Below are 57,232 nucleotides of genomic sequence, written 5' to 3'. Positions count from 1 at the left end.
TGGGGGGTGTAAATGAACAGGAAATTGGTCAGCGGTTTTTTGTCTGGTTTTTTAATCCTTTCACTTTTTTTCAGTCAGTTAAGCTTGATGGAGGTCAATGCGGAAGTGATGGTGCCTAATGAGGAAGAAACATTAACGCTGGGTGAGCCGGTGGAGGCTGGTTTTGAAGAAGGAGAAATCGTTCATTGGTATACGATTGACCCGTCGGAAATGGACATTGAGGAGTTTACTCATTTTCGTGTAAAACTTCAATCAGAGCAAGAGTTAAACATTACGGTGTACTCAAGTATTGAAAACGCCGTAGATAACAGGGCATTTGACCGCTATATGAACTATTCCTACATGGATGAACCGGCAATTATTGACTTTCCTATTGCCTGGACAGGCCCCTACTACATAAAAGTAGAATCATATGGAACCGAATATTATGAAGACGAAAACGGAGAACTCATTGAAATTTCAGGCGGTCCTTATACGATCGGCTACGATGGAATTACACTTGCTCCATCAGATGACATAATTGGTGAGGAATGCACGGTCGAACTGGCTGTGGATCAAAGAGAAGAAGGAAAAGGAATATTATCCGATTTGCGCACAATCCGTGAAGAGGTCCTCTCCCAAACAGATAAAGGAAAAGATTTGTCTGCCGTTTACTATAAAGCTGCCCCATTTATCAGTACAAAAATGGTGCTGAGCAAAACAGTAAGAGATGACGTTTTCAACAACCTGGTGCAGTTAAAACCATTATTTAAAGACATAGCTGCAAATGGAAGTGCAAGCACCTATAAAATTACAAAAGAGGATCAGGCTTCAATCAACGGCCTTTATTCCACTGCGCTGGATTCCGTTCCTGAGTTTTTAAAAGAAGAAATTCAGAAAGCAGGTACGGGGATTGGCGTTTCTAATTTGACGAATCAAACCGTTTCTTCCATTTTATCAAAAGGCGGCTACTCAACTGCTAAACCAGATGACAATCGTCTTATTGTAAAACTGAAAGACGGGAAGAAAATCAGCAGCATTCAATCTAAAACAAAATCCTATGGTGTTCAATCGATTGAACCGCTGGCAGCGGACGAGTCCGTTTTTCCAAATATGTTCGTGCTTGAAGTAGAAGCGTCTTCCTCTTTTCAGGCTTCTGCTCAATCGATGAAATCCACTGCTGCAAAATTGGACAAGCTTCCTGAAGTAGATTTTGTGGAGCCGGTTCAGCAGTATCAGGCTTTTACAGCGGATGCACTTTACGCCTACCAGTGGTCGCTTGAAAATGACGGAGCTGTTCAGGGTGTAGCAGATGCAGATATCAACTATACGGAGCTTCGGGATTTACTTGAAGGCAAAGAGCTTACAAATACAGTAATTGCGGTTCTTGATACAGGAGTAGATCATACACTTGCTGATCTGAGTGACAGCGTTCAAACGGAATCAGGCTACAATTTCGTTGGCAGAAATAGGGATGCAATGGATGACTACGGACATGGAACTCATGTCGCGGGAATTATTGCTGCAGCGACTGATAATCATTATTCAATGGCTGGAATTAATCCATATGCAGATATCATGCCAGTGAAGGTTCTTGACGCTTCTGGAGGAGGCGACACAGAACAAATTGCATACGGTATTAAATATGCGGTTGATCAAGGCGCACAAGTACTGAATATGAGCCTTGGCGGACCTTACAGCCGGGTCATCGAATATGCATTAAAATATGCTAACGACCGCAACGTAACCATTGTGGCTGCAAGTGGAAATGAAGCATACGAAGAAGTTTCTTATCCGGCCTCATCTAAATATGCCATTGCTGTCGGATCAACGAACAGAATGGATATCGTGGCGGATTATTCAAACTATGGAGAAGGTCTTGATTTGGTAGCACCGGGATCCGAGGTACCAAGTTTAATGCCGGATGGCAATGTTGTTTACCAAAGCGGTACATCGATGGCAACTCCGCATGTGGCTGCTGTCGCAGGGCTGTTGCTTTCTCATAATCCCGAATTGCTTCCTGGTGATATTGAATCCATTCTCACAAGAAGTGCTCAGGATATTGCCTTTGAAGAAAGTGATAATCCATACCAGCCTTTTGATCCGGAGGACCCGTACTACTCTTCGGAACCAGTGGCAGGATATGATCTTGTATCAGGGTGGGGAAGATTAGATGCTTATAACGCGATCAACTTTGCTGATGAGTACGACGGAGAAGATGAGCTGTTTGAAAGAATTAGCGGAAAAGACCGATACGAAACATCTGTTAAGGTCTCTGCTGAGGGATGGAAAAGCTCTGAACATGTGATCATTGCTGCAGGAGGAGATTATCCGGATGCACTGAGCGCAACACCACTGGCTTACAAACATCAAGCACCGCTTTTATTAACAAAAGCAAAATCTTTGCCTGATAGCGTGAAGGATGAAATTGTTCGACTAAACGCAAGATCTGCGACGATCGTAGGGGGCGGATATGTGGTTTCACCGAATGTGGAGAAAGAATTGAAAAGTTTGGGGATAAAAAACGTCAAGCGAATTAGTGGCAAGGATCGGTATGAGACATCAGTAAATGTCGCTAAAGAGCTTGGTCTGACTGAGCTGGCTGTAGTTGTTAACGGAAACAGCTACGCTGATGCATTATCCATTGCACCTATTGCTTCATGGATTGGTATGCCAATTCTGCTAACGAAATCTGATTCCATCCCGCCTGCCTTGCAGGAATACAAAAAGACCATTGAAAATCAAACATTTATTATCGGTGGAAAATCAATTGTTAGCGATAAGGTTGCTAAATCGTTTCCGAGTGCTAAGAGATTAAGCGGAGCCAACCGTTACGAAACGAATAGCGAGATTATTAATTATTTTCACAATTTAGATAGCGTAAATATGTCAACAGTCTTTATTGCAACCGGTCAAAACTTCCCGGATGCCTTGGCGGGGTCAGCTTTTGCCGGAATAAATGGCAATCCAATAATTTTGACCAACCCTATGAGCCCTAAGCAGACCACGATTGATACAGTTTCAGGCTATGCGCATGAAACTGGAAAGTATTATGTAATAGGGGGAGAGTCTGTTCTTCCTGCTTCGACCTTTGAGGCGCTTTTTGAATAAATAAGAGAGAAAGAAGTCCTGGTGAAAATCAGGACTTCTTTTTATACATAAAAGGCATGCTAATAGAACATTAATCTTGATGAAGCGGCGGAGGAACGAGCCAGCCTTTGTCTTTGCTAAGATTTAAAAATTTCGCTCCAAGTCTTGCTTTTTCCATGTGAAATTGACCAAAAAGCAGGGCAATGTCCTCGCGTACGGATTGGCCAATAATTTGACTGCAGCTGACTAGAGAAGCAGCAATGGCAGCCTGAACACCCGCGCACACTTCCATATCCTGAAAACGGGCGCCTGCAGGAATTTCTTCAAGCTTTGCTACCGGGCGTGCAGGGGGTGTAGGGGGAAGTCCGATCCCATTTTCACGGAGGATCGTTTCAATTTGATCAATTTCATTTTCGCTGACTTTAATTGCCTCATCGATTAATCGTTGCAGTTCATGATCCCCAACATGATTCATCATTACCTGATGTGAGGCTACGCCTCCTTTTGCCACTGTTAAATAGGACCAGGCACCGAATACCTCTCCGTAATGCATTGGTTCTGTTTTAGGGTTCCCGCTTAAAATTCCCATTTACATTCCTCCTTTATTTTCTCACCAAGCCTGAACGAAACAGTCTCAGTGAACCTTGTTAGCCTGCCCGTTGAATTCTAAAATATGAAGAAGATGCAGAAAAAAATGTGGTTTTTTGTGGAAAAGAGGAAAGAGGGGGAGACTGGCAAAGAGTGTCTTCAATAGGTTAAATCAAGTGAAGTATGCATTCTAAATCAGGCTCTTAATGATTATCAATTGAGTGTTAAACTGAATAAACTAATCATAAAGGGCTAACAATATACATTGACTTAGATTGAAGAAAGGAGCAGCCTGAAAAAACTTATTAACCTATTTTGTTAAGTACAGGTTGATAGAAGATGATATAATAAAGATGAGTGTTATCGTCGAATTCACACGATTATTCAAACTAATCGTCATATTTTGAGATAAAATATGGCTGTTTTCATAGATTAAAAATAGAAAAATTTGTGAAGCCTTGTAAAGCATAGGCATCGCAGCAGGTCACCGTGTTTACTATATGTCCCTATTTCATGAGAATCAACAATTAAACGGAGGAAGTAAAATGAAAAAAGGAGATATTATACTCTATAACGGAGAAGAATATACCATCCTTTCAGTTGACAGTAAAAATTTTTGTTCGTTAAAGCGTAAAACTCACCCCTCAACAGTAGAGCTTGTCCACTTAAAAGACATCCGCAACTGCCAGGTTATGAGTAATATAAACTGAGATTAAATGCAAAAAAGCAGATTCTATCCATAGGATGAATCTGCTTTTTTGCATTACTTCACAACCATAACTGGAGCATCAATATACTTTACAAGCTTATGGCTTACACTTCCAAGCAGCATTGTCTGAAGTTTGTTTCGGCCTCTGCTGCCTACTAAAACCAGATCATACTCCCGGCTGTTGGCAAACGAGATAAGCGTTTCGGCAGGGGATCCGTGCAGAATTTCAATTGAAACATGAATACCTTCCTGTCTTGCCTTTTCGGCATTTTTTTCAAGCATTCTTTCCCGTTTGTAGCGGGCTGTATCGCTATCGCCAAAGTGGAGGATGTCTGATTTTGATTGATCTCCATCTACTGCATAAACAAGATCAATACACGCATCATTATGGGAGGCACACATCGATATGGCTTTCTCAAGTGCCCGCTCTGCATGCGCTGAGCCGTCAACTGCTACCATTAGTTTCTTCATCTTTACCCTCCTTGCAAAATGACTTAATGACCATTGTTTGACAAGCCGCCTATTTTGTTCATCAGGTCCTTGCTTTCGATATTTAACCCTTTAAAGTAGACCTTGGTGTTATTTTGTTTGAATTTCATTTCGATCTTATCAATAGCCCCGGCTGCAGAATCGTCCCATAAATGAGCAGCGGTAAAGTCAAGTTCAACTTCATCCACTTCCTCAGAGAATTTAAACTCCTCCAGGAATTCAGTAACGGAGGCAAAGAAAATCTGTCCGCGTATATAATAGATTCTTTTGGTGCCATCGTTCACAAGCAGTGACATTACTTTTACTTTAGAAATTTTTGCAGCAAAGAATAATGCACTTAAAACAACGCCGGCTAAAACGCCTTGAGATAAATCGTGCGTATACACTACAACCGCTACGGTAACGACCATAACGACCACGTCGGTTTTTGGCACAATATGCATGGTTTTTAAGGATGTCCAGTCAAATGTACTGATGGAAACCATAATCATAACACCCGCTAAAGCGGCCATAGGGATTTGCACCACAACTCCCCCAAGAATGACAATTAAAAACATTAAGAAAACACCAGCTACAAGAGTGGAGAGTCTTCCTCTTCCGCCAGATTTTACGTTAATAATGGATTGCCCAATCATTGCACAGCCGGCCATTCCTCCAAAAAATCCTGTCACGACATTGGCGATTCCTTGTCCGCGAGTCTCCATGTTTTTATCACTTTCTGTATCCGTCGCATCATCCACAATGGAAGCAGTTAAAAGTGATTCAAGCAGACCCACAACCGTTAAGGCAATGGCATAAGGGAAAATGATCTGCAGCGTTTCAAAAGTCAGCGGAATATCAGGGATTAAAAACATTGGAAGAGTTTGAGTTAAAGCCCCCATGTCTCCAACCGTACGGACTCCTATATTCATAAAAATAACAATGACTGTTACCACAACAATCGCAACTAAAGTAGAAGGAACTGCCTTTGTGAGGAGTGGCAGCAAATAAATTATAGCCAGAGTTAACGCCACTAATGCATACATAATCCAGGATTCTCCAACAAAATGTTCAATTTGAGCCATGAAAATCAGAATGGCTAAAGCATTTACGAATCCGATCATCACCGATCTTGGGATAAATTTCATATATTTTGCTAATTTAAACACGCCTGCCAGAATCTGCAGAAGACCGGTCAGGACAGTCGCTGCGAATAAATATTGAAGGCCGTGCTCAGCAACCAGGGTCACCATTAAGAGAGCCATCGCTCCTGTAGCGGCTGAAATCATTCCGGGACGTCCGCCGACAAATGAAATTACAACGGCAATGCAGAAGGATGCATAAAGTCCCACCATGGGATCCACTCCTGCAATAATAGAGAAGGCAATCGCTTCGGGAATCAGTGCCAGTGCGACTACGATTCCTGCAAGAATATCTCCTCGTACATTTCCAAACCACTCTTCTTTTGTAAAAACGCCTCTCATCTTTTTACCTCTTTCTGTTTATAGTTGGTTGACTTTTGAGTCTCACAAAAGTCAGTAAGAGTAAATGAATGCATAATAAAAAAACACTGCCTGTGCAGCTGCATGAAAAATAATCCTCATCTGCAAATTCAATTGTCAGAATAAGGTTTTCTGTTTTAAACTTTATTGTTACCGTGGCGTTCGTGAACATAAGGTCCAAGTACTCTTTTTAAATAAATGGATTTTGATTAAAGATCACATCCATATAGTTAATTAAGTATTGGGTAACCTGGTTCGTTGAGGTAACTTTTTTCAATCTAAAAACAACTTTTCTCTCTAAGAAAAGTCAGCCGTTATGAACGAAATAAGTATACCATGATACACGAAGATTTCAAGGGTTGGACGCTAATTAAAAACAGCATATTAAAATTGGAAAAGAAAGCACATTCAGTGGATAATAGGTAATTAGTATTGGCATATAAGAAGAGAAGGTGATGAATTAATTATGATAAAGGGAAATAAATTAATGGTTCTTTTTGCTTATTTAACGGTAGTATTAGCCGGGTTGGTCTGGTTTCTTCATACACAGGTAGGATTTGGACAGGCAACGGCTCTATTATTGCGTAATGATGTCATGAGTGCTGGAGATAGAGGGGTTTATTATGTATTGGCGGCTTTAACATTAGGACTTCTTGTGGCTGCTACCGTCTGTTATAAAAAAAGTCCGGAAAGCAGCTGGTTTAAACTTTTGATTACACTAACGCTTACGCATGGATCTATGTTGATTATAGCTTCAGGCAATGGGTGGGTGGAGTATCACTTTTCCATTTTCATGGTGATTGCATTGATTGCTTATTTTGGTTCGATTCTTATGATTGCGATCAGTACAGTGGTTTTTGCTGTTCACCATTTAGGCGGGTATTTTCTATATCCGGTTTTACTGTGCGGCACAGAAAACTATTCGTTTCCACTGCTTTTGATTCACGCTGTATTTTTAATCTTAACCGCTGGGGCTAATAGTGCACTTGTCTACAGCAGACAGCAAAATGAAAGGGAATACAAAAAAGAACAGCAGCAAAATCAGCTTCGTTTCGGTGAAATTGTGTTAGAGCTTAAACAATCTTCTCAATCTTTGCAGCAAATTTCTTCAAGCATTGTAGCTGGGGCGGAGCAAACGAAAAGTGTCAGCTTTGAAGTGGCGGCTTCGGTGACAGATTGGATGAAGGATTCCCACAGCCAATTGACGACCAGCGGGAAAAGCCTAAGTGAGCTAGATCAGTTAACCAATGCGGCAGCATCTATGCAGAGCCACGCAGATCATCTCTCAGCTCAAATGGAGGGTGCTGGAATTCTTACGTTAGAAGGTCAATCCGCTATAACCCAAACATCTAACCAACTGAAGAAAGTAACTTCTATTTCAGTAAAAATAAAAGAAGAGATGAATGAATTGAAGCAGCAAATGCGAGACATTAATTCGTTTGTAGGTTCCATCCGTGAAATTTCCAATCAGACAAATTTACTGGCGCTTAATGCCTCTATTGAAGCCGCACGTGCAGGTGAAGCCGGAAAAGGATTTGCTGTGGTAGCAGAAGAAGTGCGAAAGCTCGCAAGTCAATCTGAATCAGCTAGCAGACAGATTACAGAAGTTGTAAAGGCGATTGAATTGAAGAATGTGCAGATGGGTGAGCTTATTGAGGAGGAATTACTAGAAGTTCATGACAGTGAAAAGCAAATGGAGATGACGTCCTGCACCTTCGCTCAGATTCATCAGTCAATTGTGGCTGTGGATGAAAAAGTCAGTGAGCTGGCTGGTATTACTCAGACGATTCATCAGCAGGAAAAAATGATAAGGGAAACACTTCAATTATCCAATCAATATACTGCTGACGGGGCAGCCTATGCGAAAGAAATTTCAGCCACATCAGAAAAACAGCTTGCTGCAGCAGAAGAATTTACTTCTATGTCAGAGCATCTTGAGCAACTGACGAACGATCTGGGTGCGCTTACTGAAAGAATTCGATCTTTTGAACATGTAAAGTATTAATGTATAAATAAACTCTAATATGATACAAAAGGTGGAATCCACAGTTTTTCAAATGGAGGTTCATAAGTTGTGAGAAGAAGCTTATCGTGGGGTAATATAGAACTATGCTGAAGAATCGGGTCCTATTTCTTATTTTTTCCAATGAGGCAACATGACGGTTGCCTGTCTATCATTTTCACCTTTACAATATAGGAAAATAGTAGAAAATGTGCGGAATTATTCAAGGAGGGTATGGCATGGATTTAGCGGGAGAATTAAATAATTTGACGAGCAGTATCACATCCCAGCGTTCAAACATCGCTGGGGATATTCAACGGCTGGAAACGGCGTTGAGCGATATTAAACGAGAGCAGGAGACAGGATTTGAAGAAAAGAAAACACTGACAGAACCTGAACTGGGTGCTTCATGGAAAGGGACCCGTGCAGATTCGTTCGACGAAGACCGTGAAGCGGCGAGTGAAAAGTTAGATCAAATCCTTCATTATGATTACGCCATGTATATCAGTTCAATAGAATCCAAAATCAGTACACTGCAAAATCAAATTGCTGCCTTGACCGCTTTGGATATCGTTTCAAACGAAGCTGAAGATCTCATCAAAAAAGGGGAAGATGCAATTGACAGCGCAATCAGTAAACTGGGTGAGATCAGGAAGGGGCTTGCGTCATGGTTGTAATTAAACTGCATCATCATACCGTTACCCAGGCACTGCTTGATGTGGAGAGGGCATTAGCGGACGTGACATTGACTGCACCTCCTGTTTCCTCACTGGGGGACAATCAGCTTGCTTTTACCAAAGCATGGGAAGAACGAGAACAAGGGATTCAAGAACTTTTGGATGCTTATCAGCAAATTGTGCAAAAAACAATAGAAGATACAAAAGCGAATGTGGATCTTTTGAAGAAGCAGGATGAATCGATTGTACGAAATTAAACAGGGTGAGGATTTCCACAATAACATACCACTTTAACAGGCAAATCTTAAGGATAGGTTTTATTAAATATCTGCCGCTTAGAACTGATACCTAATCAGTTCTAAGCGGTTTTTTTATGTGGACTCGAGTGTTTTTTAATGAAGTAAAGCAGTAAAGGGGCCTGACCCCTTTACTGCTTTACTCTTCTAACGGCAGCCATTTTAACGACTATTTTTTTGGGTGGTGAATATACTCGGGGGGTAAGGTGCTATATGGGAGGTGAGAAAATGACACACGGACATGTTCCGTTTAGGCGTTCGTATGCACCGTTTCGAGGTCCTTTTGATCCGTGTCCCCCTATTGGAGTCAAGTATTACGTAACTCCTCCGAATTTATTTATCGGTTTTCAGCCTCCAAATTTTAAACAGTTTTCAGCCATTGAGGCTCTTAGGAAGGGAACGCTTTGGGTTCCGTTCTATGATTATTATGAGAATCCCTATAAGAAAAAATAAAGGAGGTCAACTCCTATGGTGCAGCCTTTGAGTCCGGAATATTATAAGCAGCTGGAGGAAATTCAAGCAGTGGATTTTGTGATTTTCGAGCTGGTTCTTTACCTTGATACACATCCCAATGACGCTCAAGCGATTGAGCAGTACAACCATTTTGCCGCTCACAGCTTGAAATTAAAGACGGATTTTGAAGCAAAACATGGACCTTTGCGATTCGGCATGCCGATGAGGACTGATAAGAGGTGGGAATGGAGTGAGGCTCCCTGGCCTTGGCAAGTATAAAAAATGAGGTGGGCACATGTGGACATATGAAAAAAAGCTGATGTATCCTGTTAAGGTGAGTACATGCAATCCGACGCTTGCCAAGTATCTTATGGAACAATATGGCGGGGCGGATGGGGAGCTGGCGGCTGCTTTGCGGTACCTAAATCAGCGGTACACGATCCCTGATAAAGTCATCGGGTTATTAACGGACATCGGAACAGAAGAATTTGCTCATTTGGAAATGATTGCTACCATGATTTACAAACTGACAAAGGACGCTACGCCGCAGCAGCTGAGAGAAGCGGGATTGGCAGAGCATTATGTCAGCCATGACAGTGCCTTGTTTTATAATAATGCTGCCGGGGTTCCGTTCACTGCTTCCTATATTCAGGCGAAAGGAGACCCGATCGCTGATTTGTATGAGGACATTGCCGCAGAAGAGAAAGCAAGGGCAACTTATCAATGGATTATTGACCAGTCAGATGATCCGGATTTAAATGATGGACTGCGGTTTTTACGTGAGAGGGAAATTGTTCATTCTCAGCGCTTTAGAGAAGCGGTTGCCATGATTTCAGAAGATAGGGATCAAAAGAAGGTGTTTTAACAAAAGAGTTCACCCTAAAAAAGGTATCCGGAGTCCGATAAGCGGAACTGCGAATACCTTCTTTCCCGTTACGAGCTGCCTATCCATAACCCGAGCATAAACATCAAGACGCTTCCGGCTATTGTAAGGCTTATATACACGAGCGCCTTAGTATAGGTAAAATCACGCAGTAATTGAACAGCTTCAACACTGAAAGTAGAGAAGGTCGTGAACGCTCCAAAGAAGCCGATGCCGATCAACAGATAGATGGGGTCCTGAATGGGCTGGGCTGGAATCGACCCATAAAACATGCCTGAAAAAAGGCCTAATCCAAACGAGCCAAGCAGATTTACGCTCAGCATAGCAGTTGGGATAATGGGGGAGGGGAATTTATTTTGCAGCATGATTCCCATTAAATAGCGGCAGACTGCTCCCAATGCTCCGCCGACGCTCACGAGTAAAAGATTCATAGGCGCTGTCCCCATTTCTCACCTAAAAGCACACCGGCATAAGCTAAAATTATTCCCCCAAAAAGTGATATGGCTACGTAAATGCCTGAGTGAAATGGAGAATGAATAGAATACATAAATAAGGTATCTGAAGCCAAAGTGGACATCGTCGTAAACCCGCCGCAAAATCCTGTACCCAGACCGAGCTTGATCCATTCTTTTGTTTGGCGGTGGATCAGAAATCCAGTTAGCAGTCCAAGCAGGAAACTGCCAGAAAGATTTTCAAGAACGGTGGCGACGGGCAAGCCATTCCACAAGGGGAGAGTTTGGGCGTTCAGCAGATACCGGGATAAGGTCCCGAGTGCCCCGCCTGCTGCTATAGCAAGTATGTTTTTGACTATCACGTTTTCACACCCTCCAGCTTCCTCTTTAGAAATCAGTTTATCATAAAGCAGCAGGAGGAAGGGCGGGCTATTTGTTCCATGCAAAAAGCCTGAGACGAATCTGCCTCAGGCTTTTTGTATTTGAATGTTTATTCCGTTTTTGAATGTTCGCGCACAGGGAACCAGCCAGGTGTATTGATAATGGCCTGCCAAAGAGGTTCAGGAACGACCAGTGCTTCACGGTCGTTCACGGATAAATCAGTTCTGATTTCATTTGCTCTGTTATCCGCTGCTTTTTCAACCCATTTTGGTTCCATAATAAGTTCGCGTCCAAGAGAGATAAGAGGAACGCCTCCTGCCATCGCTTTTTCCACGTCTTCCGGTGTATGAAGAGAGCCTACTCCAATCACCGGTATTTTTTCACCGACCCGGTCTTGAATTATTTGAACCCGGGAGGCTTTGTCTTCAGAATCGCGCATTGAACCTGCATGAAAGTCCTGAACCGAAACATGAAGATAATCGAGTTTTTCCTCAGCTAAACGATCCACAAATGTCAGGGTGTCCTCCATGGTGATGCCCGGATTCTCCATTTCCTCCGGTGAAATGCGGTAGCCCACGATAAAGGAAGAATCGTCTTTTGCTGCGTTTAGCACTTCTTCTACAACTGCGAGCGGGAACGTCATTCGTTTTTCAAGCGTGCCGCCCCATTGATCGTCTCTGCGGTTGGAATGGGGAGAGAAGAACTGCTGCAGCAAATACGTATTTGCCCCGTGGATTTCAACACCGTCAAATCCAGCTTTCATCGCTCGGCGTGTTGCCTCTCCAAATGCTTTAATAATGGATTCTATTTCGCTTGGCTCAAGCTCGCGCGGTGTCATCGCTCCATCACGCAATGGCGCAACGGCGCTTGCACTGACGGTTTGGTGATCAGGCAGCAGTTCGGGTGGAGCCATGCGGCCGCCGTGAAAAATTTGAAGAATGGCTTTTGCACCTTTATTTTGTATTGCCTTTGCAAGAGTAGACAGGCTGTCGATTAACTCATCACGGTCTGCACCGATTTCGCCTGGGAAACCTTTGCCGTCTGCTGTTACATTGGCACAAGCAGTGATTACCGTTCCAACGCCCTCAGATCTTTCTTCATAATAGGCAATCTCCTCCTGTGACACTTCCCCATTTTCCTTCGAAGCAAAATTCGTCATAGGAGCGAGCATTACTCTATTTTTCAACGTAATGCCATTTTGGAATGTAAAAGGTTCTAAAAACGATGCTGTCATGATTTGTAGCCTCCTTAAATAATCAATTAGTTTTGGTACAAGAAGTAGTATACGCTGAATTGATTAGTTACAAAAGGAAACTGTTTGACGAATCGTAATCCGGTCAGATGACTTACTCCGCTTTCTCGGACCAATCACCCATTTTTAACGTGCACGAATGTGATAGACTGTTTTTAACAATAGAATCGTTTCTCAAGGGTGGTCGGCACATCCCGCTGAAAAGGGGGTGATGCTGTTTGACAACGTTCGAAGGAATTATGATGATGATCGCGTTCTCAGGTCTCGTCGTTTCGATTTTGTCATTTAACAAAAAAGAATAATCCACCCTTGAGTTTGGCGGCTCAGGTGGATTATTCGTTGTCTGCTTTATGCTGCCCCCTTAGAGGGCATTCTATTGCCGGCGTTTGGTGTGTCGAGCACCAAGCGTCTTTTTTTATAAGTATATCATATTTTATAGTTGAAATGAATATGACAGCTTTCGAACAGATTCCTATGTTTAAAAAGAAGTGCACAGAGGGAAAATAAGGATAAACCACCCTATTGTACAGGAGGCAGCCATGAATAAAACAAAAACATCATTGCTTTTCTTCGTCGCCGGTGTACTCTTATGGCTGATTAAGATCACGTTCGGACTTGAAACGGCTATCTGGCTGACATTCGTACTTGGAGCTGCCGGTCTGGTATTTGCTGCAGCAGGCCGGAATTTGATACTGATCATATGCAATGCTGCACTTATGAGCAGTGTTTTTATATTAATGATCGTAGAAAATTACACAGGCTGATCGCAGCTTAGAGGCTGGGTCCTAATTAATAAAGAGTAAGCATAAGGCAGTATATTGTAGTACGAGGTGATCGAAGCGGAAAGCGTTCACCTGAAGCACAGTGAACCGGTTAAGGAACCTGGGATATTTTTGTCCCAGGTTCTTTTTATTTTGGCTATGTTAATGGTTATTGTAGATATTAGAACAATAAGAATACTTGTTCTTTAGTAAGCTGAGACTTTACAGGGCAAGGCCCTGAAAAGGTTCAAGCCGCTGTCCCTGCGGAAAGCGTTCGCCTGAAGCGCGGCGAACCGAACCGGTCAAAGTGGCTGAGACACTTTAGTCCCAGCCTTTATTTTAAAAATGATCGGTTGATAAATCGCTATGAATGTGATTTACTTAGTAAAACGTAATGATTACGATTTAAAAGGAGAGAGTTAAATGGCTAAAAAGTCTAAGGTGGCAAAAGAGAAAAAACGCCAGGAAATGGTGCTGAAATACGCAGATTTAAGAAGAGAGTTAAAAGAGAAAGGGGATTATGAGGCATTAAAGAAATTGCCTCGTGATTCATCGGCGACCCGTTTGAAAAACCGCTGTGAAGTGACGGGACGTCCCAGAGGCTATTTGCGTAAATTTAAGATGTCCAGGATTGCATTCAGGGACTATGCACACAAGGGCCAGGTGCCAGGTGTGAAAAAGGCAAGCTGGTAGAAAGTCAGTTCTTGCAGCAAAATAGGTTAACAATTGGAGGTGTTCAAGGTGAATCAGCATTTAATGGAGATACTTGCACGGCAGATTATAAGTGAACTGCCGGAAGATGAGCGGCAGTTATATGAGTATATTATTGAGATGGAAGATTCTTTAGCTGCGCAATCAAGCACTTCCGATCAGTTTATGACGCTGTTAGTGAAGCATTCGCCGCACCAGCAGGCTGCAGATCGGTTTGGCCTGTCCTTTGAAAAAACCATGATGAAAATGAAGCAAATTGAAATGAAAATTGATGATCAGCTGGATAGAAGATTGAAAAGGGTACAGTGGACAGATGTATCTGATGAAGTGCTCGGCAGCAAGAGCAATCGAAATGGCAATAGGATGATTTTTCATTTTGATATGTAAAAACTGGACAGCACGATTGAAGGGATTGGTGAAATGGGAGATGTATGATTGGGTCATTGTAGGTGGAGGAATACATGGGTGCACCATTGCGGCATCTCTTTTGAAGAACCGGAAAACCGAAATCAACCGTATAAAGATCATTGATCCGTACCCTGTGCCGCTCTATCAATGGAAAAAACGGACTGAAACTATTTCTATGCCGTATTTGCGTTCTCCCGGTGTGCATCATGTAGATGTTAATCCTTTCAGCTTAAAGGCGTATGGTAAACAGTCGTGCTCCAGGGACAAGTTTTATGGACCGTACAGCCGTCCATCTCTATCCCTTTTTAATGCACATAGTTATGCGGTTTTCGAGGAAGTGGAATTGCAGAAGGCCTGGCTGAAAGGATGCGTAGAGAAAATAAAGAAAGTAAATGCTGCCTGGGAAGTCCAGATAGATACAGGGATGCGATTAAGAAGTGAAAATCTTGTGGTGGCAACCGGAACGAACAACAAGGTTTATACGCCTGAATGGGGAAAGGAGCTTTGTGTTTCCTTTCCGAACCAGGCAGGGCATATTTTTGAAGACAAGGTGCCTCCCTTTATTCCTCCGGTGGCTGTGATTGGCGGGGGAATTTCCGCCGCTCATCTTGTGATTAAATTGGCGCAGCTTTTTCCGGGGCAGGTCACGCAGATTGCACGTCATGAAAATCGTGTGCATGATTTTGACAGCGATCCCGGCTGGCTGGGGCCTAAAAATATGCGATCATACTCGCAATTGCAGTCAGACGAAAGAAGAAAGTTGATTACAGAGGTGCGAAATAAAGGGTCTGTTCCGCGTGAACTTGCTTCCCGCCTTAAGAGGCTTCAAAAGGAAGGTGCCTTTACAATTATTTTAGATGAAGTTGATTCGTGGGAAAAGAAATCGTCATCTATTCAATTGAATCTCACACACTCAAACAAAACAGCAGAGGCAAAAACGGTACTGTTTGCTACAGGTTTTTCAAACAGTGTGATGGAAACAGACTGGCTGCAGGAGCTAATTCATGAACATGAACTTCAATGTGCAAACTGCGGTTATCCTGTTATCGATGAATCTCTTGAATGGTGTGAGCATTTATTTGTATCTGGGCCCCTTGCAGAGCTTGAATTAGGTCCGACCGCAAGAAATATTGCAGGTGCGAGAAAGGCAGCTGAACGCATTGCAGGTCAAAGATAGAAAAAGTCCGAAAGGATCGTCTTTTTCTCAAGGGAGAGAGGATGATTCTTTTGGACTTTTTTGCTCTTTTGTGTCTATCCTGCTGAAAAACTGAAAAAAACGTATACATCCTATTTCACAAGGAGATAAATAAAAGAATAAGGGTTACGAAGATAAGGATGTGAAGGTATGGGTCTATTCAAAATGTTGGGAAAGGTCCTTGATAAGAAAGTGTCTGGCCAAAAGGGAAAGACCCAGCCTCAAAAGCAATCAGCCAAACTAAGACCTGTCAGCTTAGAAGCAATCAAGCAAATGCTCCGGAATGTACAGGACGTTCAGTACAAACCGATTCGAACGCCTGAAGGTCTTGTCACACTGATTTATTATCAGTCTTTTGTGGATACGACTGTTTTACATGATATGGTGGTCAACCCTATCCTTCGTCACCAGGAAACCGTTATTCATGCAGCTGAAAAGCTTGAAAAAGATGATTTGAGCCATGTAATGAATTTAATTACGACCGGCTATACGGTGATTTATCTTCATAAGCCTAATTTATTCTATGCGCTGGAAACGTTCAGCGCTGAAAGCCGTCCGATCCAGCAGACGCAAACAGAGTCCACAGTTATCGGCCCTCAGGATTCGTTTACAGAATCGATGGAAACCAATCTGTCTCTTATTAAACGACGGATCACGAATGCTGATTTAAAAAATATCGACTATATTCTCGGCACGGAAACAAATACAAAAGTCTCTGTTTTATATATAGAACATTTAGTAAACAAGGAAGATTTGGACTGTATTACAAAGAAAATAACAGAAACGGATTACGATGGCTTTTTGGATATATCCGTACTGAAGCAGCTGATCGAGGATCATCCGCTTTCCCCGTTTCCTCAATACAATATGACGGTTCGGCCAGATATGGCGATGCAGTATTTATTGGATGGTAGAATAGTCGTGCTTATGGATAACAGCCAATCGGTTATTATTTGCCCTACATCCTTTTTTGAATTATTTGTTCCGACTGAAGATTATTATAATCGCTGGATGACCGCAACTCTTCTTCGAAGTCTGCGTTTTTTTGGCTTTTTTGTCACCATTATATTAACACCTACCTATATTTCTGCCCTCACTTATCACCCGGAGCTGCTTCCTTTCGAGCTGCTTCTTAACCTGCAGGAATCCAGGAATCGCGTACCGTTTCCGCCCGTCATTGAAGTGCTTTTCATCGAACTGGTTATTGAGATTTTAAGAGAAGCAGGATCGCGAATGCCGACTAAGATCGGTCAAACAATTGGTATCGTTGGCGGTATTGTTATTGGAACAGCTGCGGTTGAAGCAGGGCTCATCAGCAATATGCTTGTCGTGCTGGTCGCGATTTCAGCTTTATTATCCTTTTTGCCTTCAAATTTCCTTATGAGCAACACAAGCCGGTTTATTCGTTATGTTTTTATATTGTCTGCAGGAATGTTCGGACTTTACGGGCAGATGATTGCACTTGCGTGGCTGTTTATTCATTTGCTGAATTTAACCTCTCTTGGAAAACCGTATTTGGCTCCTGGGATCCCGAGAAAATGGACCGATCTTCTCGATAGTGTCATCCGGTTGCCGGTGGGGGTGTTGAGGTTCAAAAAAGGAATATCTACAGTGAAAAGAAACCGTGTCAGCCCGCTGGATGAGGAGTGAACATGAGTGGATAACAATAAGCTGAAAAAACTAAAAGGATATCATGTTGTTTTCCTTGTTCAAAATACCATGGTGGGACTCGGACTTTTGTCTCTTCCCAACCAGTTAAGCTCTATGGGGTACAGCCAGTGGTGGCTGCCGCTGATGCTTGGAATGATAGCAAACCTGACGCTCATCCCAATTATTTGGCTGTTTTTACGTTATCCCCAGGATAATATCTTTACATTAAACGAGAAAATGATTGGAAAGGTTTTAGGGAAAGCCCTTAATCTATTTTTGGTTGTGTATTTGGTTATTTTTATCGCTTCTATTATAGAGGGATATCTTGATTTAATCATGATCATTGCACTGCCTGACCGAACCATTACGGCGCCACTGTTTATCCTGTTTATCCTGCTTTTATATGTAGTGCATGGCGGTATAAAATCCATCGCGAGATTTTGTGTGATGAGCTTTATCCTGACCGTGTGGATGGTCTATTTTCTTCAGTGGCCCATACTTGAGGGAGATATACGTCATTTACTGCCGGTTACAAATTTCACGTTTGAAGATTTTTTAGTTGCCACACGAAACGGGTATTTTGCTATTTGCGGATACGAACTTATTATGACGTATTTCCCCTATATTATTAATCAGAAAAAGGCATTTAAAAATGCAAGTATTGGTATTTGGATTACGATCTTCATCTATACCGGGGTGACAATCGTGAGTGTAATGTATTTCTCAGAATGGCAGATGAAGGAAGTGCTTTACCCTATTTTAAAGCTGTACAAGGCAGTTGAGCTGTCATTCGCAGAACGGATTGATGTGTTGGGGATCTCTCTGTGGGTATTTCTTATTACGTCGAGTGCGGCTGCGTATTTATGGGTGGCAAAAAAAGGGATGGATGCTTTCCGTTCCAATAATAAAACGTATCATGTGTACCTGATTTCTATTTGCATTTTTATCTTTATCAATATTCCTTTTTCAAAGGACACACAGGAAATGATTTACGATAATTTGTTTTATTTTAAATTTGCCATTATTCTATGGCCGAATTTTTTAATTCTTCTTCATGCGGTGAAATCCAGAAGAAAGCAGGCTTCATCATGAATATACGGATTGCATGGCTCATTTTTTGCTCCCTTCTTTTAATGGGATGTGCCTCTGAACTTAAACCAAGTGCAGTAGAAGATGTAGCGTTGGTCAGTTTAATTGGCATTGATTATGTAGACGAGGAGAATATGTCGGTGACGCTTGCCATTCCCCAGTTCAGTTCTTCCACAGAACAGACAAATCAAATTTATACCACACAAGCGGGCATGATCAAAGAAGCCATCGTAGATCTTTCCTCGCAGGCGGATAAAGAAATTAAATTAAATGGCTTGAGAGTTGTTTTATTTAATGAAGAATTCGCGACTAGCGGAAAAATGTGGGAAGTAGTAGAGCATCTGTATCGAAATCCGGTCATTGGCGGAAATGTGTTCGTGGTGATCGTTAAAGACACTGCAGAAGGACTTCTTAGTGGCGATTATCCCGATAAGCCAAGTATCGTGACGTATATGAATGCCCTTTTGAAGCCGAAGCCGCATATTATGTTTAGTCCTTTTACGACCATTCATAATTTTATGTACGCCCATTCAAACCCGGTAGTAGATATAATAGTTCCTTATCTTGAGCACAAAGAAGGCATCGTTGAGCTTTCAGGAATTGCCCTATTTAAACATGACAAAATGGAAGAAGTGTACTCGCGGGAAGAAGGACAAATTGTTCAAATGCTTTCCGGGGCAAAAAAAATCCCTGCTGCTACGATACCGCTCAGTTCGAACGGAGAGGAAAGAGAACAAGTCGTGATCGACTTTCTGAAAACAAAAGTTGATTACTCTTCCAACAAAGATGTGCATCATCCGGTCCTTGATATTACCTTAAAATTAAAAGGCAGCATTTATGAATATCGTGGAGAAAAAGACCTTTCAAAAAGAAGTGACTATTCGAAGCTGGAAGAAGAGGTGAGAAAGTTTACGGAAGAGCAGGTGGAAGGGGTCATCGATGATCTGAAGGAGAAAGGGATCGATCCTATCGGATTAACCGAAAATTTTCGAATGCATCATCACGGAGAGTGGACCGAGGAAATGAATCAGCAGGTTCTTGAAAACCTGGAGTATAACCTGAAGGTGGAAATGCAGATTTTAGCCACAGGAACATTACGCTAAAGAGAATTTGAAGGAATTTGATGTTTAAAATAGCTCATACTACAGAAGCAGACTGTCATTGAGGTGTTGAAGAATGAAGTATTTACTGATTTTGATGGTTTTATGGTCGTGGACAAGTCCATCAGAAGAAAAAGTGGATTCCTTCGCATGGACAAAACACAAATTAATTGCACATGCAGCAGGAGGAATTAAAGGAAAGGACTACACAAATAGTGAACAGGCTTTTCGCAATAGCTACAGCAATGGCTATAAGCTGATAGAAATTGATCTTTCCCTCACTAGTGATGGCCATCTTGTGGCACGTCATGGCTGGGATGAGACATATGGTCAGGAGTTTAAACCGAAAAATAAAGCTCTTTCTTATAATAAATTCATTAAGCTTCCTTACTATTTGCACTATACACCGCTTGATTTTGAGCGCGTCATTAAACTGATGGAAAAGCATCCCGAGATCTATGTGCTGCTTGATGGAAAAGGAACCTCCTCTAAAGACACTGAAAAACTTTACAAGCAAGTCGGGGAAAAAATAAAGGATGTGGATCAGCGAATAGTGGAACGGCTGATTCCTCAAATGTACTACCGCGATGACATAGACATTATCAGGAGCTATGGATTTGAGGATGTTTTGTATATTGTAGGAAGGGAAAATCATCCTCCTGAATCAATTCTTGCATTTTGTCAAAAACATGATTTGCGTGCAGTTGGCATCTCGAAAGCGAGAGTGAATGAATCGCTGGTAGAGATGCTTTATAAAAAGGGAATTGTCACTTATGTTTACACCATTAATGATTTAGATGAAATGTATACATTCTTTGAAATAGACGTGCACGGATTTTACACAGATTATGTGATTCCTGAAGAGATTGAAGAACTGGAATAAAAAAAGAAAACCCGCGCTGCACAGGATTTCCTGCAGCCCGGGTTAATTTTGCTGTCTTTCCCAAATGCGGAGTGAAGGATAAGGGTCAAATGCCCATTCCGTTCGTCCGTTATCTAAATACATGCCGTAATGCAGATGCGGCGGGAATTTTCCGCTTGTTCCTTCCTTACCGTAACCTGAGCTGCCCACATACCCGATAATGGTTCCGGTTTTTACAACATCACCTTTTTTAAGCTCCTTGTTAAAGCTGCCCAGATGAGCAAAGTAGTGGTAGATATTGTGTATATCACGAATGCCGACACGCCAGCCGCCATATTCGTTCCAGCCCATTACTTCAATTACGCCGTGAGTAGCGGCTCTGACCGGAACGCCGTAATTTGCAAAGAGGTCCGTGCCCTCATGAATCCGCTTGCCGCCCCACCCCCGGTTATCGCCCCAGGTGCTGCGGTAGCTGTAATTATGCTCTTTCGGAAGAGGGAAAACATGATCGTATAAATCAAGCGTATTATTTTGCTGATATATTTTTGAGATGGTCATGATCTGACGCACCGTTTCTTCGCGTCTGTAATACTCCCACAGAGCGATGGAGAAATTTTCTTCCGCATTTCCAAATTCACTTAAATAAGCGGCCATGGTATAGAGAACGTCCTCTACATCATTGCGATCCGCTTTCCCATCATTATTTCCATCAAGGCCTTTGCCTCCAAAAAGATCAATGGTCGCAGGAGAGGTGTCCTCCTTATTTGGATTCATGGAGCCGGCCCAGTAATCTTCATGAAATTGAATGGCAATGGAGCTGTCCCTTTTTGGAATGTCATCACGGACAAGCTGGATATTTCGCTCAAACTGATCGATAGCAGCCAAGTAGTACCAGGGAATAAAGTGTTCGGTGCCGTATTGAATATAATATTCCATCCGCTCTGACAATAATTCTTCCCTGGAGGTTTTCGCCTCGGCAGACAAAGAAGAGGTGAAGAGAACAAACACTAAGATGCTGCATAAACTAATTCTTTTCACATTCAACCCTCCATTCCGGCTACGCTTATTTTCTCCATTCTCCTTCTATTTCATCATTCCAAATTCCGGGATAAGCGGCAGAAGAAAAGCATGTATTTCATCGGTACATGACAGATGTCATGAATAAGAGTTGACACTCATGACTTCTTTCTTTTTTGGCAAAGCTTTAAGATGAGGTCATAAGATCAACAAAAACGATTTAGCTTGGGAGGCAAATATGAGTAAACAAAAAACGGCTGAACTTAGAAAAAGCGTCTCACCTTTTGAGAAATCAGACTTTAAAGCAAGTGTCCAACAAATGATTAATACCATTCCACCATTTTTTCTATTATGGTTTTTAGCTTATCAAAGCTTATCGATATCTATTTTACTGTCACTCGCACTTTCTGTAGTGGCTGCCGGATTCGTGGTTCGAATCTTTATTATCTTCCATGACTGCTGTCACGGATCGTTCTTTAAAAATAAAAAAATTAATACGATATTGGGTACCGTTACCGGCGTTATTACCATGTTCCCTTTTGAAAAGTGGAAGAGAGAGCACTCCATTCATCACGCAACCAGCAGTAATCTGGATAAACGCGGAGTTGGAGATGTATGGATTATGACGGTGGACGAGTACGCCGCTGCTTCTTTTAAAGAACGACTGGCTTACCGCTTGTACCGCAATCCGCTTGTTATGTTCGGACTGGGTCCGCTTTATCTTTTCTTTGTAACGAACCGCATGAATCGTAAAGATGCACGCAAAAAAGAAAGAAACAATACGTATTTAACAAATGCAGCGATTGTCGCTGTGTATGCCCTGATGATTTGGGCAGTCGGCTGGCAGGCATTTCTGCTGGTTCATGGTCCGATTATGTTTGTATCAGGCTCGCTTGGCATCTGGCTGTTTTATGTACAGCATCAGTTTGAGGATTCTTATTTTGAAGATGAATCAGAATGGGATTATGTTAAAGCAGCGGTGGACGGCAGTTCCTATTACAAATTGCCAAAAGTGCTTCAGTGGGTAACCGGCAATATTGGCTATCACCATGTGCATCACTTAAGCCCGCGTGTTCCCAATTACAATCTTGAAAAAGCGCACGAATCTACACCGCCTCTTCATCAGGCAACGACCATCACAATGGGGTCAAGTCTTCAATCGATCCGATTCCGCCTGTATGACGAGAGCCGTAAAACATTTGTTAGCTTTAAAGAAGTGAAACAGCGCATAAAAACAGGAGAACTGAACGTGCAGCTTAACCGGAAAATAAGCAGCGTTGAAGGAAAATAACCTTTACTTCACCCGTCCAATTGGGCGGGTGTTTTGGTTTTGGTGTTCTTTAGTGCAGTAAAGGGGCCTGGCCCCTTTACTGCACTAACGCGTTTTTCGGTATACTGAAAAGCAGAAAAGGACAGCTTTTTACGGTGAGTTTGCAGGGTTAATTTGATATAATATAGAAAAGAAAGGAAGGGCTTGGGTGCGTAATTGGTATAATATTTTTCCAAAGAATACGGGTTTGAACATCTACATATGGATTATTTTTTGTATGCTTCCGTTTTATTTTATTTTCAGGTCTTCTTCCTGGATTGAAATTGCGACAGGCATACTGATGATTTTGCTGTTTTTCATTGCGTACAGACTGACTTTTTTAACTAAAGGGTGGGTCAACTATGTGTGGGTAGGGATTGCAATTGCGATCAGTATCGCGATGACGGTCATATTCGGTTTTGTTTATTTCGCTTTATTTCTCGCGTTTATGGTGGGGAATGTTCAAAATAAAATTGGATTTTTTATTTTATATGGAATTCTTGTGTTAACGACGATTGCTACCGTGAATATCGCATTTTTTACGCAGGATGAATTATTTTTCTCTCAATTTCCTTTTGTGTTAATCAGTGTTATCGGTGTTATTCTTCTGCCTCTGAATTCGTATAACAGCAATAAAAGGGATAAGCTTGAAACACAGCTGGAGGTGGCAAATGAGCGTATATCCAAGCTCATTGTAATGGAGGAACGCCAAAGAATCGCACGGGATCTTCACGATACACTTGGCCAGAAATTGTCGCTGATCGGGCTGAAAAGCGACCTTGCCGGGAAGCTGATGACAGCAGATCCTGAAACAGCCAAAAAGGAAATTCTGGATATCAATCAAACAGCAAGAACAGCCCTCAAGGAAGTGCGTGAACTTGTTTCGGATATGAGAGGCACAAAGCTTCGGGATGAGCTGGTGCATGTGAAGCAGATTTTAAACGCTGCTGGGATTGCTTTTGATATACAGGGAACGGGTACTTTGCAGCACACACCTTTTCTAGTGGAAAATGTCCTGAGTATGTGTTTAAAAGAAGCCGTTACAAATGTCGTAAAGCATAGTGAAGCAGATCTGTGTGAGATCAGCATTCTGCAGACATCTGAAGAAATTCGTTTGCATATACAGGATGACGGAAATGGTCTGGCAGAAGGAGCGGATCGTGACAGCGGAAACGGTCTGCAGGGAATGAGAGAGCGCCTGGAATTTGTGAATGGTTCAATGGACATCCGTTTTTCTGAAGGTACATCATTGACCATACGGTTGCCTGTTGTCATTAAAGAATCAAAGGAGGAGTAACATGATCCGGATTGTATTAGCTGAGGACCAGGGAATGCTGCTTGGTGCATTGGGGTCCCTTCTTGATTTGGAAGAAGATATGGAGATTGTCGGAAAAGCTAAAAATGGAGAAGAAGCGCTGGAGCTGGTTAAGCAGGAGAATCCCGATGTGTGTATTATGGATATTGAGATGCCATTGATGAGCGGGCTCGATGCAGCGCTTGAACTAAAGGACCATCCTTGTAAAATCATCATCCTGACGACCTTTGCAAGATCAGGTTATTTTGAGCGTGCCCGAAATGCAGGGGTCAGCGGCTATTTGTTAAAAGACGGACCGAGCGATGAATTAGCCAATTCAATCCGCACCATTATGGAAGGCCGCCGTATTTATGCGCCTGAGCTTGTAGATATGGCTTTTGCAGATGTAAACCCCTTGACCGAGCGTGAAAAGCAGGTTATTGAACTCATTGCAGAAGGCAAAAACACCAAAGAAATTGCGAGCGAACTTTTTATCACAAACGGTACCGTGCGCAATTATATTTCGGTAATCCTGGATAAATTAGAGGTAAGCAACCGTATTGAAGCCATTTCCCGTTTTAAGGAAAAGGGCTGGTTTAAGTAACAGAGGAGAAGCAAAGCTGTTAAGCGCCTATCTTTTCTGGCCATTTAAAGCCGTTTTACTGCCCAGCAGGCGAATGATTTCTGTGGAAACAGAGATGAGCCTGTGCGGGTAATCCTGGACGGGTCTTCGTTTTCTGTTTGGAGCAGTCCGGTTCATTCCTTGCCGTTTTTCAATATCCTCTTCGTATGTGCTTCGAAGGATTCACTGACAAATTTAAGTAATAAAGCTAAAACTATTAAGTGTATATTAGCAATATCCTCCGCACATACTTCTGCGATTTTCCTCCGTATCTCCCGCAATTTTGTGCTTTGACACAGAATTTTCTCGTTTTCACATATCCCAGCCCCTTAAAGATGAAAATACTCTTATAATTAGGTATAATAAAAATAAAATATATGTGAAAAAATTCACAAAGTAATTTCATGAACGTATATTGCTTGCTGATAGGAGAATCTCTCACATGAATGTTTTAAATCCTTATCTTAAACAATATAAAGGCACACAGATTTTTTTAGTGGTCACAGCTATTTTAACCGGTTTGAGCATTATTGCGCAGGCGTATTTAATCGTGCTTGCTGTAGATCGTGTTTTTCTTCAGGGACAGCCGTTTGAATCGATTGTCCCTATTCTGGGCTGGCTGGCACTTGCCTTGCTCCTGCGGGCTGGACTTACTTTTGCCAGCGGACGGGCAGGAGTCCGTATGGCATCAAAAGTGAAGCAGGATTTTCGCAGGAGGCTGCTTGATAAGTTTTCAAAAAACCCGGTGCAGGCTTCGCTTCAGGGACAGTCGGGTCAAAAGGTAAGTGTCATGATGGATGCAGTGGATGAGATTGACAGCTATTTCAGCCGCTACATTCCCCAGGTGATTCAAACGTCCATCATACCCCTGATGATCCTGATTATTGCATTCAGCCAGCATCTTTACACCGGTCTTCTGATGATTATAACAGCACCTTTTATTCCGCTGTTTTTTATTATCATCGGCATTAAAACGCAAAAGAAATCAGAAGAACAGTTGGATAAGATGGCTGCTTTTTCGGGTCGCTTTTTGGATACGCTTCAGGGGTTGACTACACTGAAATTATTTGGCCGGTCTGCTAAGCAGAAGGACGCGATACGCGAAAGCAGCTACGGCTTCAGAGATGCGACAATGGACGTGCTGAAGGTCGCGTTTATTTCTTCCTTAATGCTCGAGTATATTTCTATGCTGAGCATCGGGCTGATTGCACTTGAACTTGGTCTTCGGCTTGTAGTGTTTGAAAGTGTCACTTTTTTCACTGCATTCTTCCTGCTGGTTCTGGCTCCAGAATTTTATTTAGCGATTAAAGAGCTGGGCAGCGCTTTTCATACCGGAAGAGGCAGCATGGGGGCTGCAAAAAAAATTATAGATGAACTTGAAAAGGACGACCAGCCAGTGGCGTGGGGGGAAAGACAGCTTGATGTTTCCCATCCTCCTGTTATACGCCTTAAAGAAGCAGGCTTTAAATATGGTGACAAAGGCTTTGAGCTAACCGGTGTATCTGCTGAGATCAAGCCTTATATGAAAGTAGCAGTTGTGGGACGCTCCGGTGCAGGTAAATCTACTTTGCTTCATTTGCTTGCCGGACTTGTCGCGCCGTCAAAAGGGAGCATTGAAGTTGAAGGTCACCCTTTATCCCATTATTCCGAGGAAGCATGGTTTGATGAAGTCAGCTATATATCACAGAAACCATATGTGTTTTCAGGCACCATTGCCCAAAATATTGCTATAGGCGGTGGCAGGCAGGCAGCACGTGAAGACATTATAGAGGCTGCACAAAAAGCAGGGATTTCAGAAATGGTTTCATCTCTTTCCCAGGGCTATGATACGCCAGTTGGAGAAGGCGGACGAGGATTATCCGGCGGGGAAAAACAGCGTCTGGCCATTGCTAGAGCATTTCTAAAAAACCCGTCCATTATTTTATTTGATGAACCAACTACCGGACTTGATTTAAAGACTGAACAAATTCTGCAGGCATCGATTAAAGAGCTTTCTAAAGAATCCACAGTCATTACGGTCGCACACAGGCTGCACACCATTCAGGATGCGGATCTTATTTTATTCCTTGAAAATGGTGAACTGAAAGGTGCCGGCACTCACGAAGAATTGATGAATGAAGAAACTGATTATCGCAGCATGGTGTCACTGCAGCAGGGAGGGAATTCAGCATGAAGGACCTGTCCATTGTTTTGAAAGAAGTAGGGCGTGAAAGAAAAGACATTTTTATGTCCATTTTATTTGGGTTTTTGGCGGGCATTACGGCCGTCGGTTTATTTGCATCAAGTGGATATCTGATATCGAAGGCGGCCCTGGTTCCACCTCTATACGCACTGACGGTTATGATTGCACTTTTAAAAATGTTCGGTCTTGCACGTGCAGTCAGCCGCTATGGAGAGCGCCTTTATTCTCATAGAGCTACGTTTTCAATTTTGAGTAATTTAAGAGTGAATTTTTTTGAAAAGCTTGAACCTCTTGCACCAGGCATTTATCAAAAATACCGGAGCGGAGATTTATTGGCGCGGATTGTAGGAGACGTGGAAAGTCTGCAAAATTTCTTTCTGCGTGTGTATTATCCGCCTATTGTACTCGTTATTGTTTTTTTAAGTACCATTGCTTTTACGATGTTTTTCTCGGTGTATATTGCGCTCGTTTTAGTCATTGGCCTAATTTTAACGGCTCTGGTTGTGCCAGCCTATTTTGCTTTTAGCCAGCGCAAAATCGACTCACGTGTGCGTGAACAGCGAGGGGAGCTTTCGACAGAAGTGACGGAGCTTTTATACGGCTTCCGGGAGCTGAAATTGTATCAGCGATTAGATGAAAAAGAAAATCTGCTGAAAGCTTCTTCTCAGAATTATATTCAGGAACAGGAGCGCGAAGGGGTTCAATTGATATTTAACCAGTCAGTTAATACAGCGGTCTCCCTGATGATTTCATGGGTGGTGCTGGCGCTTGGTGCCTATCTGGTAACAGAAGGCCAGTTTGACGGGCTGTTTTTAGCGATGCTGGTAATGATTTCTCTTACTGTTTTTGAAAATGCAACTCCTATGGCAGCTTTGCCTGGGAACCTGGAAGAAAGCAGAACGGCTTCAAACCGGCTGTATTCGGTGGTGAAAGAAGAGCCAGCAGGCACTTTAGAGCCCATCACTTCACTGCCCGAATCACAAGCGCTGTCTGTTCGTTTTGATGAGCTTTCCTATCAATTTGAAGGTGAAGAGCAACAAGCAGTACGTAACGTGAGTTTTTATCTTCCTGAAGGTTCAAAAACGGCGATTGTGGGTCCAAGCGGTTCAGGGAAATCAACGGTGCTGATGCTCATGTTAAAAGTGCTTCAAGCAAGCGAAGGTGATCTGCAGCTGGGCGGACATTCCATTAAGCATGTAAACGATGAGGATATTTGGTCCAAATCAAATGTCGTCCTGCAGGATAATCATTTTTTTTATGGCACCATCCGGGAGAACCTTGAGCTTGCTGGAACCGGCTTTTCAGATGAAGAGTTTAAACATGCTCTTTATCAAGTTGAACTGTCTCATTTTGATCTCAACAGTGAAGTTCTTGAGCGCGGTGAAAATCTTTCCGGCGGTGAAAAACAGCGTCTTGCGATTGCCCGTGCGATGCTGAAAGGGCAGCGGCTGTGGATCTTAGACGAACCCACTTCCTCGATTGATGCCCTGACTGAGCAGGTTCTGTACGAGCGTTTATTCAAGCAGGCTGCTGATGATACACTCGTTCTTGTGAGTCATCGTCTCACGGGTCTTGAAAAAATGGATCAGATTATTGTGATGGAAAAAGGGGAAGTTGTAGAAGCCGGATCTTTTAATGATCTCATGGCTAAGCAAGGCTACTTTTATGAAATGAAGCAAATTGAGAAAAGTGTTTTTGGGTAGGAGCAGCATAAAAGGCGTCCGGAATAGATCATTTCTGGGCGTCTTTTTTATGGAGTGAGTTTGCCTCTGCCATGACCTTTCCACAAAACTTCTTCAAAATGATACAATCAAATCATCGATAAATTAACGTGTCAGGAGTTTGAAAATGAGTGCAGAAGAATTTTTTCTAAGAAAACGTAAGGAGCTGAAGGTTTCCCTTAATGAGGTTCAAAAAAGAGCTGTGCTGCATACGGAAGGGGCGCTGCTTTTACTGGCTTCACCCGGCTCGGGTAAAACGACCACCATAATTATGCGCATTGGCTACTTAATTGAGGTTAAAGGCGTTTCACCGGACCGCATTAAAGGAGTCACCTTCAGCAAGGCATCAGCTGAAGATATGAAAAGCAGGTTTGCACGGTTTTTCCCTGAGCTTGAGCCGGTTGATTTTTCCACGATCCACTCACTGGCATTTTCCGTGGTGCGGGAGCATTGCCGGGAGCATGGCATAGAATACCAGCTAATTGAAGGGAATTTTGATCCTGCCAATCCGGCTGCCAACAAAAAGATGCTCCTCCGTACACTTTTTCAAAAGCTGAACGGGGAAACGATAACAGACGATCAGCTGGAGGAACTTTCGAGCTATATCAGCTTTATAAAAAACAAGCTGCTGCCCAAAGAAAAGTGGTCAACCATTCCGTGTGAAGTCCCGCAGGCAGAAAGAATTTTTCAGCAATATGAAGAAACAAAAGCGCAGAATAAAAAGCATCTCCTGCTTGATTATGATGACATGCTGACGTTTGCAAATGAAGCACTTGCCTCGAATCGACGTTTATTGAAAAAGTATCAGCAAAAATACGAGTACCTTCTGACAGATGAAAGCCAGGATACCTCTCTTGTGCAGCATGCCATTATTGAAAAGCTTGCTAAGCAACATGGGAATTTATGCGTTGTAGCAGACGACGACCAGTCGATTTATACATGGCGGGCTGCCGAACCGCAATATTTACTGGATTTTAAAAAGGTATATCCGGACGCAGCCGTTTTGATGATGGAGCAAAATTACCGTTCCACTCCTCAAATTGTCGAGCCTGCTAACCGGTTTATTAAACGAAACAAAAACCGATATGATAAAAATATGTTCACTCAAAATACGGAAGGAGATAAAATCAGCATCAAAGTGTTCCCGGATTATGAGGACCAGTCCCGCTATATTGGACGGGAGCTTGCTGCATTAACGAATTACAAGGAGGCGGCGGTGCTGTACCGGACGAATAGTTCAGCCATTCTACTGATGAATGAACTTGACCGCGCGGATATCCCCTTTTACATGAAAGATTCAGATCAGCGATTTTTTTCTCACTGGGTAGTGGAAGATATCCTGAATTTTATGCGGCTCACGTTTAACGATAAACGAATCGATATTTTTGAGCAGTTTCACTCAAAGTGCAAGGGCTATATTACAAAGCAGCAGGTTCAACAGCTAAAAGGCGTGCCTTCTCAGGATTCCGTCTGGGACAAGCTGATTCAGCATGTTCCATTAAAGGATTATCAAATTAAACAGGTGAAAGCATTAAAACAGACCTTTCATTTAATGAAGGATGAGGCACCTTATCCTGTGATTAAGCTGATCCGGGAGCGCGCAGGCTATGACAAAGCGCTTGAGAAAATGAGCGAGCGATTGGGTTTTTCAATGGATCATCTGAAAGATATACTTATGACGCTTGAAGAAATTGCGCGAAAAGAAGAAACAATGAAAGGCTTCGCTGCCCGTTTAAAGCATTTGGAATCTCTGCTGAAAACATCAAAGTTCAATAAAAATCAAAACGCAGTAACCCTCTCCACCCTGCACAGCTCTAAAGGATTGGAATTTAAGAACGTTTATATGATGGATTTGATTGCGGATGTGATTCCTTCTAAAAGCGATCAAAAAGAAAGCGATGAGGGGAATAAGGAGCCAATGGAAGAAGCGGCACGACTGTTCTATGTGGGAATGACAAGAGCCCAGGAGCACCTGGAGCTCCTGTCTTACCGCATCCGCAACGGCAAGGCCACGAAACCTTCTCTATTCCTATTAAATGTGAATCACATCATCAACCCGCCGGAAGAAAAAGAAGAAGCATCCATCCATGCACGGCCAGTCCCAAAAAATCCGAATGCCCTTACAAGAGTTTCAGAGCTGGAAGTTGGCAGGAACGTCAAGCACCGGGTCTTCGGGCGGGGAGAAATCCTGGGATTTGTTGACGAGGGTCTTGAAATCCGCTTTACTAAATCCACTAAAAAGCTGTCCATCGAAATGTGTTTGACCATGGGGCTGCTTGAACCGGGTGATCAGTAAATGGGCGAGAGGCACATCACCTACACTGCCAAACCGCAAAAATGGGCGTTTGCTCTCATTTTCTTTTTCGCAGTTTTGCCGCTGCCCTATATGATGCAAAATCAGGCAGGGCCGGTGTTGTGGATCTACATCGTTGTTTTAAGCGGAATTTTACTGCTGGGTTTTCTCCGTTTTGAGATTAAAGTGGAAACGGGAGCCCTGCACTATTCGATCCAGTTGTTCTCTAAGTCTATTTATCAACTCTCGCTTCCTCCGGAGAAGATAAAAAGAATGCTGTTTTGCCGTTTCGGCTGGACATCTAAAGGCGTGGTCATTGGATTGCAAAAGGGGTTTTCAATTCGACTCGTCCGTTTTTCGGATGCTGGCATTCAAGCTGTTTACATCTTTGCATGCGAACATGAACTTTCTGTTCATAAAACGGATGAATATCTCTCGCTTGAAAAATCAACGGCAGCCTCAAAAGAGCGACATGAAAAAGGTAGGAAATTATAAAGATCTAATGCGTATCATGAGTTGAATGAGGAATTAGCGGAGAGGGGATGAAAGGTATGGAAATCCATTTAGACGATCTCTCAGGGACAAAAATAAAAGAACTGATCAGAGAGCATCTGTCAGGGATGCTGGAGCATTCTCCGCCGGAAAGCAAGCATGCACTTGGTCTTGAAGAGCTGAAAAAATCGGATATCACGTTTTGGAGTGCGTGGGAAGAAGAGGAACTGCTCGGTTGCGGAGCATTAAAAGAGATTGACGCTCAGCATGGTGAAATTAAATCGATGAGAACGGTAAAAGCCCATTTAAGAAAAGGCGTGGCAAGAAGGCTTCTTGAGCATGCAATAGATGAATCGCGCCGCCGCGGCTATAAGCGTATTAGCCTGGAAACCGGATCAATGGGAGCGTTTGAACCCGCAAGGCAGCTTTATTTACGTTTTGGGTTTACATTTTGTCCGCCGTTCAACGGGTATAAAGAGGATCCTAACAGCTTATTTATGACTAAAGAATTATCATGATGTCCAGTCCTGAATAGTAAAAGCAAAAAAGCCTCCATTATGGAAGGCTTTTTTACATTGGAATAAATCTAACTATTCTTCAGCAGCCAAGGCATCTGCTTTTGTAGTGTGAACCGTTCCAAATGGATGATTAGGCGGAGCGTAAATAGAGTAGAGCTTCAAAGGTGTACTTCCTGTATTAATTAGATTGTGCCAGGTTCCCGCGGGGATAAAAATAGCGGAATCGTCCATCACATTGCTTTGGAATTCAACTGATTGGTTGGTGGTTCCCATTTGAATCACGCCGTTGCCCTGCTCAACACGCAGGAACTGGTCTACGTTTGGGTGCATTTCTAAACCGATGTCTTCTCCTGGGTTAAGACTCATGAGTGTCAGCTGCAAATGATTTCCAGTCCATAAAGCGGAGCGAAAAGCATTATTTTGCAGTGTGGCTTCGTTAATGTTTACAACGTACGGGGCGGGTCCGTAGTCGGGTAATCGGTACCAATGATCTCCAGCGTTGGAGTGGTAAGAATCATATCGGATTGTCTGGTATGGATCATTGTTATAGTAACCATATGGATTATAATACATGCTAATCAGTCCTTTCCCGGCTTTATTAGTATCCTATGCTGAAGTCGGGAAGAGGTACTTAAAATAGGACCGGTCCATTTCCGCTCCGGCCGGAGGCTTTCCGCGTGGCGGGAGGTGAGCCCCTTTGATGCTTTGGCATCTGCCTGGTCTCACCCTTCCCGCTTTTTCACGCTGGAGTCCCGGCCTCCGCTGCAATGAACCTATTCTTTTGTCATTTCACTTGTACTTATAATAGAGAACAGCTGTCTACTGTTTTTTTGCAAGCAATGTATTTTAAAAAGGGAAGAAGACCGGTTCATTTCCGCTGCGTCCGGAGGCTTTCCGCGTGGCGGGAGGTGAGCCCCGTTGATGCTGCCGCATCTGCCGTGTCTCACCCTTCCCGCTGCATCACGCAGGAGTCCCCGGCCTCCGCTGCAATGAACCTATTCTTTGGTGATTTCACCTGTAAACACAATGCTCCACAGCTGCCGATTGCTCTTTACACAAGCAATTATTTTTTGTAAGAGGGAAGGGGACCGGTTCATTTCCGCTCCGGCCGGAGGCTTTCCGCGTGGCGGGAGGTGAGCCCCGTTGATGCTGTCGCATCTGCCTGGTCTCACCCTTCCCGCTGCATCACGCAGGAGTCCCCGGCCTCCGCTGCAATGAACCTATTCTATTGTTACTTTACTTATTAAATACAATGTAGAAAAAGTTTTTCTGCGTAAGCACCAGAATCAAAAAAGCCGCCGTAGATTCCATAGAGATGGAGGATACGGCGGCTTTTCATCTTATTAAAGTCCAAGTGAAATATATTTTGTTTCCAAGTATTCGTCGATGCCTTCGTGTCCGCCTTCGCGGCCGAGTCCGCTTTGCTTGAATCCGCCGAACGGTGCCTGGGCTGCGGATGGGAGTCCGTCGTTTAAGCCGACGATGCCATATTCGAGTGCTTCAGAGATGCGGATGCCGGCTGCAATATTTTCTGTGAATACGTATGCGGCTAGTCCGTAAATCGTGTCGTTTGCCCGTTGAATCACTTCTTCCTCCGATGAAAAAGTGGTGATCGGTGCTAACGGACCAAATGTTTCTTCGTTCATGCAGAGCATATCGTCTGTAACGCCTGATAATACGGTCGGTTCAAAATATAAGCCTTCCCGAACGGATCCGCCAAGCTCTACGTTTGCTCCCTTTTCTTTTGCATCTTTAATATGTTCATTCACTTTATCCACTGCGTCCTGGTTGATTAATGGACCCAGATCCACGCCTTCCTCAAGTCCATTGCCAAGTTTGAGTTTATTTACTTTTTGGGTGAACTTTTCGGTAAATTCTTTTGCGATGGATTCATGAACATAAATGCGGTTGGCACATACGCAGGTTTGACCGGCGTTTCGGAATTTAGTGGCGATTACTCCGTCTGCCGCCTTATCAAGGTCGCTGTCTTCCATGACAATGGCTGGGGCATGACCGCCAAGCTCAAGTGAAAGTTTTTTGACTGTATCAGCAGCGCCCTTCATTAAGGTTTTGCCTACTTCAGTTGAGCCGGTGAATGTGATTTTGCTGACTCTTTTGTCCTGAAGCCATTCTTCGCTGATTTCAGAGGATTTTCCTGTGACAAGATTGATGACGCCCTTTGGTATACCTGCTTGTTCAGCGAGCTGAACGAGCTTGATTGCAGTAAGCGGTGTCGAACTTGCCGGCTTGATGACAACTGTGCAGCCGGAAGCAAGTGCCGGTCCCACTTTACGGGTAATCATCGCAGCAGGAAAGTTCCATGGTGTGATGACAGCCGTAACACCGACGGGCTGTTTGTGTACGAAGATCCGCTTATTTTCCTGGGATGCCGGGATCATTTCTCCGTACACCCGCTTGCCTTCTTCTGCAAACCATTTAATAAAGCTGTTGGCGTAAGCAATTTCTCCCTCCGCTTCCTTCAGCGGTTTTCCTTGTTCGAGCGTCATGATTCTTCCAAGTGCCTGTGTCTCATCATCAATCAGCGCAGCCCATTTTAGCAGCAGTTCACTTCGTTCATACGCTGTCCGCTTAGACCAGGGAAGAAATGCAGCATGAGCGGCATCTACAGCGCTTCTTGCCTCCTGTTTTCCGCCTTGGGGAACGGTGGCAAAGACTTTCTCAGTTGCAGGATTCGTGATTTCAATCACAGGTAAATCCTGTCCTGTTTCTTTTCCGTCAATCAGTAAAGAATATCGATCCACAATTATCCACTCCTAATCTGATTTTCAATACTACTCTAGTACCCTATTTTATTCGTCTAAATCATTTTACCCTTAGTGAATGGATGTTCATTTTTGTGGTACGGTGAGCTATACTGTACGTAAGAGAATAGCAGGAGGGGAACGCATTTGCCGGTGAACAAAGGGGATATATTTACATGGAAGCGTACTTTCACGGAGAAAGAAATCCGGCGATTCGGTGAACTGACAGGTGATATGGGTCAGCATCATACAAAAAAAGATGAGAATGGAAGAGTAATGGTGCATGGCTTGCTGACTGCGAGTATTGGCACAAAAATTGGCGGTGATCTGCATTATATAGCAAGAGAAATGACGAGCAGATTTCTCCGTCCAGTTTTTTCAGGAGATACGATTACGTGTGAACTACTGGTAACCGATGTAATCCCAAAAGAGGGGTTCAGTTTGGTTACTGTAACTTCCGTTTACACAAATCAAAATGGAAAAGAGGTTTTATCTGCATCCAGTGAAGGAATTATACGAGACAAATAGGACCGTTTTAAGCTCAATTTTAAAAAACAAAAAAAGCTGGCAGAAATGTGAGGATTACGCTTTAACGGGAGGTTTTCGTAATGATTCGAAAGGCTGCGCGCGAAGATGCATTAAAAATCAGCAGGGTGAGGGTACAAGGGTGGCAATCGACGTATAAAGGGCTGATTGATCAAAAATTTCTTGATGGAATGTCTGAGAAACGGCTGGCGGAAAAATGGGAAAAAGATTTTGATGATGAAAGGGCCTGTACATGGGTCGCTGAGATCGATAACGAGATTATAGGTTTTGCGATTGCAGGAGAATCAAGAGAATCAGATTTTCCTCATCACCCCTACGAGATTATGGCTATTTATCTATTAAAACCGCATCAAAACCAAGGAATAGGTCAAATGCTCGTTTCAAAGATCATTGAACAACTTGCCTTGACGGGAGACGGGGGAATTTATGTGTGGGCATTTGATGAGAATCCTTATTGTGCGTTTTATCAAAAGCTTGGCGGCACTCCAATGTCTCATCAGGTATTGGAGATAGAAGGCAAAGGCTATAACGAAACGGCTTACGGCTGGGAGAGCCTGCGAGACATACGGCTGTAAACAAATACTGGTTAGTTGGAGGAAATCGATGGAGGGCACAGTTTACCAAGTACATTCCCTAAATGCGGGAAAGACTGAAACACTGACATTCGGCAGCAAAACCTTTGATTCAGCGATACGGAAGCGCCCGGTGAATCGTCGGGTTTGGGTGCATAAATTAGGGATAGAAGAGGATGAGCAGGCCTACAAGGATCATGGCGGCACAGAAAAAGCCATATGCCAGTATCCTTACGAATATTATGGTTATTGGAAGGATCTCCTCGGGTTTTTAGAGACTGAGGCATTGTTTGGAGAAAACTTGTCGACAATCGGCCTGACTGAGGAGAACACGCATATCGGTGATATCTTCGCCCTGGGGGAAGCCCGCCTGCAGGTAACAGAGCCAAGGCAGCCGTGCTATAAGCTTGCAGCAAAATATAATATCCCTGATCTGGTGGCAAGAATGCAGAAGTCAGGCTATACAGGCTTTATGTTCAGGGTGCTCGAAGAGGGATGGGTGTCTCCGGGTGATGAACTGATCCTGATCAGTCAGGACGAAAAACGCGTCACCGTTGCCGAGGTAAACCGGGTGAAATGGAATAAAAAGGCCTCAGCAGAAGAAGTAGAAGAAATCCTTTCTGTTGAAGCCCTGTCAAAAACATTACGAGAGACGTTGAGTAAAAGAAGGAAGATGTAATACCTGCAAAACAGGAGGCTGGGACAAACCTCAAAAAAGTTTACAAAACAAGAAACTATTTATTGGTAGTAGTAGGTGAGCGGAGCGGAAGGTGGCGACTGCAGGATATTACGGCAAGCTGAGACTTTACAGGGCAACGCCCTGAAAAAGCTCAGCGCCGTCTCTGAGAAAGCGTCCGCCTGAAGTGCAGTGAACCGGTCGTAGAGCTTGAGACACTTTTGTCCTAAGCTCTTTTAGTTATGTTTTCTTTTATTCACACAAGGGGAACAAAACATGGTAGGATGTAGAAATTAATTCTATTCGCAAAACGAAAGAAATCAGGTGTGAAGAAATGAAGGCTTCTAATGTATATATATGGCTTACAGGGCTTATGGTGGTGTGGGGCTTGAATGTAGTGGCTTTAAAGATCCTCGTTCAATCCTTTGATCCGATTGCCATGACCTCCATCCGGATTTTAACTGCCGGAAGCGGCGTGCTTTTGATTTTGGCTTTTATGAAAAAATGGAGGATGCCAACGCTTCGGGAATTTGGGGTAATCACGGGAGTAGGGTTGTTTAATGTCGTTGGACATCACTATTTTTTATCAATTGGTCTGACTCTTACATCAGCCGTTAATGCTGGACTCATTCTTGGATTAATACCAATTTTAACTGCCATTGCGGCGATGATTTTCTTAAAGGCTAGGCTTACACCGTTGAAGCTCATTGGTATAATCATTGGCTTTGCAGGTGTGGCGCTCGTTGTGATGGCTGGCAGCCAGGGGGCTTTTCGCGTCGCAGCTGGAGATTTATTTATTTTTATGGCTGGACTGACTCAGGCAATTTCCTTTGTGCTGATTAAAAAGACTTCTACTTCCATGAGCGTGCTGCTTTTGACTGGCTGGATGATGATGACTGGCTCTGTGATCCTGATGGGAATCAGCTTCGCAACAGAACCTGGAGGCTTTGCTTCTCTGCTTCAGGGAGAGGGGTACCAATACGCCCTGTTCTTCGCATCCGCTATTTTCGCTACTTGTTTAGGGCATATGATTTATAATAATGCCATCCGTTTAATAGGACCGAGTGAGTCAGCTGTCTTCACGAATTTGAATTTGCTGTTTTCCATCGCAGGGGCGGCGATCCTTTTAAATGAGGATTTGTATATTGAACAGCTTCTCGGCTTTTTATTTATCGTAGCAGGGGTAGTCTCAGGAAGCGGGGCCATTGATCACTGGATCCGTTCAAGAAAATTAAAGAAGGCAGAGCTGCGTGAAAAAGCGCCCCAAACCGGCAGACATCGTCATTATTCCTAATCAGTTTACAATTTTTTAACTATAACACTAGGACTCTCTTACATTTCCGCTCAAGGTTAAGATAAACTAAGAGTATAGGAAAAAGAAGGGAGTTTTTTTATGGCACTGATTGATTGTAATTTCTTTTCTGAAGCGCTCGGAATCAATACTTCGATGAAGGTAATTCTTCCACAGGAAACGACCAACCAAATAGGGATGACCGGAAAAAAGGCAAAGGGGCTTTATCCAGTGCTGTTTCTTTTACATGGGCTGTCTGACGACGATTCCGCATGGATTCGCAGAACTTCCATTGAGCGGTATGTATCTGAAATGGGAATCGCGGTGGTTATGCCGCAGGTTCACCGCAGCTTCTATACGGATATGGAACATGGTCAGCGGTACTGGACCTTTATAAGCGAAGAGCTTCCAGATGTTGCCCGTTCCTTCTTCCCTCTTTCAGACAGAAGGGAAGATACCTTCACAGCCGGTCTTTCAATGGGCGGATATGGAGCGTTTAAACTGGCACTGAGCCACCCGGACCGATTTTCAGCTGCTGCCAGTCTGTCAGGAGTTATGGATATTGCCGGGTTCAAAAGCCGTTCTGGAAAGCCTTATCATGATTACCACTTAATATTTGGAAACAAACAAATTGCTGAAACATACGAAGATCTTTTCTATTTGCTGGAAAAAAGAAACCAGGAATCCGGGCCGAAACCAATGCTCTTTCAATGCTGCGGTGAGGATGATCACCTATATGAGGAAAACAAACGGTTTAATCATTCCTGCTCGAAAACGTCCTTTGAACATGTCTATACAGAGGACGTTGGGCGGGGGCACGCCTGGGATTACTGGGATGAAAAGATACAGGATGTCTTAAACTGGCTGCCGATAGAAAAAGGGGAGTAAAAAGAATAGTCACCGATCAAAATCAGCTGATGGTTATCAGGCAGATTTTTAGCGGCATCAATCATTTTGGGGTGTAGGGTTAAATGATTAAAATTATAAACGCAGAAAAAAGCAGCAGCGATTCCGTAGTGTTTCCTCCCTTCAGTATGGAGATCCATATTCATGAAGCAGCTGCTATTCATTCAAGTCTGAATGTCCGCAGTGTGTTGATGGATATTTTCTCCGGTGGTATGTCTCTTTCCGGCGGCAGCATAGAAATATCCGGGAACAAGCTTTCTTCTGATTTAAAAAACTGCAAAAGCCGATTATCATGTATGTTTCTTGATGATGGCTTATACGAACGATTGACGGTTACAGAGCAAATTGTATTTTGGAAAAATTTACATTCATCTTCTCGTACATCAGATGAAACTCTTCGTCTCGTTCAGCTTGAGCATCTAAAGAAAAAACGAATCTCCTCCCTTACTTTTTCTGAAAAAAGGCGGGTCCACTTTGCCAGGCTCCTGCTTGAAAATAAGCCGGTGCTCATTTTGGAGGAGCCTGATCAAAATGTGGATCTTGAAACGAGACGAGTGATCAAAAAAGTAACTGAGGCATTAAAAGAGGAAGGCAAAAGCATCCTTCTTTTAACTGGGAATATGGAAAGTGCTTTATTTATGACAGAGCGCGTACACCGTCTGGATGAAAAGGGGCTGCATCAGCTGGATGTTAAACTCGAGGAGGATGGATCCAGTGAAGAAGAAAAACCTGACAGGGAAGACTATTGTGTCAGTCAGCCTGTTCAAATTGAAAAAATTCCGGCAAAGATAAATGAAAAAATCATCCTGTTTAATCCTCCTGAAATTGATTTTGTTGAAAGCAGCGAAGGACAATCCAACTTGAGTGTTCAGGGGGAAGTATATCCATGTACATTTACACTGAATGATCTTGAGAAGCGGCTCGTTCCATTCGGATTTTTCCGTTGCCACCGTTCCTACATCGTCAATTTGCAGAAGGTAAGAGAGGTCGTTACATGGACGCGAAACAGTTACAGTCTGGTCCTCGAGGGGACAGATCGTACGACAATCCCTCTTTCAAAATCAAAAATGGCCGAATTAAAAGAGATGCTTGGTTTAAAATAGAATTCATTCATGGCCGTTTTTGCGCTATTCAACCTATCCTGACATCCTTTCATCATTCTTTTAATGCAGGGTCACCCACACTTTTATAAGATGGAATCAGGAAGTGAAGGACTGAGTCCATCTTATAAAAGCAGGAGGCGTATCATGGAAAACATCATAGAAGTTAAAGGGCTGGCTAAGATTTTCGGTAATGAAACGGCATTAAAGGATATTTCTTTCGAAGTGAAAAAAGGTGAGACATTTGGTTTTTTGGGTCCAAGCGGATCAGGCAAAACAACAACCATTAAAATCCTCACCGCTCAATTAAGAGAAACAGACGGAGAAGCCTATGTCTTTGGGGTGCCGGCAGAACAAGTAAAGCAAAACCATTACCGCCGCAGAATTGGTGTTTTAACCGATAATTCCGGCCTGTACAGCAGATTAAGCATTTGGGACAATTTAAAGCTTTACTGCGATTTATATGATGTGCCAGCAGCGAGAATCGAAGAAGTAATTGAAATGGTGAATTTAAAAGGCGAAGAAAAGAAAAAGGTTTCAGCCCTTTCCAAAGGGATGCTGCAGCGCGTGATCCTTGCCAGGTCTTTTTTGCACAAACCGGAACTTTTGTTTTTGGATGAACCAACTTCTGCTTTGGATCCGGTTAATTCCAGGCATATCTACCGGGGGCTAGAGAAATTAAAAAGTGAAGGAACGACAATCTTTTTAACCACTCATGACATGAATGAAGCAGAATTATTATGTGATCGTGTAGCTTTCCTGAACAATGGCACCATCCAGCTTCTTGAAGAGCCTAAAGTGCTGAAAAAGAAATTTGGCAATGACATGCTGAAGGTTGAATTGACAGACGGAACAGAAGTGATGATTGAAAAAGGTCCAAAAGGGGCTCAGCAATTATTCGAGTATATGAATGTGAATAAAGTAGCTGGGATTCAATCAAATGAACCAACGCTTGGTGATATTTTTATTGAGGTGACAGGGAGGAAGCTTTCATGAATCAATCCATAAAAAGGACAATGGCTATTTTTCAAAAGGACTATAAGGATTTTACGAAAAATTTGTATGTTTCATCTATGGTTTTTCTGCCCCTTTTCCTGGCAGCGTTTTATGGGAGAATGGGTGTACAGAGCCTTGATATGGTTTTTATGGTCTTCAACCTGACACTGACCGTTATCGCAGCATTTACACAATCGGCATTAATTGCAGAAGAAAAAGAGAAAAACACTCTTCGAGGACTCATGCTTTCTCCGGCCGGCACAGGTGAAATCTTAATTGGAAAGAGTCTCGTAAGTTTCCTGATTTCCGCAATTGTTCTCATATTCTCGGCTTTTTTGATCGGTTATCAACCTGAAAATGCTTTACTGATTGGAGCTGCACTGTTTGTTTCCATTCTCTTCTATTTGGGAATTGGCACTCTGCTTGGGCTGATTACGCGATCCGTAATGGAAGCATCTGTTGTTATACTGCCTGTTCTGTTATTTTTCTCATTCAGTTCCTTTGCCGTACAGCTTTCAGACCAGTATCCTATTTTAAAGGCGGCAGAATACCTGCCGAATTCACAGCTTGTAGATCTTGGATACGCCGTTCAAAATGGCGCAGGCTTCGGGGATGGCTGGGCCGCACTGCTAATTATCACGGCATGGACGGTTGGAATATCTGCACTTGTTGTGGCAGTGTATCAAAAGAAAATGGTAGACAAATAATTTATAAAAAAGAGCTTGGGACATGTGTCTCAAGCTTTTTTAGCGGTTCACTGCGCTTCAGACGGACGAAGGGAGCGCTGCAAATTTCTATAGCTCTTGCCCTGCAAAGTCTCAAGCCACCATCATTTCCTGCTGAGATCGCGTCGTGACGATCGTTCATCTGGTCGTCTCAATACCGACTTCTTTCGATTATTTTCCGGGAAATAATCCATTTGCTTAGTCAAATGTCATAAATTCAGCTTTCCTGCCTGCGGATTGTAAAATAATAGCTTAAATACTGCACAAGCGGGATTAGGAGGACAATCCAAATGCTGAGAGAAGGAATAATTCGTTCATATACCGGTTCAAAAGCTAAAATTAGAACGATCAAAGGGACAAGATAAGCTAAGATAATATAAGAGTTTCTGCAGGCTCTAGCTGTAATGGCTCGTTCTCTTTCATCCTGCTCAGAAAATTCAGGCGGCAAAATAAAGGATTTAAATGATTTTTTTTCTTTGGATAGTTTTTTCATATGGACATAGGATAAGGCGCCAAAAAAGCACATTGCAATGAAAGGGAGAATAGGAATTTCTACAGCAAAACCATCTGTTTGATTCCAAATAAAATCCGCAAATGATTCATTGCCTTTGTAAAATGCTGTTGCCAGCCAGCCTAAACATAAAATAGACAACACATTAATAACTGTCATTTTCGTGATATTATTTTTCATTACTTTCTCCTCCCAGCCAAAATAGTTCTTCCATTTTCACTTTAAATACTTCACAAATATTCAGTCCAAGAAGCAGGGAAGGGATATAGTCCTGCTTCTCAATTGCAGCAATCGTCTGCCTCGTCACGTTCACTTTTTCGGCAAGTTCCTCCTGTGTCAGTTTATGAATCGCACGCAATTCCCTCACCCTGTTTTTTATAAGCATATTCTCATCACCTCATGTTAAATAAACTTAACATTTATACTCCTATTGTATAGTTGAGTTAACAAAATGTAAAGTCAGTTTAACATAAATACTTTAATTATTTAGTTGACTCTCACGTAACGGGATACTATATCATGAAATCGAAGGGAGGGCTTTGGATGACATATAAAATAAAAGAAGTAGCTGATCTGGTTGGCATCAGTGTGCGCACACTGCACCATTATGATGAAATAGGACTTCTGATTCCAGATCAACTAAGTCAAACCGGTTATCGCCTGTATTCTGAGGAAAATCTGGAAACACTGCAGCAAATCTTATTTTTTCGTGAACTTGATTTCCCATTGAAAGAAATTAAAGAAATGATGAGCCAGCCTGATTACAATCGTCAGGAAGCGCTGGAGCTTCACAGAAAACTCCTGTTGGAAAAACGAAAACGGCTTGATCAGTTACTTGTTTCCATTGATAAAACCATTCTTCATATGAAAGGAGAGATTAAAATGAGTCAAAAGGAAAAGTTTGAGGGCTTTGATTTCAGCCAAAATCCTTATGAAAAGGAAGCCAGAGAACGCTGGGGAGACGAAAAGGTTGATGAGGCGAAAGAAAAAACAGGCAAACTGACAGCATCGGAACAACAGAATATGCAAAACGAAATGGAAGAGCTTTACCGGCAAATCGCCTCAATCCGCCATGGAGCAGCAGATGGAGAGGAAGCTCAGAAATTAATTCATCAATGGTATCTTTGGTTAAACAAAGTTGGCAATTATTCGCTTGAAGCCTTTAAAGGACTTGGTGAATTGTACACGAACGATGAAAGGTTCACGAAAAATATCGACCAATTTGGCGAGGGGCTATCTGAATTTCTGCGTCAATCAATGGCTGTGTATGCAGACCGCAGAATAAAGAAAGGCCGGGTTGATATGTAAATAGCTGTTCGATTCAAGAGTCTGAGGCCCAATGTAGGTCTTGGGCTTTTACCCATTCACTTTTCTGCTGCGAGAGGATTTCCGCTTAAGCTTTCCCCAGCCTTCATGTGAGGTGTGAAATACTGAATCATTTATTATTTTTATTCATGTATGCCTCCAACCCCCAGCTTGAAGGTTTGTGAAAAAAGAGAATATGCCGCACATAGTTTTTTCATGAATGTGGGAGGGTATTAGTAGGAGCAGGAAGATAGGGGGATTCGATGAAAGAGTTTGGCCGCAAGTATGGAGATTATTTTCTTTATGTAGGCTTTTTACTAATTAAATTATACTTATTCAGTATTGCAACTACTACATATTTTAGTTTTTATATGCTGATTGTCAGTTTAGGCAGTGCTTTTCTGCTGTCTTTTTGGATTTTATCCATTGCTCCCAAAAAACGAAGATGGATGCTTGTCGGTTTCAGTGTGCTGATCAGTTTTTTGATTGTGTCAAATGGCTGGTATTACCGCTATTTCACAGATCTGCTTTCCGTGTCACTGCTGATTCAGCTGCCGCAGATGGATGCAGTGGGTGGAGGGATGCAGGACATTATTCAGTGGTACGATTTTCTGTTTTTCCTGGACGCTCTCATCATCCTCATTTTTCTAATCATCAACCGTAAAAAGACCGTTCCATCTTATAGCAAAAAGTCCAGAATTACAGCTCCTTTAGCCGCACTCGCCGCAGGACTTGTGTTGTTTTTCACACCGCTGCTTCTTACACGAGACGGAGAGCTTATTGAACCAAATCCTATATCAAATTTAAAAAACTACTATCAGACAGGCATGATCGGGTACCACGCTGTAGATATCGTAAATGAAGTAGATGAAGCTTGGTTTGAGGACACAGAGCTTTCTGCTAATGAAAAGGAAGAAATTCGTTCTTTTCAGCAGGAAAAACAGCAATCACAACAGGCAGAAGAAGTGGATGAGCGGCCAAATATCATTGTCGTTCAGCTTGAATCTTTCCAGTCTTCCGTTATTGGCCAGGAAATTGATGGTCAAGAGGTCACACCATATCTAAACGAGTTCAAAGAAGAGTCGATCTATTTTTCAAACTTTTATCATCAAACGCATGAAGGACGCACATCTGATGCTGAATTTATTATCAATACCTCTTTTTACCCTTTAAAGTCGGGATCGGTTTATACGAGATACCCTGACCATTCCTTTGGCTCATTACCTGAAGAGCTGAGTAATGAAGGCTACGAAACGGCAGCCTTTCACGCGTTCAGACCAAATTTTTGGAACCGGGATCAAATGTATGAAAATTTTGGATTTGATGAGTTTTACAGTATTGATGATTTTCCAGATAAAAGAGAGATCGGGCTCACACTGAATGACAAAGACTTCTTTTTAACGGGTGTTGAAAAAATGGCCGGCATGGAAGAACCATTTTACAGTTTTATGGTGGCATTAACGAGTCACACGCCGTATTCATTCCCGGATGACATGAAGACGCTTGATTTTGGTTTATTTGACGAAGAAATTCTCCGTAATTATTATCATAATGTTCATTACGTAGACAGTGCATTTGGGGCAATGAAAGAAAAATTGATTGAAGAAGATTTATGGGACCGTTCAATGATTGTGGTTTACGGAGATCATGACAGCGCATTGTTCAAAGAGGACAGAGAAATGGCGCAATATGAAAACGCAGAGTCCGCTGTTGATTATTTCGAGCTCGGAAGAAAGGTGCCGCTCTTTATTAAACCGCCTTCGAGTGAAGAGGGAAGAATCGTAGAGAAAAGCGGCGGACAAATTGATGTAGCACCAACTATTCTTTCTTTGGCCGGAATTCAGCCGGATTTTATGATGGGGACGTCTCTTCTATCTGAAGAAAAGGGAGTTACAGCCTTCCGGGACGGATCATTTGTTTACGACGGCTATTACTATGAATCAAATCTTTGGAATGAAAGTGGAAATGGCACCTGCTATTCACTTGAGACTGAACAAAAGGTTGAAACCGATCGCTGTGCTGCCATGGTAGAGGAAGCTGAAAAGCAACTGAAACTTTCAGATCTGATCATTAAAAAGAATGGATTAAAGCAAATGGAATAAAAACCTGTTTATTTTTACCAGCAGGTTTTTCTTTCCGCTTAAAAGGGCATCTAATACGTAGATAGAATGAAAGAGGTGAACGATTTGAGCAGTGCAACTACTCAAAAGGCAAAAAACAAAGCTGAAGATGCCGGTGAAGAGGTAAAACCCTGGGTCAGAAGGCTGGGAAGATTCGGTTATATGGCAAAAGGATCTGTTTATGGAGTAATTGGTATTTTAGCATTTATGGCGGCGATCGGAGCAGGCGGTGAAGCAACAGACACGAGCGGAGCGCTTCAATCACTTGCTGGAGTGGCATTTGGTGAAGTTCTGCTGTGGATTATAGGTATTGGTCTTATTGGATATATTATATGGGAATTTGTGCGTGCGATCATGGACCCTGAACATAAAGGAAAGGATCCAAAAGGGATCGTTACGAGAATCGGGTATTTTGTCAGCGGAATTATTTATGGAAGTCTTGCTTTCAGTGCCATTAGAATTGCCATGAATGCCGGCGGCGGGGGCGGAAATTCAGAGCAGACGATCTCTGCCAGACTGCTTCAGCAGCCTTTTGGCCAATGGGTTATTGGATTAATCGGTGTCATTATTATTGGCTATGCAGTATACGAATTTTATAATGGATGGAAAGAGCGGTTTATGAGTAAGTTTATTTTAAAGGATATGAACCAGCATGAGAAAAAAATAGCAAGAAACTCAGGGAAACTTGGGTTAATCGCCAGAGGAATTGTCCTGGCTATGGTTGGTTTTTTCTTTATTCAAACTGCTTATACTGCCGACCCGGATCAGTCAAAAGGACTGGATGGAGCACTTTCTGAGCTTGCACAGCAGCCTTATGGAATGATTCTACTCGGAATCGTTGCAGTTGGATTAATTTTATACGGTATTTATGAAATTATCCGAGGAAGATATGCGAGAATGAACTTTGGCAAAAACGAGTCTTGATAGGGTTTTTAGCAGCCTTCACTCTATAAATCCGGTTGTAAGTTAAGATCAGATGAGAGCATATTCATGCCCATGTTTACTGTTTTCTTATACCGGGAATAAGAAAAGAATTTGGTAAGTTTCTTTACTCTATTGCACCATTCTAGTAAAATAAAGGGGCAGGAAAACAGTAGTGTTTCCGATGTATGTAAAAATGCAGCTGCCTTATCTTATTTACAAACCAAAATATAATTATTTTATATAGCACAGTAGGTAGAATGAGCTGGACAATAGAGCTGGACATAAGCCGAAAAGAACCGCTAATGGTTCTTTTCGGCTTTTTTTATTTTCTAAATTTATACATATATGATCGATGTCTGTGCAAATTAAAAGAAGTGTATAAAGCAGATGCAATCGTAGTTAAAAGCGATAAGGATGTGGCAGTCGTGAATTATTTAATTGACCACGAAACTAAATCAATTCACCGGACATCATATGCAGGAACAGGGTGTGAATTCAATGCAAGTTCGCTAGATTACCGCGAATTCACCTACAGCTACGCTTATGTGGAGCAGCTTATAGAAGAAAATTACTATAGCCTCTGTAATTATTGCGAAAAGTAACTGTATATTTTTTATATGTTCTGAAGAAGCAAAAAGAGAGCAGGATGAAAATAATCAGGGAGTTTTCCCAGTTTCAAGACATTTCTTTTTTTCATTATTATCTGTACTATATAGATTAGCTAGCAGCTATTGTCTTTGTACGAGAGGAGACTTTATTTGAAGATAGAAGCAGAAACGTATTCAGAGATGGTAAGGTATGTGGGGAAACTTTTAAGAGACCATTTTGGAAAAGGACCAACATCTATTTATATAACATACAAGCATCCTTTTATCACGATTCATTTGAGGGATTTTATGGCCCCTATGGAACGTGTACTGATTGAACGAAATGAAATTAACCGTGTGGAGGAAACACGGGATTTAATCATGGAAAATATATTGCCGATTATGAAGGCATCCTTAAATAAAATGATACCTGTTGAAATCGACAAGCTTTATTTTAATTGGTCTCTTGAAGACCAGGCAGGCATGATCCTTGGCGTAATGGGAAGCGGAGACGAATCCTCGGTGCCATGGCCGGACGAGGTTGATAAAGAAGCTTTCCGGCAGGAGGTCAATCTGCTTACGAAAAAAGGTCAGAAGACTCCCGAAAAAACTGAATTGTACTGGTTAAGCGATCGGACAATCGTAGCCAAAAGGCAAGGAATATTAGTCCGTATAGAGAAAGAATTAATCTCAAACGGCTATGCTGAAGAATTAGTTTTAACGAAACGCCCCATGGAAAAACAACTGGTGCGTGAAGCGCGTCTCGAAGAAATCATGAAAAAGAAAATACAGGAAATCTTTGTGGATTGGGATTTCGATGAGGACATAGGCTATATTGTTTTAGTAACCGAGTAAATAATACTTTAAACTTTATGTAAGATAAAAGAGGTTAGGACAAAACTCATAAAAGTTTAACAAATGAGGATGTATGTATCAATAGTATGAGGAGAGCGGAGCGGAAGGTGTCGACTCCAGCAGGATTTGACGGCAAGCTGAAGACTTTGTGCAGGGCAAGGCCCGAAAAGGCTCACCTCCGTCCCTGCGGAAGCGTAAGCCTGAAGCGCAGCGAACTGAACCGATCGAAAAGCTTGAGACACTTATGTCCCAGGCTCTTTTTTGTTCGATTACCATAGACCAAATCACCTGCTGTCACTCATGCACAAACCGGTTCTTTCTACTCTTTTTTAAAAAGACACAGCCACTTTATTGCTATGAAATGGTGGATCTTTTAAAATAGAAGATATTGGATAACGAGTGTTTATCAAAACGATCTGCACGACTTTTTGCTTTATCCATCATACTGAATATGAGGGGTGACAAGGTGAATTCAGCCATTTGCTTATCACACGAAGAACTAACTGCTGCATTAGACCAACGCGGCTATGACTGTATTGCTCAGGATACACGCTCATTCTTTAATCTCACCTCACAGGAAGACATGGAGTTTTTTGCAGGAAAAGAAAATAGTAATCTTGTAAAATCAGCTGGTTTCTCAACTGAACTTGAAACCATTCTGTCCACTCTTAAAAAATCTCAGAAAAAGATTAGATGGATTCAGGAGAATGGTGTACGGTTTATTCATTTTATTGATGGAATGAACATGCTGATTCAGGAAGTGGAAAATGGAGAACATAGATTTTCCTATTGTTCTCATGGTGAGAGTCTTCGTTCAGCTTTACACGGATGGTATGAGTTTAAAGGCAGAAAACTTATGAACGAAATGGAGTTCCTGACTATTGAGTTAACTACTGACAGTTTTGATGAACTGCATCAGATGAGTCCTGACTATGTGGAAGAGGTAATGAAGGACCGCAGCACGCCCCCTGCCTTTCGTCAGTTTCTTTACGACTTTACTTTAAACAGGAAAGAGCTCGATAATTTCTCTTTTCTTTTTGCAAGTGAAGGAAAAACGAAACTGGAGCAAGTCGTGTTTTTTCTGCCAAGTGAAGAGTGCGTTTGGTTTATTGACTATAAAAAAGTAGAAAATGATCAAATTCTTATTACACCGTTTTATATCCACGAGTTTTTAATCCAGCTGGAAGAAAAAATGCGTGTTTTTGCAGTAAAGCAAGGGATATAAAAAAATACACACGCCCATCTTTTAGGACGTGTGTATGACCATTACGAAACGCTGTGTTTAGTAGGAAGCTGGATATGAAAAGTAGTACCGCAATTTTCATGGCTGTGCACAGTAAGAGTTCCGCCGTGATCAATGATAGTAGTAAAAACCTGTGTCAGACCCAGCCCAGTGCCCTGTGACTTGCTTGTATAAAAAGGGGTGCCAAGCAGTTTTATTTTATCCTTTGGAATCCCCACGCCTGTATCGTGCATCTTCACATGTACGGTTCCTTGGTGAACATAGTGTTCAATGGTAATTTTGCCGCTTCCTTCAATAGCTTCAATCGCGTTTTTAAACAGGTTAAAAAAAGCTTTTAGGAATAGATTTCTTTTTCCAAGTATAAATACGCATGTATCTTTTAAATGAAGCTCCACTTTAATATCATAAAAGCGATCCTGGAAAAGAAGCAGCAGGGCGTCAAGCTCTTTACATAAGTAAATAGGAACGATTTCTTCTTCATAAAGGTCCGGCTTTGAAACATGTAAAAGATTTGTCAGGGTGTTGATTGCAATATTGAGTTCGCTTTTCATTGTTGTTAAGTAGGCATGAGGATGGGATTCTTCAAGCAGCTGAAGAAATCCCTTAACGGCTGTAAGCGGATTTTTCACTTCATGAGCAATTCCGGCTGCAATTTGTCCGACTGAAGCAAGTTTGTCCTGATCCTTCATCCACCGTTCCGCTTCTTTTCTTTTCGTAATATCTCGAAATACACTTTGAACAGCCTTCTGATTTCCATACATCACCGGATTACAGTGAAACTCTATGTCTATCTTAGACCCGTCAAATCGGGTGATGGTTTCTTCTGTTTTTCCGGGCTTCTGTGTGCCATCCATCGTTTCTTCGATTCTGGTTTGAATTAATTTCTGCGTTCCTTCTTCAAATAACTCCAGCACACATGCTCCATGTGCAGCTTCCTTTGAACATCTTAAGAAACGCGAACATGCTTCATTTAGATAAAGCACTTTGAAATTGGTATGTATCATAATGTTTTCAATGGAATACTCCAAAATTTCTCTGTACATTTCCTGTTGACTCTTGGCAGCGTCAGTCTTATTAAATGTCTTTTCCATTTTCTATCCCCTTATTTGAAAGGTTTAAGGTCTTAATATTACCAGATTAGTAAATTCAAACGATGAACAAACGCTTGCATGACTTAACTCCCGTTTCTAAAAGGACACGGTTTAAGGAAGTCATAGAAGTTATAACAGGGGATGAGTGCGGCTGCTTATAAAGCTTTTTATGCATACTAAGAGATTGAATTTGGGTTCTCGACTAATCTTTTTCATATTTTATAACATTATTTAGCAATTATAAATATATTTATTTTATTTTATTTTTATATCGAAATAAAAGGGGAGGATAGTAGGGTAAAGAAGCAGTGCTCCTAATCATTTTTGAAAGCGCTTATCTTATGATACACTTTATTCAGAATAAAAAGAAAAAGGTGGGGGCAGCATGCAGGAACAAACAAGATCAATCGTTCAGCTTTCGTTAGACGCTTTAATGCAGGATTCAACGTTTATCTCTGATTTGGAAGGGGAAACGCGGCAAAAAGCATTTACTTCTTTAGCAGCGATACTTTCCACACCAAACAAAATACATAAATCTTTTTTGCGGATTCCGCTTGAGGACGGGCAGGTCGTCAGGATTCCTGCTTTTCGCGTTCATCATAATGATGCATTGGGACCTTATAAGGGAGGAATTCGATTTCATGAGTCAGTGAATGAAGAAGAAGTTGTTAATTTAGCTTTTTTGATGACGTTGAAAAATGCCCTTCATGGCGTCCCTTTTGGCGGAGGAAAAGGCGGAATTGTACTTAATCCAAGAGCAAGAACGACAAAGGAATTAAATCTTATTTCCAAAAAATATGTTCAGTATTTTGCGGACGTTATAGGCCCGGATAAGGATATTCCTGCACCGGATGTAGGGTCTGGCGAACGGGAAATGGACTGGATGATGGCGGAATATAAAAGTATAAAACCGGGACTTCCGTACAGAGGAAGTTTTACAGGGAAAAGCGTTTTAAACGGAGGATCCCTGGGAAGAAGAGAAGCGACTGGAAAAGGGGTCTATTTTACCTACCGCTATTTGATGCATGATTACATTAACAAAAACAGAGAAAATTTAGCTTCTTTAAACAATCCTTTTGCCAAGACCGCTTTACAGGCTTCTAATCGGCCATTAAAAATCGCTGTGCAAGGGTTCGGTAACGTCGGGTCTGTAACAGCTCTCGAGGCGTTTCAATGTCCGATGCTCCCGAATAAAGTGGTAGCTGTAAGTGACCGTAATATAACCTTGTTCAATGAAGATGGCCTGGATATCCCTTCACTAATTGAGTTCTCAGCTAAAAATAAGGGAGAGCTCCCATCTTCAAGGCATGCATTAACAGAAAGCGGTGTGAAGGCTGAATTGTTTGATCGCGATGAGGTTTTAACACTTGATGTAGATGTTCTGATGCTCGCTGCTCTGGAAGACCAGGTACACAGTGGAAATATGGAAAAGATAAAAGCTTCTATTCTGGTAGAAGGTGCAAATGCCCCTGTTACCGCAGAGGCAGATGACTATTTAAATCAAAAAGGAACTATTATTATTCCGGATATCCTGGCTAATGCTGGAGGAGTAATCGTTTCATATTTTGAATGGCTGCAGGGAAGGGAAACGCAATTTTACAGTGAGGATGAAATCTTTATTAAGCTGTTTAATAAAATGCAGCATACGATGGATACAATACTGCCTCAGTACTTTGGAGACCCGCATTCGCTTAGGCAAAACTGCTATATTCATTCGGTTATGAAGTTATCAACCATATTGTATAAGCAGGGAAAGCTTTACTAAAACAATAAGGCCGTCCTCTTTCAAGCACTGCTTGAGAGAGAACGGCCTTCTATTTATAGGGAGGGGGAGTTGCTTTGAAAAAGTATTCACTGCTTTGACCTTGGCGGGCTCGTGTACTTTGCTTATAAAATGTTTTACTGCTGCAAGTTCGGCAGGTACTTGCGATCGTACATATTTGATTCTATTTTTGCCATTTGGCGCCATTTCCCTCGAGGTGTTAATTCACCCTGACTAGTTGGCAAGGGGGCGCCAACTTGTCAGTGCGTCTTAAACTTGTCGGGGCTGGACGAGCGCCTTCAGCATCCTTTGGCTAGTCGAGCTTCAGCGGGCAGGGTCTCGAGGTCATAAGCCACCCTGCCCAATAGGCAAAAAGCGCCTATTTGTACAGGTCGTCTTATGCTTGTCGCCCCTGAACGCCCGCTTCAGCATCCTTTAGTTCACTCTTGCGAATCCGAATCCTGATGCGTAGTCGTCGCCTGTTGCGGCTCCGTAGCCGCCTTTGATGTCAACTGATTTTGCGCGGTTTTGCAGGTTGGTGCGCAGTTGGGTATTGGACCAGCCCGGGTTTTGTGCCCAAATTTTTGCTGCAAGTCCTGCTACGTGAGGTGTAGCCATGGATGTTCCGCTGATTGTATTGTAGCCTCCGTTATTCCAGGTAGAGTAGATGGCTGCTCCTGGTGCAGAGATTTCAATATCGCCTTGCTGGATGACATAGTCACCGTCTGTTGAAGCGTAGCCCCGTGAGGAGAAGTTGGCCACACGGTAGGTTCCGTTTTCCTGTCTGTTTTCAAGCGCAGCAACTGCAATCGCCTGTGGAAGTGCGCCTGGATAGCCGATTGTTCCTTGGGAGTAGCCGGAGTTTCCTGCAGCCGCTACAACTAATACGCCTCTGCTGTATGCGTAGCTCACGGCGCTTGAGATTAAACTATCATTGCCTGCTGAGCCTAGAGACATATTGATTACGGTTTTCGTGCCTGTGCTTGATGCCTGGTCAGCAGCATGGCGGATGGCTGCTGCAATATCATCTGAGTAGCCTGATCCGTTATCACCTAGTACTTTATAAGCCCAAAGGTCCGAATCCGGTGCAACGCCATATATGCCGGCTTTATCGCTTCCGCCGTCAGCCAGTGCTGACCCTGCAACATGCGTCCCGTGGCCATTTGCATCATTACAGGTTCCATTTGTAATCGGAGTAGATCGTGTAAAGTCTTTGCATTGCTCTACTGTATTTGTTAAATCGTAGTGATTCACGTTTACTCCTGTATCCAGCACAGCGATATTGATCTCTTGTCCTCCTGTAGTAGAGGTTTGGTTCGTGTTGTTATAGATGGCTTTAATTCCCCATGGCGTTTGCTGAGAAGGGTATTCAGCTGCATTCACTTCACTATTTGATGCTCGGACAGCTGTGTCTACTGAGACTTTCTGGACGCGTGTCAATTTTACGTTTTTGTTTTTTTGCAGTGCATTGAATTGCTTTTCATTCATTTCAGTTGAAAAGCCATTCTCAGTTAATTCCCAGCGTGCTTTATGCTGACTCTTTACAGTGTTCTTGGCTGATTTGCTCACTGCCTCGACATAGACTCGAAATTTCTCGCTGCTGCCCGGCGCAGCTTCTGCATCAGATGAATACGCTGGAAATACTAGACTGGCAGTTAACAAGACACTCATGAAAAGCTTGTTGGATCTTTTCAAATGGTTCACTCCTCTTTTTCTTTTGATATTTTTGTTCCTGAGACTATCCTATCAGAGCCTTCTCTACTTGTTTATTGGGAAAAATAAGCCGTATAAGGTCAAGGAAAATGTGAGTCGGAGAGCCAAGTATAAATTTATTTGATTTTAAAAGAATTTAAAACAGGATAGAAGGAACAGGACTTTTCGGCTGTTTTTCATACCAAAAACTCAGATAGATAGATTTTCATTACTTGGGAAATTTCAAAGAATTTATCAATATTTAAAGAAAAATTTATTGTAATATTTAGAATTTTAATAGAATTTTCTTATTATGACCTGCTTAATTACCTTAAATTACTAATTCTCTTCATTTAAAGGAATGAATAAGATAGACTAAAATCAGAGGCATATACATATAGAAAAGAAATGGAGGGTTTAAAATGATTTATTACCCATTGCTGTCAAAAGGAGAAACGATTGGAATAACCGCTCCGTCTTCCGGTGCTCCAGAACAACTGCATCCAGTCGTAAGAGAGGCAGAGGAAAGAATGAAGAAAAGAGGCTTCCATACGGTAATTGGACATACAGTCTGGTCTCAGAATAAAGCAGCCTCGGCATCTCCAAAGCTGCGGGCAAAAGAGTTTAATAGCATGATGAAAGAGCAGTCCATTCATCATATCGTTCCTGTTTGGGGTGGGGAGCTCTTAATTGAAATGCTGGAATACACAGATTTTAAAAAACTCGATAAAAAATGGATTATGGGATACTCAGATACGAGTGTATTGCTTCTCGCGATCACACTAAAAACTGGTCTTGCTACGGCTCACGGACCAAATTTTGTGGATGTTCGTGGAGAATTAATGGATGAAACGACAGCAAAGTGGATGGAAGTACTCTCGGCGAGGGAAGGAGAATCGGTTGTTCAATCTGCTTCTTCCTGCTATCAAAAGGAATGGGATCACGCTAATCCAACTTCCTGCATTTTTCATTTGACTGAGAAAACAGAGTGGAAAACGATCTCAGGAAAAGAGGAAGCATTTTCAGGCAGATTGCTAGGAGGCTGCTTAGATGTTATTCGCCATCTTGCAGGAACACCTTATGGAAATGTTAAGGAATTTAGAGAACAGTTCACATTGGACGAGCCTGTGGTATGGTATTTTGAAAATGACCAAATGAATGCAACAGAGCTGAGAAGAACGCTTGTACAGCTGAAGCTCGCAGGGTGGTTTACTGAATGCGCGGGTATATTGTTTGGCCGAAGTTCAGCCAATGAACCTGTGGATCATTATACTGTGGAAGATGTTTATTCGGTGCTTGCAGAAGAATTAAACATCCCCATTGTATATGATATAGACTGCGGTCATCAGCCTCCTCAAATGACGTTTGTTAACGGTGCATTTGCTGAAATAACAGCCTCTAATGGATGGGGTAAAGTAGAACAGTTCTTTACATAAGGGTTGAAACTTTCCTCCCTTGAAAACGTATAAAGTATAAAGAAGTCAAGGGGGGAAGTTATGGATAAGCGGCCTGTATTGAACTTACCGAAAACATCTTTGGAAAAAGGGCTCAACGTGGCAGCACTTCTGGTTTTTACAGCATTATTAATCTACCTTTTCGTTTACGCTTCCTCATTGCCGGATCAGATTCCAACCCATTTTAATGCAGCGGGAGAGCCAGATGACTGGTCTTCAACTGGTTTTATTTTGCTGCTGCCGTTGATTGGAGTGATTCTGTGGGTGGGATTAACAATATTAGAGCGTTATCCACATGTGTATAACTATCTTCGATTGACTGAAAATAATGTGGAATATCAATATCGAAATGCAAGAATGATGATCAACATAATAAAGAATCTTATTTTAATCTTCTTCAGTTACTTAACTTGGCAATCCGTGGAGGTGGGGTTACAACAATCAGATGGAATTGGAGAAGGCTTTGTGTATGTGTTTAACGGATTACTATTTGGTACAGTCCTGATTTTTGTGATTAGATCACTCACGAAATGATGGAAGCATTATCCGATAAAAACTGAGGGGAGCCTGGGAATGTGTCTCAGGCTTTTTGACTGGTCAAACGGACAGGAATTATTGTGGATAACTGTACATGTTTTTAATTTGGTTCAATAAAAAACGATAATACTTCTTTTCATGGGGAACAAAGTCTTTTATATTCACATATTTATCCACATTGTACCGGCCGTGTTGATCCTCTTCAAATCCATTCGTCCAGATTCCTTCTTTTTTTCCTTCTATTAATTCTTCAAGCCTTTAGTTCAACGTGAAAAAGTCCCTTTACTTCACTGGCTTGAAGAGTAAACTCTATTTCTTGTGTTATCCCAAAAGAAAAGACCCTGCAAATTTCCGCGTCTGTTTCCAGCCCATTCTTTAATTTTTCCTTTACAGTGCCAAGCGGTTGAAGAAGGGTGAAGGGAAGCTTGACACCCAGCTCTTCCTCAAGCTCTCTTACACCATCTTCAACAGATTCAGATGCTAAAAGATGGCCTGCTGCTGTAACATCGAGAAGTGAAGGAAAATCCTTTTTTTCGGGACTTCGAAGCTGAAAATACAGGTAAATTCGGTTTCCGGATTTTCTGACAAACCAGCAATGAAACGTTTCATGCCAGGCTCCATTTGCATGTACCTGATTTCTGGGTAAAGCTCCGATTTTCTGTTCTTTTTCGTTAAATATGGACAATTGCTCTTCTTCCACAGGAAAAACCTCCAACGTTTATAGGTAGGAAACATAACCAGTATATCAAATGAAGGATATATTCTTATTCCATTAAACCAGCTGTTTGGCGGCTCCTATTCAGATGCATTTTCTTCGGAAAAATCCAGGACAAAAAGAAATAAAATGGAGTTTTTGATGTAAGAAGGAAGGGAAGAAGGGCAGGGAGACAGGGGTGAAATTCTCGCCGAATGGGTTGTGCGACCTGGCAGGGGCCGCTCAGATCCTTTTATTGTTGACGGATTTGAAGTAAGCTTTTTCTATGTGCTGCTTAAAGTAATGAGCAGAAGAATAAATAAAATCCGTATCAGCCTGTTATCTGTAACGGTTTTTAAAAGAAGTAAAAGCACAATTCCTGTTAGTGGATCATCATCCACCAGAAGAATAACGAGAATATCGAGGAGAGCGAGCGCCGAGTCAACAGGATCGGCAATATAATGATTATTCACTTAAACCAACCCTTCCATGCTTTTTATTACTATATTGTCATAGGGGTTGAAGGGTGTTTCACGCTTATACATTATTAAAGAGGCTGGGACATAACTAGCTAAAACTCATAACTCAAAAGGCATCGCACATCATTTTTGATGTGCGATGCCTTTTTCTTCTGTTATTTTGTTTTGCTGCTAGGTCATTTTGCACTTATGGCGGCGAATTTTCTTAAATTCACCGCCATAAGCGCAAACCCCAACTCGTTTTTCACCCGATCTTTTCTACGGACAGATAATCGGGTGAAACCTAAATTAGCCTTCAGAAATCCAAAAACTGGTTCTACGTCAATCTTCCGTCTTCCGTAGATTTTCCCTGTTTTTTCTTCTGAAAGCAATGTTCTGATTTGTTCTTTTTGTTGTTCCCATTTTGGGTTCATAAAGATTTTTCGATTGTTTCCTTCTTTTGCTTTGG

Annotated in this window: 58 protein-coding genes; 42 read left to right on the top strand and 16 right to left on the bottom strand. The window is 42.3% G+C overall.

Annotated features, from left to right (window positions below; genetic code table 11):
* Window positions 1-12 precede the first annotated feature (12 nt).
* Window positions 13-3,090 carry a cell wall-binding repeat-containing protein gene (locus ACQCT8_RS09360; RefSeq protein ID WP_426870432.1) on the top strand — a complete coding sequence of 1,026 codons (3,078 nt, stop codon included), beginning with the start codon at window positions 13-15 and terminating at the stop codon, window positions 3,088-3,090.
* A 70-nt stretch (window positions 3,091-3,160) separates the two neighbouring features.
* On the opposite strand, the gene ACQCT8_RS09355 is transcribed toward ACQCT8_RS09360, so the two are convergent.
* The gene (locus ACQCT8_RS09355; protein WP_426870430.1) at window positions 3,161-3,658 is read right to left on the bottom strand and encodes a DUF3231 family protein; all 498 of its coding nucleotides are present in this window, start codon (window positions 3,656-3,658) and stop codon (window positions 3,161-3,163) included.
* A gap of 544 nt (window positions 3,659-4,202) precedes the next feature.
* On the opposite strand from ACQCT8_RS09355, the gene ACQCT8_RS09350 reads away from it, so the two are divergent.
* On the top strand, window positions 4,203-4,367 hold the full coding sequence (locus ACQCT8_RS09350; RefSeq protein ID WP_426870428.1) for a hypothetical protein: 165 nt from the start codon (window positions 4,203-4,205) through the stop codon (window positions 4,365-4,367).
* Between the two features lie 53 nt (window positions 4,368-4,420).
* Here the strand turns inward: ACQCT8_RS09350 and ACQCT8_RS09345 are convergent, their stop codons facing one another.
* Both ACQCT8_RS09345 and ACQCT8_RS09340 read right to left on the bottom strand, forming a co-directional pair.
* Complete coding sequence (locus ACQCT8_RS09345; RefSeq protein ID WP_426870426.1) at window positions 4,421-4,837, bottom strand: universal stress protein; 417 nt, start codon at window positions 4,835-4,837, stop codon at window positions 4,421-4,423.
* 23 nt (window positions 4,838-4,860) lie between these two features.
* Window positions 4,861-6,318, bottom strand: a complete 1,458-nt coding sequence (locus ACQCT8_RS09340; protein WP_426870424.1) for a SulP family inorganic anion transporter — start codon at window positions 6,316-6,318, stop codon at window positions 4,861-4,863.
* Between the two features lie 484 nt (window positions 6,319-6,802).
* Between ACQCT8_RS09340 and ACQCT8_RS09335 the strand changes: the two genes are divergently transcribed.
* From ACQCT8_RS09335 to ACQCT8_RS09310, 6 genes are all read left to right on the top strand, one after another.
* Window positions 6,803-8,341 (top strand): methyl-accepting chemotaxis protein, encoded by a 1,539-nt coding sequence (locus ACQCT8_RS09335; RefSeq protein ID WP_426870422.1) that lies wholly within the window; start codon window positions 6,803-6,805, stop codon window positions 8,339-8,341.
* A gap of 236 nt (window positions 8,342-8,577) precedes the next feature.
* The gene (locus tag ACQCT8_RS09330; protein ID WP_426870420.1) at window positions 8,578-9,015 is read left to right on the top strand and encodes a YwqH-like family protein; all 438 of its coding nucleotides are present in this window, start codon (window positions 8,578-8,580) and stop codon (window positions 9,013-9,015) included.
* Window positions 9,006-9,272 (top strand): YwqI/YxiC family protein, encoded by a 267-nt coding sequence (locus ACQCT8_RS09325; RefSeq protein ID WP_426870418.1) that lies wholly within the window; start codon window positions 9,006-9,008, stop codon window positions 9,270-9,272. Before ACQCT8_RS09330 ends, ACQCT8_RS09325 begins: the two co-directional genes overlap by 10 nt.
* A 267-nt stretch (window positions 9,273-9,539) precedes the next feature.
* Window positions 9,540-9,764, top strand: coding sequence for a spore coat associated protein CotJA (locus tag ACQCT8_RS09320; protein ID WP_278240683.1), 225 nt, complete (start codon window positions 9,540-9,542; stop codon window positions 9,762-9,764).
* Window positions 9,765-9,779: 15 nt separating this feature from the next.
* Window positions 9,780-10,043: a spore coat protein CotJB gene (locus tag ACQCT8_RS09315; RefSeq protein ID WP_426870416.1), complete on the top strand. Its 264-nt coding sequence runs from the start codon at window positions 9,780-9,782 to the stop codon at window positions 10,041-10,043.
* A 16-nt stretch (window positions 10,044-10,059) separates the two neighbouring features.
* Window positions 10,060-10,629 carry a manganese catalase family protein gene (locus tag ACQCT8_RS09310; protein ID WP_278240681.1) on the top strand — a complete coding sequence of 190 codons (570 nt, stop codon included), beginning with the start codon at window positions 10,060-10,062 and terminating at the stop codon, window positions 10,627-10,629.
* 68 nt (window positions 10,630-10,697) lie between these two features.
* Here the strand turns inward: ACQCT8_RS09310 and crcB are convergent, their stop codons facing one another.
* From crcB to ACQCT8_RS09295, 3 genes are all read right to left on the bottom strand, one after another.
* Entirely contained in the window at window positions 10,698-11,078 is a 381-nt protein-coding gene (gene crcB, locus ACQCT8_RS09305) for a fluoride efflux transporter CrcB (protein ID WP_426870413.1), read from the bottom strand.
* Window positions 11,075-11,461, bottom strand: a complete 387-nt coding sequence (locus ACQCT8_RS09300) for a FluC/FEX family fluoride channel (protein WP_426870411.1) — start codon at window positions 11,459-11,461, stop codon at window positions 11,075-11,077. The genes crcB and ACQCT8_RS09300 overlap by 4 nt, the downstream gene beginning before the upstream one ends.
* 128 nt (window positions 11,462-11,589) lie before the next feature.
* Window positions 11,590-12,714, bottom strand: a complete 1,125-nt coding sequence (locus ACQCT8_RS09295; protein ID WP_426870409.1) for an NADH-dependent flavin oxidoreductase — start codon at window positions 12,712-12,714, stop codon at window positions 11,590-11,592.
* Between the two features lie 236 nt (window positions 12,715-12,950).
* Between ACQCT8_RS09295 and ACQCT8_RS09290 the strand changes: the two genes are divergently transcribed.
* The 9 genes from ACQCT8_RS09290 (at window position 12,951) to ACQCT8_RS09250 (ending at window position 20,529) form a co-directional block, all read left to right on the top strand.
* The gene (locus ACQCT8_RS09290) at window positions 12,951-13,034 is read left to right on the top strand and encodes a putative holin-like toxin (RefSeq protein ID WP_408606141.1); all 84 of its coding nucleotides are present in this window, start codon (window positions 12,951-12,953) and stop codon (window positions 13,032-13,034) included.
* A gap of 237 nt (window positions 13,035-13,271) precedes the next feature.
* Window positions 13,272-13,496, top strand: a complete 225-nt coding sequence (locus ACQCT8_RS09285) for a hypothetical protein (protein ID WP_278240677.1) — start codon at window positions 13,272-13,274, stop codon at window positions 13,494-13,496.
* Between the two features lie 420 nt (window positions 13,497-13,916).
* Window positions 13,917-14,186, top strand: coding sequence for a 30S ribosomal protein S14 (rpsN, locus tag ACQCT8_RS09280; RefSeq protein ID WP_426870407.1), 270 nt, complete (start codon window positions 13,917-13,919; stop codon window positions 14,184-14,186).
* Window positions 14,187-14,234: 48 nt separating this feature from the next.
* Complete coding sequence (locus ACQCT8_RS09275; RefSeq protein ID WP_426870406.1) at window positions 14,235-14,591, top strand: hypothetical protein; 357 nt, start codon at window positions 14,235-14,237, stop codon at window positions 14,589-14,591.
* The gene (locus ACQCT8_RS09270) at window positions 14,581-15,789 is read left to right on the top strand and encodes an FAD-dependent oxidoreductase (RefSeq protein WP_426870404.1); all 1,209 of its coding nucleotides are present in this window, start codon (window positions 14,581-14,583) and stop codon (window positions 15,787-15,789) included. Before ACQCT8_RS09275 ends, ACQCT8_RS09270 begins: the two co-directional genes overlap by 11 nt.
* Window positions 15,790-15,957: 168 nt before the next feature.
* Entirely contained in the window at window positions 15,958-17,457 is a 1,500-nt protein-coding gene (locus tag ACQCT8_RS09265) for a spore germination protein (RefSeq protein WP_426870402.1), read from the top strand.
* Between the two features lie 6 nt (window positions 17,458-17,463).
* The gene (locus tag ACQCT8_RS09260) at window positions 17,464-18,549 is read left to right on the top strand and encodes a GerAB/ArcD/ProY family transporter (RefSeq protein ID WP_426870400.1); all 1,086 of its coding nucleotides are present in this window, start codon (window positions 17,464-17,466) and stop codon (window positions 18,547-18,549) included.
* The gene (locus tag ACQCT8_RS09255) at window positions 18,546-19,649 is read left to right on the top strand and encodes a Ger(x)C family spore germination protein (protein ID WP_426870398.1); all 1,104 of its coding nucleotides are present in this window, start codon (window positions 18,546-18,548) and stop codon (window positions 19,647-19,649) included. Before ACQCT8_RS09260 ends, ACQCT8_RS09255 begins: the two co-directional genes overlap by 4 nt.
* A 73-nt stretch (window positions 19,650-19,722) precedes the next feature.
* A complete protein-coding gene (locus tag ACQCT8_RS09250) occupies window positions 19,723-20,529 on the top strand; it encodes a glycerophosphodiester phosphodiesterase family protein (RefSeq protein ID WP_426870396.1) in 807 nt (268 codons plus the stop codon).
* A gap of 42 nt (window positions 20,530-20,571) precedes the next feature.
* Here ACQCT8_RS09250 and ACQCT8_RS09245 read toward each other — a convergent pair whose 3' ends face one another.
* The gene (locus ACQCT8_RS09245) at window positions 20,572-21,552 is read right to left on the bottom strand and encodes a M23 family metallopeptidase (RefSeq protein ID WP_426870394.1); all 981 of its coding nucleotides are present in this window, start codon (window positions 21,550-21,552) and stop codon (window positions 20,572-20,574) included.
* Between the two features lie 211 nt (window positions 21,553-21,763).
* Here ACQCT8_RS09245 and ACQCT8_RS09240 point away from each other — a divergent pair, with 211 nt between their 5' ends.
* The 8 genes from ACQCT8_RS09240 to ACQCT8_RS09205 all read left to right on the top strand — a co-directional run bounded on the left by ACQCT8_RS09240 (window position 21,764) and on the right by ACQCT8_RS09205 (window position 31,956).
* Window positions 21,764-22,816: a fatty acid desaturase gene (locus tag ACQCT8_RS09240; RefSeq protein ID WP_426870392.1), complete on the top strand. Its 1,053-nt coding sequence runs from the start codon at window positions 21,764-21,766 to the stop codon at window positions 22,814-22,816.
* A 187-nt stretch (window positions 22,817-23,003) separates the two neighbouring features.
* Entirely contained in the window at window positions 23,004-24,131 is a 1,128-nt protein-coding gene (locus ACQCT8_RS09235; protein WP_426870390.1) for a histidine kinase, read from the top strand.
* A gap of 1 nt (window position 24,132) precedes the next feature.
* Window positions 24,133-24,732, top strand: coding sequence for a response regulator (locus ACQCT8_RS09230; protein WP_426870388.1), 600 nt, complete (start codon window positions 24,133-24,135; stop codon window positions 24,730-24,732).
* 460 nt (window positions 24,733-25,192) lie between these two features.
* Entirely contained in the window at window positions 25,193-26,923 is a 1,731-nt protein-coding gene (gene cydD, locus ACQCT8_RS09225; RefSeq protein WP_426870386.1) for a thiol reductant ABC exporter subunit CydD, read from the top strand.
* Window positions 26,920-28,635, top strand: coding sequence for a thiol reductant ABC exporter subunit CydC (cydC, locus tag ACQCT8_RS09220; RefSeq protein WP_426870384.1), 1,716 nt, complete (start codon window positions 26,920-26,922; stop codon window positions 28,633-28,635). Before cydD ends, cydC begins: the two co-directional genes overlap by 4 nt.
* Window positions 28,636-28,780: 145 nt before the next feature.
* Window positions 28,781-30,949, top strand: coding sequence for an ATP-dependent helicase (locus ACQCT8_RS09215; RefSeq protein WP_426870382.1), 2,169 nt, complete (start codon window positions 28,781-28,783; stop codon window positions 30,947-30,949).
* Window positions 30,950-31,441: a hypothetical protein gene (locus tag ACQCT8_RS09210; protein ID WP_426870380.1), complete on the top strand. Its 492-nt coding sequence runs from the start codon at window positions 30,950-30,952 to the stop codon at window positions 31,439-31,441.
* Window positions 31,442-31,497: 56 nt separating this feature from the next.
* Entirely contained in the window at window positions 31,498-31,956 is a 459-nt protein-coding gene (locus ACQCT8_RS09205) for a GNAT family N-acetyltransferase (RefSeq protein WP_426870378.1), read from the top strand.
* A gap of 72 nt (window positions 31,957-32,028) precedes the next feature.
* Here the strand turns inward: ACQCT8_RS09205 and ACQCT8_RS09200 are convergent, their stop codons facing one another.
* Both ACQCT8_RS09200 and ACQCT8_RS09195 read right to left on the bottom strand, forming a co-directional pair.
* On the bottom strand, window positions 32,029-32,529 hold the full coding sequence (locus ACQCT8_RS09200) for a cupin domain-containing protein (RefSeq protein ID WP_426870376.1): 501 nt from the start codon (window positions 32,527-32,529) through the stop codon (window positions 32,029-32,031).
* Between the two features lie 770 nt (window positions 32,530-33,299).
* Window positions 33,300-34,718, bottom strand: coding sequence for an NAD-dependent succinate-semialdehyde dehydrogenase (locus ACQCT8_RS09195; RefSeq protein WP_426870374.1), 1,419 nt, complete (start codon window positions 34,716-34,718; stop codon window positions 33,300-33,302).
* 147 nt (window positions 34,719-34,865) lie between these two features.
* Here ACQCT8_RS09195 and ACQCT8_RS09190 point away from each other — a divergent pair, with 147 nt between their 5' ends.
* The 8 genes from ACQCT8_RS09190 (at window position 34,866) to ACQCT8_RS09155 (ending at window position 41,512) form a co-directional block, all read left to right on the top strand.
* On the top strand, window positions 34,866-35,246 hold the full coding sequence (locus ACQCT8_RS09190; protein ID WP_426870372.1) for an FAS1-like dehydratase domain-containing protein: 381 nt from the start codon (window positions 34,866-34,868) through the stop codon (window positions 35,244-35,246).
* An 80-nt stretch (window positions 35,247-35,326) separates the two neighbouring features.
* The gene (locus ACQCT8_RS09185; RefSeq protein ID WP_426870370.1) at window positions 35,327-35,839 is read left to right on the top strand and encodes an N-acetyltransferase family protein; all 513 of its coding nucleotides are present in this window, start codon (window positions 35,327-35,329) and stop codon (window positions 35,837-35,839) included.
* 28 nt (window positions 35,840-35,867) lie between these two features.
* Window positions 35,868-36,515: an MOSC domain-containing protein gene (locus ACQCT8_RS09180; RefSeq protein ID WP_426870368.1), complete on the top strand. Its 648-nt coding sequence runs from the start codon at window positions 35,868-35,870 to the stop codon at window positions 36,513-36,515.
* 331 nt (window positions 36,516-36,846) lie between these two features.
* Window positions 36,847-37,806 (top strand): DMT family transporter, encoded by a 960-nt coding sequence (locus tag ACQCT8_RS09175; RefSeq protein ID WP_426870366.1) that lies wholly within the window; start codon window positions 36,847-36,849, stop codon window positions 37,804-37,806.
* A gap of 99 nt (window positions 37,807-37,905) precedes the next feature.
* The gene (locus ACQCT8_RS09170) at window positions 37,906-38,691 is read left to right on the top strand and encodes an alpha/beta hydrolase (protein ID WP_426870364.1); all 786 of its coding nucleotides are present in this window, start codon (window positions 37,906-37,908) and stop codon (window positions 38,689-38,691) included.
* Window positions 38,692-38,774: 83 nt separating this feature from the next.
* Window positions 38,775-39,812 (top strand): LytTR family transcriptional regulator DNA-binding domain-containing protein, encoded by a 1,038-nt coding sequence (locus tag ACQCT8_RS09165; protein ID WP_426870362.1) that lies wholly within the window; start codon window positions 38,775-38,777, stop codon window positions 39,810-39,812.
* A gap of 144 nt (window positions 39,813-39,956) precedes the next feature.
* Window positions 39,957-40,805, top strand: a complete 849-nt coding sequence (locus ACQCT8_RS09160) for an ATP-binding cassette domain-containing protein (protein WP_426870360.1) — start codon at window positions 39,957-39,959, stop codon at window positions 40,803-40,805.
* Complete coding sequence (locus ACQCT8_RS09155; protein WP_426870358.1) at window positions 40,802-41,512, top strand: ABC transporter permease; 711 nt, start codon at window positions 40,802-40,804, stop codon at window positions 41,510-41,512. Before ACQCT8_RS09160 ends, ACQCT8_RS09155 begins: the two co-directional genes overlap by 4 nt.
* Before the next feature lie 235 nt (window positions 41,513-41,747).
* On the opposite strand, the gene ACQCT8_RS09150 is transcribed toward ACQCT8_RS09155, so the two are convergent.
* Together ACQCT8_RS09150 and ACQCT8_RS09145 are read right to left on the bottom strand one after the other, a co-directional pair.
* Window positions 41,748-42,221 carry a hypothetical protein gene (locus ACQCT8_RS09150; protein WP_426870356.1) on the bottom strand — a complete coding sequence of 158 codons (474 nt, stop codon included), beginning with the start codon at window positions 42,219-42,221 and terminating at the stop codon, window positions 41,748-41,750.
* On the bottom strand, window positions 42,211-42,426 hold the full coding sequence (locus ACQCT8_RS09145) for a helix-turn-helix transcriptional regulator (RefSeq protein WP_426870354.1): 216 nt from the start codon (window positions 42,424-42,426) through the stop codon (window positions 42,211-42,213). The genes ACQCT8_RS09150 and ACQCT8_RS09145 overlap by 11 nt, the downstream gene beginning before the upstream one ends.
* A gap of 158 nt (window positions 42,427-42,584) precedes the next feature.
* Here ACQCT8_RS09145 and ACQCT8_RS09140 point away from each other — a divergent pair, with 158 nt between their 5' ends.
* The 6 genes from ACQCT8_RS09140 (at window position 42,585) to ACQCT8_RS09115 (ending at window position 49,057) form a co-directional block, all read left to right on the top strand.
* Window positions 42,585-43,349, top strand: coding sequence for a MerR family transcriptional regulator (locus ACQCT8_RS09140; RefSeq protein ID WP_426870352.1), 765 nt, complete (start codon window positions 42,585-42,587; stop codon window positions 43,347-43,349).
* Window positions 43,350-43,609: 260 nt separating this feature from the next.
* On the top strand, window positions 43,610-45,448 hold the full coding sequence (locus ACQCT8_RS09135) for an LTA synthase family protein (protein ID WP_426870350.1): 1,839 nt from the start codon (window positions 43,610-43,612) through the stop codon (window positions 45,446-45,448).
* An 84-nt stretch (window positions 45,449-45,532) separates the two neighbouring features.
* The gene (locus tag ACQCT8_RS09130) at window positions 45,533-46,390 is read left to right on the top strand and encodes a DUF1206 domain-containing protein (RefSeq protein ID WP_426870348.1); all 858 of its coding nucleotides are present in this window, start codon (window positions 45,533-45,535) and stop codon (window positions 46,388-46,390) included.
* Between the two features lie 257 nt (window positions 46,391-46,647).
* Complete coding sequence (locus ACQCT8_RS09125; protein WP_426870346.1) at window positions 46,648-46,992, top strand: hypothetical protein; 345 nt, start codon at window positions 46,648-46,650, stop codon at window positions 46,990-46,992.
* A gap of 156 nt (window positions 46,993-47,148) precedes the next feature.
* Window positions 47,149-47,832, top strand: a complete 684-nt coding sequence (locus ACQCT8_RS09120; protein ID WP_426870344.1) for a Na-translocating system protein MpsC family protein — start codon at window positions 47,149-47,151, stop codon at window positions 47,830-47,832.
* Window positions 47,833-48,298: 466 nt separating this feature from the next.
* Window positions 48,299-49,057: a hypothetical protein gene (locus ACQCT8_RS09115; RefSeq protein ID WP_426870342.1), complete on the top strand. Its 759-nt coding sequence runs from the start codon at window positions 48,299-48,301 to the stop codon at window positions 49,055-49,057.
* Window positions 49,058-49,098: 41 nt separating this feature from the next.
* On the opposite strand, the gene ACQCT8_RS09110 is transcribed toward ACQCT8_RS09115, so the two are convergent.
* Window positions 49,099-50,166 (bottom strand): two-component system sensor histidine kinase NtrB, encoded by a 1,068-nt coding sequence (locus ACQCT8_RS09110; protein ID WP_426870340.1) that lies wholly within the window; start codon window positions 50,164-50,166, stop codon window positions 49,099-49,101.
* Between the two features lie 385 nt (window positions 50,167-50,551).
* Here ACQCT8_RS09110 and ACQCT8_RS09105 point away from each other — a divergent pair, with 385 nt between their 5' ends.
* On the top strand, window positions 50,552-51,931 hold the full coding sequence (locus tag ACQCT8_RS09105; RefSeq protein ID WP_426870337.1) for a Glu/Leu/Phe/Val family dehydrogenase: 1,380 nt from the start codon (window positions 50,552-50,554) through the stop codon (window positions 51,929-51,931).
* A gap of 432 nt (window positions 51,932-52,363) precedes the next feature.
* On the opposite strand, the gene ACQCT8_RS09100 is transcribed toward ACQCT8_RS09105, so the two are convergent.
* Window positions 52,364-53,623, bottom strand: coding sequence for a S8 family peptidase (locus tag ACQCT8_RS09100; protein ID WP_426870335.1), 1,260 nt, complete (start codon window positions 53,621-53,623; stop codon window positions 52,364-52,366).
* Window positions 53,624-54,042: 419 nt separating this feature from the next.
* Here ACQCT8_RS09100 and ACQCT8_RS09095 point away from each other — a divergent pair, with 419 nt between their 5' ends.
* Complete coding sequence (locus ACQCT8_RS09095) at window positions 54,043-55,056, top strand: S66 family peptidase (RefSeq protein ID WP_426870333.1); 1,014 nt, start codon at window positions 54,043-54,045, stop codon at window positions 55,054-55,056.
* A 60-nt stretch (window positions 55,057-55,116) separates the two neighbouring features.
* Window positions 55,117-55,608 (top strand): DUF1648 domain-containing protein, encoded by a 492-nt coding sequence (locus tag ACQCT8_RS09090; protein WP_426870331.1) that lies wholly within the window; start codon window positions 55,117-55,119, stop codon window positions 55,606-55,608.
* Window positions 55,609-55,861: 253 nt separating this feature from the next.
* Here ACQCT8_RS09090 and ACQCT8_RS09085 read toward each other — a convergent pair whose 3' ends face one another.
* The 3 genes from ACQCT8_RS09085 to ACQCT8_RS09075 form a co-directional block, all read right to left on the bottom strand.
* Window positions 55,862-56,311, bottom strand: coding sequence for an NUDIX hydrolase (locus ACQCT8_RS09085; protein ID WP_426870329.1), 450 nt, complete (start codon window positions 56,309-56,311; stop codon window positions 55,862-55,864).
* 278 nt (window positions 56,312-56,589) lie between these two features.
* On the bottom strand, window positions 56,590-56,778 hold the full coding sequence (locus ACQCT8_RS09080) for a hypothetical protein (RefSeq protein ID WP_426870327.1): 189 nt from the start codon (window positions 56,776-56,778) through the stop codon (window positions 56,590-56,592).
* Between the two features lie 182 nt (window positions 56,779-56,960).
* The coding region (locus ACQCT8_RS09075) for a transposase (RefSeq protein ID WP_426870325.1) at window positions 56,961-57,232 on the bottom strand (272 nt) is incomplete at its 5' end.

Source organism: Jeotgalibacillus proteolyticus (assembly GCF_050107735.1).
GTDB classification, from domain to species: domain Bacteria; phylum Bacillota; class Bacilli; order Bacillales; family Jeotgalibacillaceae; genus Jeotgalibacillus; species Jeotgalibacillus proteolyticus_A.
Note: the sequence above shows the minus strand (reverse complement) of the source record. Positions and strands in the feature narration are given on the sequence as shown.

What these genes read in the sequence shown, in the direction of transcription:
- ACQCT8_RS09360 (WP_426870432.1), top strand. Translation starts at nt 13, where the DNA reads ATGAACAGGAAATTGGTCAGCGGTTTTTTGTCTGGTTTTTTAATCCTT.
- ACQCT8_RS09355 (WP_426870430.1), bottom strand. Translation starts at nt 3,658, where the DNA reads ATGGGAATTTTAAGCGGGAACCCTAAAACAGAACCAATGCATTACGGA.
- ACQCT8_RS09350 (WP_426870428.1), top strand. Translation starts at nt 4,203, where the DNA reads ATGAAAAAAGGAGATATTATACTCTATAACGGAGAAGAATATACCATC.
- ACQCT8_RS09345 (WP_426870426.1), bottom strand. Translation starts at nt 4,837, where the DNA reads ATGAAGAAACTAATGGTAGCAGTTGACGGCTCAGCGCATGCAGAGCGG.
- ACQCT8_RS09340 (WP_426870424.1), bottom strand. Translation starts at nt 6,318, where the DNA reads ATGAGAGGCGTTTTTACAAAAGAAGAGTGGTTTGGAAATGTACGAGGA.
- ACQCT8_RS09335 (WP_426870422.1), top strand. Translation starts at nt 6,803, where the DNA reads ATGATAAAGGGAAATAAATTAATGGTTCTTTTTGCTTATTTAACGGTA.
- ACQCT8_RS09330 (WP_426870420.1), top strand. Translation starts at nt 8,578, where the DNA reads ATGGATTTAGCGGGAGAATTAAATAATTTGACGAGCAGTATCACATCC.
- ACQCT8_RS09325 (WP_426870418.1), top strand. Translation starts at nt 9,006, where the DNA reads ATGGTTGTAATTAAACTGCATCATCATACCGTTACCCAGGCACTGCTT.
- ACQCT8_RS09320 (WP_278240683.1), top strand. Translation starts at nt 9,540, where the DNA reads ATGACACACGGACATGTTCCGTTTAGGCGTTCGTATGCACCGTTTCGA.
- ACQCT8_RS09315 (WP_426870416.1), top strand. Translation starts at nt 9,780, where the DNA reads ATGGTGCAGCCTTTGAGTCCGGAATATTATAAGCAGCTGGAGGAAATT.
- ACQCT8_RS09310 (WP_278240681.1), top strand. Translation starts at nt 10,060, where the DNA reads ATGTGGACATATGAAAAAAAGCTGATGTATCCTGTTAAGGTGAGTACA.
- crcB (WP_426870413.1), bottom strand. Translation starts at nt 11,078, where the DNA reads ATGAATCTTTTACTCGTGAGCGTCGGCGGAGCATTGGGAGCAGTCTGC.
- ACQCT8_RS09295 (WP_426870409.1), bottom strand. Translation starts at nt 12,714, where the DNA reads ATGACAGCATCGTTTTTAGAACCTTTTACATTCCAAAATGGCATTACG.
- ACQCT8_RS09285 (WP_278240677.1), top strand. Translation starts at nt 13,272, where the DNA reads ATGAATAAAACAAAAACATCATTGCTTTTCTTCGTCGCCGGTGTACTC.
- rpsN (WP_426870407.1), top strand. Translation starts at nt 13,917, where the DNA reads ATGGCTAAAAAGTCTAAGGTGGCAAAAGAGAAAAAACGCCAGGAAATG.
- ACQCT8_RS09265 (WP_426870402.1), top strand. Translation starts at nt 15,958, where the DNA reads ATGGGTCTATTCAAAATGTTGGGAAAGGTCCTTGATAAGAAAGTGTCT.
- ACQCT8_RS09255 (WP_426870398.1), top strand. Translation starts at nt 18,546, where the DNA reads ATGAATATACGGATTGCATGGCTCATTTTTTGCTCCCTTCTTTTAATG.
- ACQCT8_RS09250 (WP_426870396.1), top strand. Translation starts at nt 19,723, where the DNA reads ATGAAGTATTTACTGATTTTGATGGTTTTATGGTCGTGGACAAGTCCA.
- ACQCT8_RS09240 (WP_426870392.1), top strand. Translation starts at nt 21,764, where the DNA reads ATGAGTAAACAAAAAACGGCTGAACTTAGAAAAAGCGTCTCACCTTTT.
- ACQCT8_RS09230 (WP_426870388.1), top strand. Translation starts at nt 24,133, where the DNA reads ATGATCCGGATTGTATTAGCTGAGGACCAGGGAATGCTGCTTGGTGCA.
- cydD (WP_426870386.1), top strand. Translation starts at nt 25,193, where the DNA reads ATGAATGTTTTAAATCCTTATCTTAAACAATATAAAGGCACACAGATT.
- cydC (WP_426870384.1), top strand. Translation starts at nt 26,920, where the DNA reads ATGAAGGACCTGTCCATTGTTTTGAAAGAAGTAGGGCGTGAAAGAAAA.
- ACQCT8_RS09215 (WP_426870382.1), top strand. Translation starts at nt 28,781, where the DNA reads ATGAGTGCAGAAGAATTTTTTCTAAGAAAACGTAAGGAGCTGAAGGTT.
- ACQCT8_RS09210 (WP_426870380.1), top strand. Translation starts at nt 30,950, where the DNA reads ATGGGCGAGAGGCACATCACCTACACTGCCAAACCGCAAAAATGGGCG.
- ACQCT8_RS09205 (WP_426870378.1), top strand. Translation starts at nt 31,498, where the DNA reads ATGGAAATCCATTTAGACGATCTCTCAGGGACAAAAATAAAAGAACTG.
- ACQCT8_RS09200 (WP_426870376.1), bottom strand. Translation starts at nt 32,529, where the DNA reads ATGTATTATAATCCATATGGTTACTATAACAATGATCCATACCAGACA.
- ACQCT8_RS09185 (WP_426870370.1), top strand. Translation starts at nt 35,327, where the DNA reads ATGATTCGAAAGGCTGCGCGCGAAGATGCATTAAAAATCAGCAGGGTG.
- ACQCT8_RS09180 (WP_426870368.1), top strand. Translation starts at nt 35,868, where the DNA reads ATGGAGGGCACAGTTTACCAAGTACATTCCCTAAATGCGGGAAAGACT.
- ACQCT8_RS09175 (WP_426870366.1), top strand. Translation starts at nt 36,847, where the DNA reads ATGAAGGCTTCTAATGTATATATATGGCTTACAGGGCTTATGGTGGTG.
- ACQCT8_RS09170 (WP_426870364.1), top strand. Translation starts at nt 37,906, where the DNA reads ATGGCACTGATTGATTGTAATTTCTTTTCTGAAGCGCTCGGAATCAAT.
- ACQCT8_RS09165 (WP_426870362.1), top strand. Translation starts at nt 38,775, where the DNA reads ATGATTAAAATTATAAACGCAGAAAAAAGCAGCAGCGATTCCGTAGTG.
- ACQCT8_RS09160 (WP_426870360.1), top strand. Translation starts at nt 39,957, where the DNA reads ATGGAAAACATCATAGAAGTTAAAGGGCTGGCTAAGATTTTCGGTAAT.
- ACQCT8_RS09155 (WP_426870358.1), top strand. Translation starts at nt 40,802, where the DNA reads ATGAATCAATCCATAAAAAGGACAATGGCTATTTTTCAAAAGGACTAT.
- ACQCT8_RS09150 (WP_426870356.1), bottom strand. Translation starts at nt 42,221, where the DNA reads ATGAAAAATAATATCACGAAAATGACAGTTATTAATGTGTTGTCTATT.
- ACQCT8_RS09145 (WP_426870354.1), bottom strand. Translation starts at nt 42,426, where the DNA reads ATGCTTATAAAAAACAGGGTGAGGGAATTGCGTGCGATTCATAAACTG.
- ACQCT8_RS09140 (WP_426870352.1), top strand. Translation starts at nt 42,585, where the DNA reads ATGACATATAAAATAAAAGAAGTAGCTGATCTGGTTGGCATCAGTGTG.
- ACQCT8_RS09135 (WP_426870350.1), top strand. Translation starts at nt 43,610, where the DNA reads ATGAAAGAGTTTGGCCGCAAGTATGGAGATTATTTTCTTTATGTAGGC.
- ACQCT8_RS09125 (WP_426870346.1), top strand. Translation starts at nt 46,648, where the DNA reads ATGAGCTGGACAATAGAGCTGGACATAAGCCGAAAAGAACCGCTAATG.
- ACQCT8_RS09110 (WP_426870340.1), bottom strand. Translation starts at nt 50,166, where the DNA reads ATGGAAAAGACATTTAATAAGACTGACGCTGCCAAGAGTCAACAGGAA.
- ACQCT8_RS09105 (WP_426870337.1), top strand. Translation starts at nt 50,552, where the DNA reads ATGCAGGAACAAACAAGATCAATCGTTCAGCTTTCGTTAGACGCTTTA.
- ACQCT8_RS09095 (WP_426870333.1), top strand. Translation starts at nt 54,043, where the DNA reads ATGATTTATTACCCATTGCTGTCAAAAGGAGAAACGATTGGAATAACC.
- ACQCT8_RS09090 (WP_426870331.1), top strand. Translation starts at nt 55,117, where the DNA reads ATGGATAAGCGGCCTGTATTGAACTTACCGAAAACATCTTTGGAAAAA.